At 57.8% G+C, this 57,671-nt stretch carries 49 protein-coding genes, 1 pseudogene and 1 riboswitch (1 of these 51 running past the window's edge); of the genes and pseudogenes, 14 read left to right on the top strand and 36 right to left on the bottom strand.

All coding sequences use genetic code 11. The features are described from left to right. The 11 genes from EAH73_RS20660 to EAH73_RS20610 form a co-directional block, all read right to left on the bottom strand. On the bottom strand, positions 1-49 hold the beginning of the coding sequence (locus EAH73_RS20660) for a cbb3-type cytochrome c oxidase subunit I (protein ID WP_140469333.1). Its footprint begins 1,835 nt before the window's first position; the window shows 49 of its 1,884 coding nt (coding positions 1-49); it begins with the start codon at positions 47-49; its stop codon lies beyond the left edge, outside the window. A 208-nt stretch (positions 50-257) separates the two neighbouring features. After that, positions 258-1,142: an AraC family transcriptional regulator gene (locus EAH73_RS20655; RefSeq protein WP_140469332.1), complete on the bottom strand. Its 885-nt coding sequence runs from the start codon at positions 1,140-1,142 to the stop codon at positions 258-260. Positions 1,143-1,183: 41 nt separating this feature from the next. Further along, on the bottom strand, positions 1,184-2,386 hold the full coding sequence (locus tag EAH73_RS20650; protein WP_193560218.1) for a hypothetical protein: 1,203 nt from the start codon (positions 2,384-2,386) through the stop codon (positions 1,184-1,186). Between the two features lie 84 nt (positions 2,387-2,470). Continuing rightward, positions 2,471-3,244 carry a substrate-binding domain-containing protein gene (locus EAH73_RS20645; RefSeq protein WP_235998560.1) on the bottom strand — a complete coding sequence of 258 codons (774 nt, stop codon included), beginning with the start codon at positions 3,242-3,244 and terminating at the stop codon, positions 2,471-2,473. Between the two features lie 13 nt (positions 3,245-3,257). Further along, the gene (locus EAH73_RS20640) at positions 3,258-4,220 is read right to left on the bottom strand and encodes a molybdate ABC transporter substrate-binding protein (protein ID WP_140469331.1); all 963 of its coding nucleotides are present in this window, start codon (positions 4,218-4,220) and stop codon (positions 3,258-3,260) included. 55 nt (positions 4,221-4,275) lie between these two features. After that, positions 4,276-4,755 (bottom strand): DsrE family protein, encoded by a 480-nt coding sequence (locus EAH73_RS20635; protein ID WP_140469330.1) that lies wholly within the window; start codon positions 4,753-4,755, stop codon positions 4,276-4,278. Between the two features lie 38 nt (positions 4,756-4,793). Next, entirely contained in the window at positions 4,794-5,885 is a 1,092-nt protein-coding gene (locus EAH73_RS20630) for a c-type cytochrome (protein WP_140469329.1), read from the bottom strand. A gap of 104 nt (positions 5,886-5,989) precedes the next feature. Continuing rightward, on the bottom strand, positions 5,990-7,102 hold the full coding sequence (locus tag EAH73_RS20625; RefSeq protein WP_240047355.1) for a YeiH family protein: 1,113 nt from the start codon (positions 7,100-7,102) through the stop codon (positions 5,990-5,992). 85 nt (positions 7,103-7,187) lie between these two features. Further along, the gene (locus tag EAH73_RS20620) at positions 7,188-7,826 is read right to left on the bottom strand and encodes a LysR substrate-binding domain-containing protein (protein WP_140469328.1); all 639 of its coding nucleotides are present in this window, start codon (positions 7,824-7,826) and stop codon (positions 7,188-7,190) included. Positions 7,827-7,931: 105 nt separating this feature from the next. After that, the gene (locus EAH73_RS20615) at positions 7,932-8,306 is read right to left on the bottom strand and encodes a hypothetical protein (RefSeq protein WP_140469327.1); all 375 of its coding nucleotides are present in this window, start codon (positions 8,304-8,306) and stop codon (positions 7,932-7,934) included. A gap of 151 nt (positions 8,307-8,457) precedes the next feature. Next, positions 8,458-9,372 (bottom strand): LysR substrate-binding domain-containing protein, encoded by a 915-nt coding sequence (locus EAH73_RS20610; RefSeq protein WP_140469326.1) that lies wholly within the window; start codon positions 9,370-9,372, stop codon positions 8,458-8,460. A 114-nt stretch (positions 9,373-9,486) separates the two neighbouring features. Between EAH73_RS20610 and EAH73_RS20605 the strand changes: the two genes are divergently transcribed. Together EAH73_RS20605 and gpmA are read left to right on the top strand one after the other, a co-directional pair. After that, positions 9,487-10,512 carry a sodium:calcium antiporter gene (locus tag EAH73_RS20605; RefSeq protein WP_140469325.1) on the top strand — a complete coding sequence of 342 codons (1,026 nt, stop codon included), beginning with the start codon at positions 9,487-9,489 and terminating at the stop codon, positions 10,510-10,512. 33 nt (positions 10,513-10,545) lie between these two features. Next, positions 10,546-11,238, top strand: coding sequence for a 2,3-diphosphoglycerate-dependent phosphoglycerate mutase (gene gpmA, locus EAH73_RS20600; protein WP_193560217.1), 693 nt, complete (start codon positions 10,546-10,548; stop codon positions 11,236-11,238). Here the strand turns inward: gpmA and EAH73_RS23440 are convergent. Beyond that, positions 11,220-12,242, bottom strand: a complete 1,023-nt coding sequence (locus tag EAH73_RS23440) for a hypothetical protein (RefSeq protein ID WP_193560216.1) — start codon at positions 12,240-12,242, stop codon at positions 11,220-11,222. The two genes, gpmA and EAH73_RS23440, sit on opposite strands and share 19 nt — an antisense overlap. Positions 12,243-12,355: 113 nt before the next feature. Continuing rightward, a riboswitch (Fluoride riboswitch) is annotated at positions 12,356-12,429 on the top strand. 732 nt (positions 12,430-13,161) lie between these two features. Between EAH73_RS23440 and EAH73_RS20595 the strand changes: the two are divergent. Both EAH73_RS20595 and EAH73_RS20590 read left to right on the top strand, forming a co-directional pair. Continuing rightward, positions 13,162-14,031 (top strand): annotated as a pseudogene (locus EAH73_RS20595) (Tn3 family transposase); the annotation flags it as partial. 684 nt (positions 14,032-14,715) lie between these two features. Next, positions 14,716-15,921: a replication initiation protein gene (locus EAH73_RS20590; RefSeq protein ID WP_161599625.1), complete on the top strand. Its 1,206-nt coding sequence runs from the start codon at positions 14,716-14,718 to the stop codon at positions 15,919-15,921. Positions 15,922-16,362: 441 nt separating this feature from the next. On the opposite strand, the gene EAH73_RS23225 is transcribed toward EAH73_RS20590, so the two are convergent. Further along, a complete protein-coding gene (locus EAH73_RS23225; protein ID WP_161599624.1) occupies positions 16,363-16,512 on the bottom strand; it encodes a hypothetical protein in 150 nt (49 codons plus the stop codon). A 285-nt stretch (positions 16,513-16,797) separates the two neighbouring features. Between EAH73_RS23225 and EAH73_RS20585 the strand changes: the two genes are divergently transcribed. Next, positions 16,798-19,653, top strand: a complete 2,856-nt coding sequence (locus EAH73_RS20585) for a PAS domain-containing protein (RefSeq protein ID WP_140469323.1) — start codon at positions 16,798-16,800, stop codon at positions 19,651-19,653. A 26-nt stretch (positions 19,654-19,679) separates the two neighbouring features. Next, positions 19,680-20,102: a response regulator gene (locus tag EAH73_RS20580; protein ID WP_140469322.1), complete on the top strand. Its 423-nt coding sequence runs from the start codon at positions 19,680-19,682 to the stop codon at positions 20,100-20,102. 270 nt (positions 20,103-20,372) lie between these two features. Here the strand turns inward: EAH73_RS20580 and traN are convergent, their stop codons facing one another. The 13 genes from traN to EAH73_RS20515 form a co-directional block, all read right to left on the bottom strand. Then, entirely contained in the window at positions 20,373-21,368 is a 996-nt protein-coding gene (gene traN / locus EAH73_RS20575) for a conjugative transposon protein TraN (RefSeq protein WP_140469321.1), read from the bottom strand. Next, a complete protein-coding gene (traM, locus tag EAH73_RS20570; RefSeq protein WP_140469320.1) occupies positions 21,365-22,639 on the bottom strand; it encodes a conjugative transposon protein TraM in 1,275 nt (424 codons plus the stop codon). The genes traN and traM overlap by 4 nt, the downstream gene beginning before the upstream one ends. A gap of 31 nt (positions 22,640-22,670) precedes the next feature. Next, positions 22,671-23,288 carry a conjugative transposon protein TraK gene (gene traK, locus EAH73_RS20565; protein ID WP_140469319.1) on the bottom strand — a complete coding sequence of 206 codons (618 nt, stop codon included), beginning with the start codon at positions 23,286-23,288 and terminating at the stop codon, positions 22,671-22,673. An 18-nt stretch (positions 23,289-23,306) separates the two neighbouring features. After that, a complete protein-coding gene (gene traJ, locus EAH73_RS20560) occupies positions 23,307-24,401 on the bottom strand; it encodes a conjugative transposon protein TraJ (protein ID WP_140469318.1) in 1,095 nt (364 codons plus the stop codon). A 5-nt stretch (positions 24,402-24,406) separates the two neighbouring features. Next, positions 24,407-25,051 (bottom strand): hypothetical protein, encoded by a 645-nt coding sequence (locus EAH73_RS20555; protein ID WP_140469317.1) that lies wholly within the window; start codon positions 25,049-25,051, stop codon positions 24,407-24,409. Continuing rightward, complete coding sequence (locus tag EAH73_RS20550) at positions 25,051-25,701, bottom strand: hypothetical protein (RefSeq protein ID WP_140469316.1); 651 nt, start codon at positions 25,699-25,701, stop codon at positions 25,051-25,053. Before EAH73_RS20550 ends, EAH73_RS20555 begins: the two co-directional genes overlap by 1 nt. A 34-nt stretch (positions 25,702-25,735) precedes the next feature. Continuing rightward, positions 25,736-26,314 carry a hypothetical protein gene (locus tag EAH73_RS20545; protein WP_140469315.1) on the bottom strand — a complete coding sequence of 193 codons (579 nt, stop codon included), beginning with the start codon at positions 26,312-26,314 and terminating at the stop codon, positions 25,736-25,738. 21 nt (positions 26,315-26,335) lie between these two features. Further along, a complete protein-coding gene (locus EAH73_RS20540; protein WP_140469314.1) occupies positions 26,336-28,801 on the bottom strand; it encodes a TraG family conjugative transposon ATPase in 2,466 nt (821 codons plus the stop codon). After that, the gene (locus tag EAH73_RS20535) at positions 28,798-29,118 is read right to left on the bottom strand and encodes a DUF4133 domain-containing protein (RefSeq protein WP_140469313.1); all 321 of its coding nucleotides are present in this window, start codon (positions 29,116-29,118) and stop codon (positions 28,798-28,800) included. The genes EAH73_RS20540 and EAH73_RS20535 overlap by 4 nt, the downstream gene beginning before the upstream one ends. Positions 29,119-29,122: 4 nt before the next feature. Next, positions 29,123-29,428: a DUF4134 domain-containing protein gene (locus tag EAH73_RS20530; RefSeq protein ID WP_140469367.1), complete on the bottom strand. Its 306-nt coding sequence runs from the start codon at positions 29,426-29,428 to the stop codon at positions 29,123-29,125. 100 nt (positions 29,429-29,528) lie between these two features. Further along, positions 29,529-30,269, bottom strand: a complete 741-nt coding sequence (locus EAH73_RS20525) for a hypothetical protein (RefSeq protein WP_140469312.1) — start codon at positions 30,267-30,269, stop codon at positions 29,529-29,531. A gap of 96 nt (positions 30,270-30,365) precedes the next feature. Beyond that, positions 30,366-30,869, bottom strand: a complete 504-nt coding sequence (locus EAH73_RS20520) for a DUF3408 domain-containing protein (protein WP_140469311.1) — start codon at positions 30,867-30,869, stop codon at positions 30,366-30,368. A 21-nt stretch (positions 30,870-30,890) separates the two neighbouring features. Beyond that, on the bottom strand, positions 30,891-31,649 hold the full coding sequence (locus EAH73_RS20515; protein WP_140469310.1) for a ParA family protein: 759 nt from the start codon (positions 31,647-31,649) through the stop codon (positions 30,891-30,893). Between the two features lie 591 nt (positions 31,650-32,240). Here EAH73_RS20515 and EAH73_RS20510 point away from each other — a divergent pair. The 6 genes from EAH73_RS20510 (at position 32,241) to EAH73_RS20485 (ending at position 39,842) form a co-directional block, all read left to right on the top strand. Then, entirely contained in the window at positions 32,241-32,561 is a 321-nt protein-coding gene (locus EAH73_RS20510) for a MobC family plasmid mobilization relaxosome protein (protein ID WP_140469309.1), read from the top strand. Further along, entirely contained in the window at positions 32,558-33,499 is a 942-nt protein-coding gene (locus EAH73_RS20505) for a relaxase/mobilization nuclease domain-containing protein (RefSeq protein WP_140469308.1), read from the top strand. Before EAH73_RS20510 ends, EAH73_RS20505 begins: the two co-directional genes overlap by 4 nt. A 95-nt stretch (positions 33,500-33,594) precedes the next feature. Continuing rightward, the gene (mobC, locus tag EAH73_RS20500; protein ID WP_140469307.1) at positions 33,595-35,610 is read left to right on the top strand and encodes a conjugal transfer protein MobC; all 2,016 of its coding nucleotides are present in this window, start codon (positions 33,595-33,597) and stop codon (positions 35,608-35,610) included. A gap of 4 nt (positions 35,611-35,614) precedes the next feature. Next, entirely contained in the window at positions 35,615-35,983 is a 369-nt protein-coding gene (locus tag EAH73_RS20495; protein ID WP_140469306.1) for a hypothetical protein, read from the top strand. Positions 35,984-36,121: 138 nt separating this feature from the next. Next, complete coding sequence (locus tag EAH73_RS20490; protein ID WP_140469305.1) at positions 36,122-38,368, top strand: DUF4099 domain-containing protein; 2,247 nt, start codon at positions 36,122-36,124, stop codon at positions 38,366-38,368. A gap of 73 nt (positions 38,369-38,441) precedes the next feature. Further along, positions 38,442-39,842: a toprim domain-containing protein gene (locus tag EAH73_RS20485; protein ID WP_140469304.1), complete on the top strand. Its 1,401-nt coding sequence runs from the start codon at positions 38,442-38,444 to the stop codon at positions 39,840-39,842. A gap of 45 nt (positions 39,843-39,887) precedes the next feature. Here EAH73_RS20485 and EAH73_RS20480 read toward each other — a convergent pair whose 3' ends face one another. Continuing rightward, positions 39,888-41,264 carry a Y-family DNA polymerase gene (locus EAH73_RS20480; protein WP_140469303.1) on the bottom strand — a complete coding sequence of 459 codons (1,377 nt, stop codon included), beginning with the start codon at positions 41,262-41,264 and terminating at the stop codon, positions 39,888-39,890. A gap of 11 nt (positions 41,265-41,275) precedes the next feature. After that, positions 41,276-41,719 (bottom strand): LexA family protein, encoded by a 444-nt coding sequence (locus tag EAH73_RS20475; RefSeq protein ID WP_240047354.1) that lies wholly within the window; start codon positions 41,717-41,719, stop codon positions 41,276-41,278. A gap of 284 nt (positions 41,720-42,003) precedes the next feature. Here EAH73_RS20475 and EAH73_RS20470 point away from each other — a divergent pair, with 284 nt between their 5' ends. Then, entirely contained in the window at positions 42,004-42,621 is a 618-nt protein-coding gene (locus EAH73_RS20470) for a recombinase family protein (RefSeq protein ID WP_140469301.1), read from the top strand. A 56-nt stretch (positions 42,622-42,677) separates the two neighbouring features. Here EAH73_RS20470 and EAH73_RS20465 read toward each other — a convergent pair whose 3' ends face one another. From EAH73_RS20465 to EAH73_RS20435, 7 genes are all read right to left on the bottom strand, one after another. Further along, positions 42,678-46,463 (bottom strand): ATP-binding protein, encoded by a 3,786-nt coding sequence (locus tag EAH73_RS20465; protein WP_140469300.1) that lies wholly within the window; start codon positions 46,461-46,463, stop codon positions 42,678-42,680. Between the two features lie 32 nt (positions 46,464-46,495). Next, positions 46,496-48,757 (bottom strand): P-loop NTPase fold protein, encoded by a 2,262-nt coding sequence (locus EAH73_RS20460; RefSeq protein WP_140469299.1) that lies wholly within the window; start codon positions 48,755-48,757, stop codon positions 46,496-46,498. A gap of 107 nt (positions 48,758-48,864) precedes the next feature. After that, complete coding sequence (locus EAH73_RS20455) at positions 48,865-49,572, bottom strand: RloB family protein (protein WP_140469298.1); 708 nt, start codon at positions 49,570-49,572, stop codon at positions 48,865-48,867. Continuing rightward, positions 49,562-50,887: an AAA family ATPase gene (locus EAH73_RS20450; protein WP_140469297.1), complete on the bottom strand. Its 1,326-nt coding sequence runs from the start codon at positions 50,885-50,887 to the stop codon at positions 49,562-49,564. Before EAH73_RS20450 ends, EAH73_RS20455 begins: the two co-directional genes overlap by 11 nt. Before the next feature lie 206 nt (positions 50,888-51,093). Beyond that, positions 51,094-51,324 (bottom strand): 5-methylcytosine restriction system specificity protein McrC, encoded by a 231-nt coding sequence (locus EAH73_RS24040; protein ID WP_410503826.1) that lies wholly within the window; start codon positions 51,322-51,324, stop codon positions 51,094-51,096. Positions 51,325-51,656: 332 nt separating this feature from the next. Next, a complete protein-coding gene (locus tag EAH73_RS20440; RefSeq protein ID WP_140469296.1) occupies positions 51,657-52,595 on the bottom strand; it encodes a hypothetical protein in 939 nt (312 codons plus the stop codon). Positions 52,596-52,772: 177 nt separating this feature from the next. Further along, positions 52,773-54,998 carry a hypothetical protein gene (locus EAH73_RS20435; RefSeq protein ID WP_140469295.1) on the bottom strand — a complete coding sequence of 742 codons (2,226 nt, stop codon included), beginning with the start codon at positions 54,996-54,998 and terminating at the stop codon, positions 52,773-52,775. Positions 54,999-55,544: 546 nt separating this feature from the next. Between EAH73_RS20435 and EAH73_RS20430 the strand changes: the two genes are divergently transcribed. Next, entirely contained in the window at positions 55,545-57,032 is a 1,488-nt protein-coding gene (locus tag EAH73_RS20430) for a HEPN domain-containing protein (RefSeq protein ID WP_140469294.1), read from the top strand. A gap of 214 nt (positions 57,033-57,246) precedes the next feature. On the opposite strand, the gene EAH73_RS20425 is transcribed toward EAH73_RS20430, so the two are convergent. Then, a partial coding sequence (locus EAH73_RS20425) for a recombinase family protein (RefSeq protein ID WP_205013029.1) occupies positions 57,247-57,671 on the bottom strand: 425 nt, incomplete at its 5' end.

Raw genomic sequence — 57,671 nt, 5'->3', positions numbered from 1 at the left:
TGCCGATGCCCCCCTGCGCCTGCGAGGAGGCCGTGAACTCAGTAGCCATAGCGTTGTGCAAATTGCCCCCGGCCGGCCAGCGGTCCGCGCCAGGGAGTGAAAAGAATAGAGCCCCCTGGGGAAGTGTAGCTTAGACTTGATAGTCCGAGCACGAGCGCAGCGGGTAGTTGCGGGCGAGCGACTTCCGATGCCGGATGCCCGCTGCGCGAGCGCTCGGACTACCAAGTCCAAGCTACAGCAACTGGCCCAGGACAAACTTACCCGCCCGGCCTACCGGGCAACTGGCCGTTTTCCAGGTTTTTCTGGTACAAAGCCGGGTTTTGGCGGTAGGCCCGGGGCGAGCAGCCCGCGTGCTGGCGGAAGAAGCGCCCGAAGTGCGAGGCATCCTCAAAGCCCAGGGCATAGCCCACCTCGGCCACCGACAGGCCCGTGGTGCCCAGCAGATGCCGGGCCTCAGCCAGCACCCGCGCCCCAATGAGCTGGCGGGCGGGGTGGCCCAGGTACTGGCGGCAGCAGGCGCAGAGGTGGTCGGGGCTGAGGTGCAGGCGGGCGGCGTAGTCGCGCACCGCGTGCAGGGTGCGAAAGTGCGCTTCCAGCAGCTGCGCAAACTGCCGGGCCACCGCCGCCGCCCTACCCCCCTGCGGGGCTGGCGCGGCCGGGAAAGCCAACGCCAGCAGCAGGTGCAGGTAGGCGCGGGCCTGGGCGGGGTCGGCGTTAGGCTCGGCCAGGGTGCGGGCTAGGCCGCGCAGCAGGGCCGGCACTTCGGCCCGCTCGGCCGGGGGCAATACCAGCGCCCACGGCCCCGGCCCGGCCGGCAGCCCCGGCGCGGGAAAACTGGCCAGGTAGTAGTCGGCCAGAAAGCACACCACCTCGCCCCGGCCGCCGGCCGCCAGCGCCCAGCCCAGTACCGGCCCCGGCGGCAGCAGCACCAACTGCCCCGGTTGCAGCGCCAGCGCCTGCCCCGGCAGGTGCAGCACGCCCGCGCCCCGCGCCACGTGCAGCAGCAGCCAGAAGCGGTGGGCGTGGGCCACGCCCGGTGCCCGGGCCGCCAACGCTTCGAGGCGCTGCATCCGCAGCGGCTCGTCGGGCCGCCCGGTGGGGCACACCCGCCAGTCGAGCAAGGGAAGGGCCGTGGGGTTCATGGAGATGGGAGTTGGTGGAATAGCGCGCCAGAGACTATCCCCTAGGGGGCCGGCGTCAGCAGCTGGCCGTTGGCCACGGGGCTTATTTGCACCACCTGGGTGGCGCTGCCGGTTTTGCCCGCGTTGTCCACCACGGCGGCCTTGATAGTGACGCTGGTTTTGCCGGCCGGCAACTGCAAGGTGCCGCCCACTACCCAGCCGAAGGTGGTGCGCACGTTGCCGCTGGGGTCCACCTCGCTGCCGGCCGTGTTGAAGACCGGGGCCAGGTTACCGCCAGCCGCGATGACGTTGCCGTTGGGTTGCAGCAGCGGCACGTCGAAAGTCACGACCAGGCCCGGCGCGTAGCGGTTGGGACCCTTCGACGACTGGGTGCCGTCCACGATGGTGCCCCGGTCGGCGTCGGCCTTACCCAGGGCATTCTCGTTCACCCCGATGCCGTTTTTCGACTTATCGAGGGCCGATACCTGCACAAAAAACAGGGCGCCCTGGCTGGGTGGGGTGGGCAGCACGCCCGCCGTTTGGATGCCGGGGCTGACGCTGCTCGGGAGGCGCGGGGCCAGCAGCGTCACCGTGGGGCCGGCCGGGTCATCCGCGCCGGGCGTGAGGGCGGTGGTGAGCGGGGCCGGCGTGAGGGCCTGGCCGCTGGCCGCCCCGCCGGGGCCGGAGCCCACGCTTACTTTTTGGGTCGTAGTGGTGAGGCGCCCCGCGCGGTCCTTGAGGGCGGCCGTGAGGTTGAAGCTGGTGGTACCGGCGGGCAGCGATTCGAGCACGTGCCAGCTCACCCAGGTCGTGACGCCGGGGCCGGGCGTGTCGTCGGTGCCCGCGATGTTGAAGAGCGAGGCCAGGTTGGTGCCCTTGGCGATGACCACGCCCGCCGGGGTAGTCAGGTCCACGTCGAGGCTCACCGTCAGGCCGGGCAGGTTCACGTTGGGGCTGCCCACGGCGGCGGCGTTGCGGATGTTGAGGCCTTCCTTGGTGGGGATGGTCACCGTGTCCTGGGTCACGATTTCCAGGTTCACCAAAAAGCCCGCCCCGTCGAAGCTGCCCGCGCCCAGGCGGCCCACACCGGGTGCCACCACGGCATTCGCCACGGGCGACACGATATGCAGCAGTGGCGAAGTATCGGCCGCCTGAGTGTCGTCTTTTTTGCAGCCCCCCAGCAGGGCGGCGCTGCCCAGCAGGGTCGTGGCTAGCCCCAGGGCCAGCCGGCGCGGGGCGCGGGTAGAGGTGGAGAAAATGGTCATGTAGGAAAGGGGTAAATGGGTAATGATTAGGAAGAAATTGTTTTGGTGAGGGTGCTTTAACGCCCTTGCGTGGCGCCTCACCCCCTACTCCCACCCATTGCGGCGGAAAATGGCGTGGCCCTCGGCTGACTTTAAAAAGGCCACGAACTGCCGGGCGGTGGCCGCCTGGGTGGTGCGCTGGGTGAGGGCGATGGGCGTGCCCCGGTGCACGCGCTGGGCGCGGGGCAGGCGCACCAGCGCCGAGCCGGGCAGGCGCGGCTGCCACGAGGCATAGGTTATCCAGGCGTCGTAGCCCTGGGGCTGCTGCTGCCAGAGCGCCACGGCCTCGGCGCTGGTCTTCACCGAGGTGCGGGTATTGTGCTGGAGGTTGGCGATGAGGGCCGGGGTGCGAGCCATGTCCTCGGTCATGCCCATCTGGCCGGCCCCGTTCACGTCGAGCAGGCGCACGCCGGGCCGGGTCAGGTCTTCGAGGCGCTTGATGTGCAGCGGGTTGCCCGGCCGCACCAGCACCGCCGACTCGCGGGCGTAGAGGCTGGTGCGGCTGGCCTCGTCCACCAGGCCGGGGTGGGCCAGCGCGGTTTGGGTGAGCATGTACTCGGCCCCGCCGTACACCAGGTCGGCATCCTGCTGGGCCTGGGGTAGCCACTGCGGCTCGGGGCCGGCCGTGACGTCCACGGGGGTGCCCGTTTGTTTGGTAAAGGCGGCAGCGCACTCCTTCATAGCCGTGGCCGGGCCGCCGGGGCCGTACACGTGCAGGGTTTGGGGCGGCGTCTGGGCCAGGGCCGGGCTGGCGGCTAAGGTGCTGAGCATAAGGCAGCGGGCAACCCGGCCGAGCCGGGTGCGAAAAGGGGTTTGCATGGCGGAAAGGAGGTTATTTTACCGGGGGCAGGAAGCCGTACTTCTGGTACACGGCCTGCCCGGCGGGGCTGGTGAGGAAGGCCACGAAGTCCTCGGCGGCCTGGGCGTGGGGGGCGGCTTTCATCGTGCCGGCCACGTAGTTGGCCAGTATGTTTTCCTTGGCCGGAATCTCGACGCTCTCTACCGGGTGGCCCAGCATTTTCTGGTAAAAAGCCTCCGTGTACCATACCGGGGCGGCATCCGACTGGTCGTAGAGCACCCGCAGGGGCGATTGCCGGTGGTGAATCTGGGTCAGAAACGTGCTGCCAGCTTTCACCTTGGTCGTCATCACGGCCGTTTTGAGTGCCACGCCCCCAGCCTTTTCATACGACTCTTCGATGCGCTTGCCGATGCCCTCCCAGGCGGGGTTGGGCATGCTCACCCGCACCTCGGGCCGGCCCAGGTCGCGCAGGCTGGCCACCTTCTTGGGGTTGCCCTTGCGGACCATAATAGCCAGCCGGTTCTGGGCGTAGCTGCTGGTGCGTCCAAACCACTCGGGGGTCATATCCATGCGGTTTTTGCCGGCCGCGTACACGTCGGGCTTGAGGGCGATGCGCAGGTTGCCCACCACCAGCGCCCCGCCCTGCTCAATCTGCTTGGCCAGGATGCCGGGCGGCAGCGTTTCCACGAAAATGCGCTGGTACTGCGGGTAGGCCTTGCGAAACTCGCGCAGCAAATCGTCGAGCACCATGAACTGGTTGCCCCCAAAAAACACCACCAGCTGCGGGTCCACCACGTCGCCGTAGAGGTCGGGCACGTTGTCAATCCCGGGCACCGTAAAGGCCTCGCCGGTTTGAAACGGGGCATTCCAGGGCGGGTCGAAGCGGTGGGCCGCGTCGGGCGGCGTGGGTTTCTGCACGGGCATGGTCTGGGCCGAAAGGGCAGCCGGGGCCAGCGCGAGCGCAGCCAGGGCAAGCAGGTGAGGAAGGCGTTTCATGGGCGGGGTGGTTGGGAAGTAAGCGTATTGTGCAGGCGGAGCCAGGCCCTCCCCCTTAGGGGTGCACCAGCGACCAGCCCTGGGCCTGCCGGATAATCAGCTCCCCGTTGCCGCTGGGCACGTAGGCGATGAGCGGCAGCAGCTCGTCCTTGCTTATCTTCTTCTCCTTGAGTGTGTTCAGGCACTGCGACAGGATGACGCCCTTCGCCTTGAGGGCGGTTAGCGGCGCCTCGTAGGGCTGGTCCTTGCGGAAGAGGGCGGTGCCGTTGCCGAAGGCCACCAGTTCAATAGTAATCTTCCCCTTCAGCCGCGCGTCTTCCAGCGCGTTGTTGATGTTGCGCAGCGTTTGCTGAATGAGCTTGGGGTCGTCGCTATCGAGCTGGTACACGGCGTTGTAGTGGGCCTGGTCGGCGGTCGCGCCGGCGAAGGTGCCTTTCTGGAATGCCTCGGCATCGTGCATAGCGGCGGGGGTTTGGGCGCGGCCCGTGAAGGAAAGACCCGCGATGAGCGCGGCGGTCAGAAAGAAGCTTTTCATGGGAGAAAACTGGAAAGAAAAGAGGGGTTTTGCCGCACTTATTCCGCGCCTTTTTTGCCCTGGCTCATGGCGGCGTAGGGGCCAAACTGGTGCTGGTGCTGCGTAAACTGGTCGGCGTAAGGGGGGTAGGGGCAATCGACCGGCTTCTTGCTTAGGTTGGGGTAGTCTTTGGCGAGGTGGGCCATTTGGGGCCGGGGCATCGAGTTGAAATAAGCGGCCACGTCGTAGGCCGCCTCGTCGCTGAGGACGGTGTGCTCGGCGGTAGCCCCGAAGGGCATGTTAGCCTTCACGAAGCGGGCGGCCGTTTGCAGGCGGTGCATGCCGGCCCCGTCGTTGTAGCTGTCGGGGCCCCACAGCGGCGGGTACTGGTACTGCCCGCTGCTGCCGGCGCGCTGGCCCTGGCCGCCCGCGCCGTGACAGCTGGCGCACTGCTGGGCAAAAATGAGCTTGCCCTGGCCCAGGTCGGCGGCCCGGTTGGGCATCGTGAACTTGACAAACCCCTGGCCCTTCACTTTCTCGCCCACCGGTACCTGGCGGCCCAGCCATTTCATGTACGTCACCATGGCCTTCATCTCCTTGCCGTCAAGAGTCAGCGGCTGGCCGTTGAGGCTGCGCGTCATGCAGCCGTTGATGCGGTCTTCGAGGGTGCTGATGGCGTTTTCGCGGCCCTTGTAGGTGGGGTAAATGCCCCAGATGCCCACGTAGGGAGCCGAAAACGCCTTCTGGCCGGCTTGCAAATGGCAGTTCTGGCAGGCCAGGTTGCTGCCGGCCAGGCGCAGCAGCGGGTCCTTGGCCTGGGGCCCCAGGTACTGCGGGGTATGGGCAATCAGCTCGTGGCCGTAGCGAATCAGCTCGCCCTCGGGGTTGTTTTGCACGCTGTCGAGCAGGAAGCGCGCGGGCGTGAAAAAGTTAACCAGCTGCGCCCTAGCCGGCTGCGCCGCCGCACCGGCCGGCGGGGCCGCGGCGGCTACCGGGGCCCCGGGCTTGGGCGGAAACACCAGCACGTAGGCCGTCACGGCCACCACCAGCACCATCAGCCCAATAACCCAGGTGAGCAGCCCGGCGACCTTGATGAACACCTGCTTGTCTTCGGGTTGCAGGCGGGGCGAGGGCTCGGCGGGAGTTTCCATGACGAAAAGGGTGGGAATGGGAAGGAAAATTATCAGCAGGCAAATCCATGATTACTAAGTGATTCAGCCCAGATTGGTCGCCTTCGCCCCGCGGGCCGGGCCGCCTAAACGGCGTGCAAAATGACGTAGAGCGAGGTGGTCGAAATCACGACCCACAGCAGCACGCCCAGCACGTAGGGCCGGATACCCACCGAGCTCACCACCTTGGCCGAAAGACCCGCGCCGATAAAGAAGAGCGTCACCGTGAGGCCGATTTTGGCCAGGTTCACCATCACCGGGCCCAGCGCCTTGGCGGCGGGGATGTAGGCTGGGGCGAAGGTGTTGAAGAGCATCGCCAGGATGAAGCCGAAGATGAAGTAGGGAATCGAGATTTTAACGCCTTTCTGCTTGAAAATCATGGCCGTACCGATGGCCACTGGGATAATCCAGAGCGCCCGCGCTAGCTTCACCGTCGTAGCTACTTCCAGGGCCTGGTTGCCGTAGGCCGCCGCCGCGCCCACTACCGAACTCGTGTCGTGGATGGCGATGGCGCACCAGAGGCCAAACTGGTTCTGGCTCATGTGCAGGGCGTGGCCGATGGGCGGGAAGGCGAACAGCGCAATGGCGTTCAGCACGAACACCGTGCCCAGGCCCACCGACATCTCCTCGTCTTTGGCCCGCAGCACCGGCCCGATGGCCGCGATGGCTGAACCGCCGCAAATGGCGGTGCCGCACGAAATGAGGTGCACCACGTGTTTGCTCAGCCCCAGCCACTTACCTACGAAGTAGCCCAGAAACAACGTACCGAAGATGGACACGACCGTGAACAGAATCCCTTCTTTGCCCGCCTGCACCGCCGCGTGGGCGTTCATGCCGAAGCCCAGGCCGATAACCGAGAATTGCAGCAGCTTGTGGGTGAAGGCTTTGGTGTGGCTGGTGAAGGGGTTACCCACCGTTTGGGCCAGCACCAGCCCCAGGGCCAGCGCGATGGGCGGCGAGGCCCAGGGCGTGAGGCAGAAAATGAGAAACAGGGCAAACACCACCTGCCGCAGCGTAAACGTGCGCCCAAACAGCTCGCGCGGCGTGTGCAGCGAGCGGAAGATGCCAGTGGTGGTTTCGGGCTCGTCGAGGGTGGTTTCGGCGTGCTCCATCTCGGCCGAAGAGGCGAAGAGCAGCGGCTCGGCGCTGTGCTCGGTGGCCGGCGCGGCGGGGGGAGTAGTATTAGGGTGCTGGGTCATGGGGGAGAGCTGGTTAACTGCTGCAAATTTACGGCAAAGCTCCCTGTTTAGATTATCCCATAATGTTATGAGCAATAACCATTGGTTATGAAAGGCAGTCGCAAGACAGGTCGCACAGCCGGATAAACTGTTGGGCAGCAAGCGGGAGCACCTCGCCCGTGCGCCACGCAGCGGCGAGCGGCCGCGCTAGGTACAGGCCCCGGATGGGTATTTCTTCCAGCTGCCCGCTCACCAGCTCGGCCATCAGGGCGCGGCGCGACAGAAAGCCCAGCGCGCCGGGCGTGGCCAGCAGGTGGGCTTTGAGGGCCTCGTTGCCGGTGAAGTAGCGCGGGGCGGGCAGGTCGGCCAAGCGCACGCCGTGGGTGAGCAGCGCGGCTTCGACCACGGCCAGCGTGCCCGAGCCGGGCTCGCGCAACGCCCAGGGGTGGCCCAGGGCCTCGGGCAATGCCAGCGGGGCGGCGGGCGGCCCGGCCGGCGTGGCCCCGCGCACGGCCACCAGCTCGTCGAAGAGCAGCCGCTCGTAGCGCAGGCCGGGCAGCCGCTCGGGGCCTTCCACAAAGCCCAGCGCCAGCTCGCCGCGCAGCAGCGCCCGGGCTACCTGCGCCGAGTTGGCGGGGTACAGCGCCACGGCTACCGCCGGGTGCCGGGCCCGAAAATCGGCCAGCAGCCGGGGCAGCACGTAGCGGGCCAGGGTGGCGCTGGCCCCGATGTGTAGGGTAGGCATAGTAGAGAAGAAAGAATAACTAGCTTTTTGCCAACTAGTTGCCGGCTGCTTAAAACTAGTAAAGGCACCGGAGGGTGCCTTTACTGCTGGCGCTAGCCCGGCCGGCTAGAGACTGGTTTGCTCGTTTTTCAAGTCGTATACGTCGCCCCCGGCGTAGCGCGGGTCGTCGGCGGCGTAGGCGGCGCGCTCCACGTCCTCGTCTTTGCCCTGGGCGGCCTCAATGGCGGCGGTAGCCTGGTTTTGCTCGGCGTGGCCGCGCTGCTGGCTGGGCTCGTAGGGGCCGGTCTCGCAGCCACCGTGGGTGCCGGCGGGGTCCATATAGCCGCCCACGTAGGGGCGGTTGGGATGATGCTCCGGGGTAGCAGGCACGTTGGCCGGGTCGCCAAAGGTGCCGTAGTGCGGCGTACCGGCGTGGGCCGCATCGGCCGGCTGCTCGGCGGGAGTGGGCTGCGAATCGGGGGAATCGGCGGGCTGGCTCATGGCAAAAAGGGGAAAAGTGAAGAACTAATGTACAGCAAACTGGCGGCGGCTAGCAGCAAAAGCCACTGCCGCTGGCAAGTGATACGGCAAAAGTAGCGGCCCTCATTGAATTTTGGTTATAGCAAATAGTTATTGCTAATAACCAAACTCGCTACCTTGCTTTGCTGCCCGCCTGCTGCTGGGCAAAGCTCCAGAAGCGCTGGGCGGTGCGCGTCAGGGGCTGGCCCTGCACCCACACCGCCTCGAACTGCCGGGGCAGCGTGAAGCCTTGCACAGGTATTTCTTCGAGCAGGCCCGCCGCCAGCTCGCGCCGCAGCGCCTGCCGCGACACGAAGCCCACGGCTCCCGGCGCGGCCTCCAGGTAGGTCTTGATGGCCTCGGTGCTGTCCAGGTAAATCGCGGTTTTCAGCTCGCCGAGCTTGATTTTACGCTCGCGCAGGGCCGTTTCCAGCACATCGAGCGTGCCCGAGCCGCGCTCGCGCAGCACCAGGGGGCTGGCCAGTACTTCAGCCAGCGGCAGGGGCCTAGGGGGCGAGCCGGCGGGCGTAGGCTGGCGCACGGCCACCAGCTCGTCGGGCAGCAGCAACTCGTAGTGCAGGTCGCGGTTTTTGGTGCGGCCTTCCACGAAGCCCAAATCCAGCTCGCCGCGCAGCAGGGCCTCGGCGATGCGCTCGGAGTTGACGTTGAGCAAGCTCAGCTGCACCCGCGGGTAGCGCGCCTGGAAAGCGGGTAGCCAGGCCGGCAGCACGTACTGGGCCAGGGTGGTGCTGGCCCCCAGGCGCAGGCGGCCGGCGGCCTCGTCGGGGTCGCGCAGGCCGAGCAACTGCTCGTCGAGCTGCTGGGCCGAGGCGGCCACGGCTTCGGCGTGCAGCAGCAGCAGGCGGCCGGCTTCGGTGAGCAGCACCTTGCTGCCGCTGCGCTCCAGCAGGCGCTGGCCGTACTGGGCCTCCAGCTCGCGGATGTGCTTGGTGACGGCCGGCTGGCTCACGAACAGCTCCTGCCCGGCCTTGGTGAAGCTCAGGTGCCGCGCCACGGCGGCAAATACGCGAAGGCGAAAATCGGACATGGGCGCGAAGGTCGGGGCTGTAGCGCGGACTTTGCGGCGAAAAGGCCGGCCGGCCCGTATGGGCCTTCCACTTCATTCGCTGCTGCATGTTCGCCCACTTATCCATTCCCCCTTTTGCTACTTGCCTTCGCGGCGGCCGGGGCGGCCGTCTGGGTGGCCGGCGTTTACCTTGCCAACGCTACCTCGGTGCTGGCCAAGCGCTTCGGACTAGGGCAGGCGCTGGGCGGCTTGCTGCTGCTGGCGGTGGTCACCAACTTGCCCGAGCTGGCCATCACAGTCAGCGCGGCCCTGAGCCAGCACCTGGAATTAGCCATCGGTAACATCTTGGGTGGCATTGCGATGCAGACGCTAGTGCTGGTGGTGCTCGACGTGTTTGGCCTGGGCAAAAAAGCGGCCCTCACCTACCAGGCCGCTTCGCTGGTGCTGGTACTGGAAGGCGTACTGGTGCTGGCCGTGCTGGCGGCCGTGCTGGTGGGCAGCCAGCTGCCAGCCGCCCTTATCGTGGCCCGCATAACCCCGGCGGGCCTGCTCATCTTGGGGCTCTGGGTAGTGGGCCTATGGCTGATTGGCAAAGCGCAAAAGGGGCTACCCTGGCAGGCGCACGACGCGGCCCCGGCTGGCAGCCCGCCGCCCAAGCCAGCGGCTCCGGCCCAGCCAACGCCCCCGGCTAGCACCTGGCGCACGGGGCTGGTGTTCCTGGCTGCGGCCCTCGTGACGCTGGTGGCGGGCGTGGTGCTGGAGCGCAGCGGCGACGCGCTGGCCACGCATTGGGGCCTGAGCGGGCTGCTGTTTGGGGCCACGGTGCTGGCGGCAGCCACCTCGCTGCCCGAGGTTTCGACCGGCCTGGCGTCCATGAAAGCGGGCGAATACCAGCTGGCCATCAGCGATATTTTTGGGGGCAATGCCTTTTTGCCGGTGCTGTTTCTGGTGGCCAGCGCGCTCTCGGGCCAGGCCGCGCTGCCCCACGCCGGCAAGGCCGACCTCTATCTCACGGGCCTGGGCATGCTGCTCACCTGCGTGTACGTTTACGGGCTGGTTTTCCGGCCGCAGCGGCAGGTGGCCCGCATGGGCCTCGACTCGCTGGTAGTACTCGGGTTGTATGCCCTAGGTATGCTGGGACTGTTAGCTATCAGTACCTAACGAATACTAGTGCCCTCCTCACCGCCCTACTCCATGCCCGACCTCGTATTGCTGCGCCACGGCGAAAGCACCGCTAATTTAGCCAACGTATTCACCGGTTGGACCGATGTGAACCTCACCCCGCAGGGCGTGGCCGAAGCCCACCGCGCCGGCCAGCTGCTGCGCCAGCACGGCTTCCGCTTCGACGTGGGCTACACTTCCGTGCTCAAGCGCACCATCAAAACGATGGACATCGTGCTGGAAGAGCTGGACCTGCTTTGGATTCCAGTGCAGAAAACCTGGCGGCTCAACGAGCGTTTTTACGGGGCGCTGCAAGGCCAGAACAAGGCCGAGGCCGAAACTCAGTATGGGGCCGAACAGGTGCTTAAGTGGCGGCGCGACCCCTACGCCCACCCGCCCGCCATCACGCCCGCCGACCCCCGCTACCCCGGCCGCGACCCGCGCTACCAGCACCTCACCGACCGCGAATTGCCCCTGACCGAGAACCTGAGCGAAACCCTGGCCCGCGTGCTGCCCTTCTGGACCGAGACGGTGATGCCCGCCCTGCGCCAGCAGCAAAAGGTCATCGTCTGCGCCCATGGCAACAGCCTGCGCGCCCTGGTGCAATACATCGACAAGCTCACCGACGAGCAGATAACCCAGCTCGACATCGTGACCGGCGTGCCGATGGTGTACCAGCTCAATGATAATCTAGAACGGGTAAATCATTATTTGCTAACGGAATAGGGCTGCGGCAACGCCGCTACCTGCGCGGCCAGCTGGGCCAGCTCCTGCTTCATCAGCGCCACGCTAGATTCGAGCTGGTCGTAGAAGTTGGCCCGCATTTGCAGCTCGCTGGCCGCGTAGGTGCCGCCGCGCCCAAAGAGCAGGTGCAACAGGCGCTGCCGGTCGGCGGAGCTTTTGGCCCCTAGCTCGCCGGTGGTTTGCCAGCGGTGCAGCAGGGCTTCGCGCCGCGAAAGCGCGCCCGCCGCGCCAGCGGGGGCTGTGAGGTAGGCCCACACCGGTGCGGCCAGGGTGCGCGGCTGCGTAGCCACCGGCCCTACGTCAACCAAGCCGATGTCGGCCAGCGCGTTTCGGCGGTGCGCGTAGGGAATGCGCGTATCGGGGGCGTAGAGGCTGAGCAACCCCAGCGCTGCCCCGGCCAGGCCAAACACGATGCCGACCGGGCGGTAAATCGACTTGCGCACTTCCAGCAGCGCCAGCCCGCCGGTGACGACCGTGCCTAGGGCCCCGAGTACGATGGCCAGCAGCGTGTAGCGCCGGATGCGGCTAGCGGCTTGGTCGAGCAAGTAATCGGCCACCTGGTCGGCGCGCTCCTCCTCGCAGTCCAGTTCGGCGGTGGTGCTTCCCACCAGCAGGGCCAAGGCCGCCAGCTGCTCGCCCACGCGCTGCTGGGCGTTCAGGCGGGCCAGCGAGCCGGGTGGGGCCGCCACCAGTTGGTGCAGGGCCGGCCCCAGGCCGTAGCGGTTGGCGGCGGCCAGCGTGGGGGCCGTGAAGTGGCGGCGCAGCAGGATATCGGCCGCTAGCTGCGTGGAAGTCAGCACCGGGCCGGGGAGCGGGTAAGCCAGCTCGGCGGGGGCACACGCCACGGCTGCCGCCGGCGCGTTCAGCGCCCGCGAAGCGCCTACCTGAGCTACCACACAGCCGCTCAGCCAAGCCAGCAGGGCAAAGCTGGCCCCGGCAGCCGCCCGCCACCGCCGGGCCGCAGACAAAAAGGGGAAACGGGTCATGGCAGCAGGCTAAGGAGCTTCCTTAACGGCCGGGCCAGCCACAAGTTTTTTTGGCGATATCGCCAGCAGGTTGCCCTATTGCCACAACCTGCCCATCGCCGCTCCGTATAAGGGCGCAGTACGGTGATGGATTTCCACCGCGAACCGCCGGCGCCTGGTGCGCTGCGCTGATGATTCCTACGAGACGGCTGGCCCTAGTGGCTACGCYGAGTAGTTCATCCTAGCGTTCGCTCCCGTGGCTTATCCCCCTATTTACGCCCGCTTGGTACCCGCCCGCTTACGGGCCCTCTCCCCTACCCCCACGGTTTGGTTTATGCTACGCTGGCTGCTGCTGGCGAGCTTGGTCGGCGCGTTGGCCGGAACCGCTTCGGCCGGCTTTTTAGTCAGTCTGGAATGGGTGACGCGCTGGCGTGAGGCCCACTCGTGGGCCCTGGCCCTGCTGCCGGTAGGCGGTCTGCTAGTGGGGGTTGCGTTAGTAACTGGACAAAGAATTACGGTAAGCAAATAAAGAGCTGGTAAACAGTTTGTTTGGAATAGATTTCCATTCCTTTCTTCCCCCATTTGCCTTGGCCAGTAGGTGGCTTTGCCTTTTATCCAGCTTCGCATTGAGCGCATGAATAGGAGCACAAAAACGAGGGATTTCGGGTACCAGCTACTTGCTGCCTCTTTCGGGCTATCAACCCGACAAAACCTGGTACCCGAAACCCATAGCGGTAATCAAAGTACCCGCTAGGCCCTTTTTGCAGCTTTCTGGTACCCTATACCAAGTGCCCCGACTAGTCGAATAACGGCTAAAGCGACCTGCCGTTCTTGGCACATGGCCCTGCTCAAGCGCAGCTTCCCGCGCTGGAAGTCCAAGGCCGATTCTTCTTGTTTTCCGCCTTAGCGTAATTCTTTGTCCAACTACTAACGCAACCCCTACTACAACTTCACCAGCGACCAGTTCACGGGCTTCCACGGCATTGTCATTCCCGGCACCCTGCGCGACTCGCTCTTCATCCTGGCCGGGCTGCTGGAGCAGCAAACCAGCCTGGACCCGCGCGAAATCATGGCCGATACCCACGGCTACAGCGAGGTGGTGTTTGGCCTGTTTTCGTTGCTGGGCTTCCGCTTCAGCCCCCGCCTGGCCGACCTGCCGGACCAGCGCTTCTGGCGGATGAGCAAGGAAGACGACTATGGCGACCTCAACGACCTAAGCCGCCACGTGCTTAACACCCGACTCATCGCCGAGCACTGGGACGATATGTTGCGGCTGGCCGGCTCGCTCAAACTGGGCAAGGTCAAGGCCACGGCCGTTATGCGCACGCTGCAGCGGGCCGGCTCCCTTTCCGGTCTGGGGCGGGCCGTGGCCGAGGTTGGGCGGGTAGAGAAAACGCTCTACCTGCTGGCCTACGTGCAGGACGAGGCCTATCGCCGGCGCATCCTGGTCCAACTCAACCGGGGCGAGGGGCGCCACGCGGTGGCCCGGGCCGTCTTCCACGGCAGGAAGGGCGAACTGCGCCAGCGCTACCACGAGGGCATGGAGGACCAGCTAGGAGCCCTGGGTCTGGTCGTCAACGCTTTGGTGCTGTGGAACACGCGCTACCTGCAACAAGCGCTGGAACAGCACCAGGCGGCCGCCGAACCGCCGGAACCAGGCGACGTGGCCCGGCTCTCGCCCTTGCTGCACGAGCACATCAACATGCTGGGGCGCTACGATTTTACCTTGCCCGAGGGCATTGCGGCCGGACAGCTGCGGCCGCTACGCGACCCGACCAGTTTGGAAGAACAGCTCGCTCAACTGCCCTAACGGGAATTTCTGTTCTTACTCTTGCGCTACCCCTGATAGGAGATGTTATTCCACTACTGCCTGCATGACTGGTACTGACTAATTCCATCTGCTTACAAAAGCGGCAGGCATTTTCTAAGCAAGACAACCGACCGTGACTCCACACGATGCTCCAATCAACTTTTCAGGAAATTCCAGTTGCTATTGGCAATACTTATCAACGAAACGGTAAGCCGGCCTTGGCTCAAGCCACAGGCCACTCCGTTTTTGTGGGGAGTAAAGTCAATACAAAGTGCCTCCCCGGCTTCTAAGTGGCCTTTTATTAATATCTCCCACAAAAACGGAGTCGGGACGCCCTGAAACTACTCTTCATTTATTGGCAGTTAACTATCTGGAGCATAGAATATTAAGAAATACTGCTAAAATAACAGCAAGTTTAAGCCTTTTATAGAAGTTTATATAGTTTACGTTCGCCATAAAGCATTGATTTAAAGATTATTACACGGGGTTCATCCCACAAAAACGGAGCGATTCCCCCACAAAAACGGAGCGAATCCCCACAAAAACGGAGCGATTCCCCCACAAAAACGGAGTAGAAACAAGGTATTGGCCCCACAAAAACGGAGCGATTCCCCCACAAGGAAAAAAAGTTGTGGGATGAACAAGGGTAGACATGTATCTTTACCTGGCTCGCTTACCCTCCTCATGGCCAAGAAGCTTCTCCCTACTGTTGCGACCAACAACCCATTGGTTGTGCAGCATAATGCATTGGTAAACGCCGGTTTTACCATGTCAGCCCTTGAAATGCGTTTCTTCCTAGCCATGCTTAGCCGCATCAGTCGGGAGGATACCAGTCTACCCGTATGCCGGATTACGGTGAAGGAAATTTGTCCCGATAGCAGCAGCGCCACGGTCTATGCGGACGTGCGGGAAATGGTGACGCGGATGTTGTCCCGTATCCTGTTGCTGGAAATTTTGGGTCCCAATGGGGAGCGGGTTAAGCAACCAGATATTCAGGGTTTTCCGCTAATGGGCAAGGCCCTTTACTTGAAAAAGGAAGGTATCGTCGAAGCCGTCTTCAACGACCACCTACGGCCCTACCTGCTGGAGCTAACGAGTAATTTTACCAAGGCCCAACTCAGCCAGTTGCTCAAGATTAAGCGACCTACCTCGCACCGCATTTATTGGCTGCTCCGCGAGTATGTGGCCTTTGGCAAGCGAACGGTGGGGGTAGACGAGCTACGGCACATCCTGGGCTTCACTGATGAATACGTCGACCGTTTCGACCATTTTAAGGCCCGGGTGCTGGAGCCCGCCCAAAAGGAGTTGGCCCAGACGGATTTGCCTTTCACATATGAGTTGCTCAAGGAAGGCCGCGCGGTTGACTCCATTCGCTTCCTGTTTGCGCCTGGTGGGGTCCAGCCATTGGAATTACCGGTGGCCGAGGTTGAACAGTGGGCCCAGGCGCTACTCGACCTAGGGGTAGCAGCCAAGAGTCTGGAGACAGTGCGGGAGAAGCTGGCGACTGGCAAATATGAGGAAGGCTACATCCACTACGTGCTGGCCACAGTGCGCGCCCAAGTGCAGGGCGGCAAGGTTAAAAAAGAGGCGGGGGCCATCTACAAGGCCTTAACCGATGATTACCTACTACCCGCCTATCTGAAAACAAAGCTGACGCCAGCAGCAAAGTCTGCCAAATCCAAGCAAACGACCCTTCTCTTTACTAAAACCGGGGTGAGTGTAGAAGGGGAGCGCCGCCGGCTGCTAAGCGGGCTGGAAGACGCCCGGGGTACGTTGGCATTTGTCAAAACCAGTGCAGTGTATGATGAGCAAACCCGCCCAGAGGCTATCGCCAGCACGCAGGCCATGATTACCGACTTGGAACAGCAGCTGGCACAAATAGGGAGCTGATAAGACTATATTTAACACGCATTGACTCCGACCCCATTAACCACCCTTAAATCCTATGCAAGCCGACGAACTAGCCTTCCTGGAAGAAATGATTGAAAGTGCTGAGTTGCTCGACTGCACCGCTTGCGGAGAGGATACCCTGCACGTCCATGAGGAAGTCAACTCAATCGCTGGCGGCGTTACGGAGGTGATAATGCGATGTGCCAGCTGCCTAAGCACTAGGCCGCATCTGCTTATTGACTAGCACAAACGAAAACTGACCGACAACAATGCCGGTCAGTAAATATAAAAAGTCAGGCACTAGTAGCTCCTAGACTTCAGCGCTTGATTTTGAACCCGAATTGCTCCAGTAGCGCGCAGCCTAGATACCCCAGCACGAAGGAACCGAGAAGTATTTGCAGGAAAGTAACTAGGCTGAAGGTGGAAAACATAGGTCGTGCACTAGCGGTGGCGGCGTTTGGGAACCGCTTTAATGAGAAAATTGAATACTACCAAGAAGATGCCTAGTGCCACCACCAGCGGTCCCCAGTGGGGCCCAAATGGGCTCAGCAGGTAGATAGCAGCGGCCAGAAAAACCAAGAACTTGCGCATGGTCAAGGGAGAGTGAAGCCGTTGGGGTAGCTAAGCTACGTAACGTCGGCAGATTGTTTCTGCTATAAAAACAGAATAGGGTGTAGCAAAGTGCTACGCCCTATTCTGGCCTCGGTTAAAAGTTTGGTCCGAAAGTTAAACGGCCGAGCTTCGAACTGGCTTTCTCGTTTTCTTTCTTGGCTAGTCCGGTTGCTGCAGCCCAGCTTCCGTACTTCATGATTGTTAAATGGCTGCTGGTAGCCTTTACGCTGGGTTGCTCCTGCTTACCGCCTTCCCCGTCGCTTCATGGCTCCCAGTTCCCCCGCCCCAACTGCCCCTTCCTTCGCCGATAGCATGCTGTACGACCTGCTCGACGTCTCGCTCACGGGCGTCAACGTCTTGCGCCCAGTCTACGACCCGGCCGGGGAAATCGAAGATTTTGCCATCGAGTACCTCAACCTCGCCGGCCAGCGCATGACCGGCCTCCCGGCCCAGCCCGGCGGCACGTTGCTCACCCGCTTTCCATCCGCCATTTCCGCCGGCATCCTGGCCTACTACCGGCGCGCCTACGCCGACGGGGACGCCGGCCGGCACGAAGTCAACTACCAGGCCGACGGGCTCGACAACTACTTCCGCCTGGCCGCCCGGCGCAGCGGCGAGCAACTCGTCGTCAGCTTCACCGATACGTCCGACCAGGACCGCAGCGCCGTCGAGCTGGCCCTACGCGAAAGCCAGGCCGCCGAGCGGGCCGCCCGCGCCGAGGCCGAGCAGCAGCGCACGCACTTCCAGGACTTCATCGAACAGGCCCCGGTGGCCGTGGCCGTGTACAGCGGGCCCGAGCACCGGGTCGCGATGGCCAACGCCACCACGCTCGCCATTTGGGGGCGTCCCCTCGAGCAAGTGCTGAACCGGCCCGTATTTGAGGCGCTGCCCGAAGCCGCCACGCCCGAAGTCGTGGCCATTTTTGAGCAAGCGTACGCCACCGGCAACCCCCACACGGCCTACGAACAGGCCACCACCCTGCTCCGCCACGGGCGGCCAGAGCAGGTGTATTGGAACATCGTCTTCGAGCCCCAGCGCGGGCCCGACGGCCACATTACCGGCATTTTCACGATTGGCACCGACGTCACCGCGCAGGTGCGCGCCCGCCAGCAGCTGGAGCAGTTCAACCAGGAGCTGGAAACCCGCGTGCAGGCGCGGACCCAGGAAGCCCTGGCCCTGCAGGCCGACCTGCTGGCTGCCGCCCGGCAGCAGGCCGACCAACGAGACACGCTCTATCAGGTGTTTGAGCAAACGGCGGGGGTAGTGGCCCTGCTGCGCGAGCCCGGCCACCGCTACGAGTACGTCAACCCCGCCTACCAGGCCTTCTTTCCCGGCCGCCCGCTCGTGGGCCTGAGCGTGGCCGACGCCGTGCCCGAGCTGGCGGCCCAGGGCTTCGTGGCCCTGATGAACCGCGTGTACCAGACCGGTGAAACTTATTTTGGCCAGGAAGTGCCGTTCACACCTGCGCCACCGCCAGGCCAGGCGCCCCGCACCGGGTACTTCAACTTCACCTACCAGGCCTACCGCGAACACGGCGCCGTGGCGGGCATCTCCATTTTCGCCTACGATGTGACCGAGCTGGTGCTCGCCCGCCGGCAGCGCGAGGCCGAGCGCGAGCAACTGCACCAGCTCTTCATGAAGGCCCCGGCGCCCATCGTCATCTTCGACGGACCCCGGCACGTCTTCCAGCTCGCCAACCCGGTCTACCAGCGCATGTTTCCCGGCCGGGAACTGCTCGGCAAGCCCGTGCTCGAAGCCCTGCCGGAGCTGGTCGGCACGTCCATTGAAACAACCATGGACGAGGTGTACGACACGGGTACCCCCTTCGTGGCGCAGGAAATGCCCTTGCAGATGACCCGCACCCCCGACGGGCCGCTGGAAGACCTCTACTTCACCTTCACCTTCCAGGCCCGCCGCAACGACCAGGGCCTCGTGGACGGCATCCTCATGTTCGGTAACGAGGTCACCGACCAGGTGCAGGCCCGGCGCGTGGTGGAAGCCCGGGAAACCTCGTTTCAGCGGCTGGCCGACCACGTACCCGGCGCGCTCTGGGTGACCAACCCCGCGGGCAACTGCACCTACCTCAACGCGCGCTGGTACGCCACCACCGSCCAAACCCAGGCCGAAGGACTGGGCCTGGGCTGGACCAACGCCGTGCACCCCGACGACGCCCCCGGCGCGGGGGCCGCCTTCCTGGCCGCCAACGACCGGCGCGAGCCCTTCAGCTACCTGTTTCGGCTGCGGCAGCGCGATGGCGCCTACCGCTGGGTGACGGACCAGGGCCTGCCCCGCTACGATGAGACCGGCGCCTACGAGGGCATGGTGGGGGCCGTGGTGGACGTGCACGAGCAGAAGCTGGCCGAGCTGGCCCTGCAGCGCCTGACCACGGAACTGGGCACCACTAACAGCCAGCTCACCCGCACCAACGTCGACCTGGATAACTTCATCTACACGGCTTCMCACGACCTCAAAGCGCCCATTTCCAACATCGAAGGCCTGCTCTACCTGCTGCAGGAGGAGTTGCCCGCCGCCGTGGCCCAGGACGCCCTGGTCGGCTCCACGCTCACGCGCATGCTCGATTCAGTGGACCGTTTCAAGCGCACCATCGGCCACCTGACCGATGTTTCCAAGCTCCAAAACGAACACGCGCAAGAAGCCGAAGCCGTCAACCTGGCCGCTGTGGTCGAAGACGTGCGCCAGGACTTGGAACCGCTCCTGCGGGAAACCAAGGCCAAACTCGTGGTGGACGTCGGGACCCAGCCGCCCGTGCAGTTCTCCGAGAAGAACCTGCGCAGCATCGTCTACAACCTGCTCAGCAACGCCCTGAAGTACCGCTCGCCCGACCGCAGCCCGCACGTGGACGTGCGGGCCCACGTGCGGTCCGGCCACACCGTGCTCGAAGTGCACGACAATGGCCTGGGCATCGACGCGGCGCAACAGCCCAAGCTCTTCGGCATGTTCCAGCGGCTCCACGACCACGTCGAGGGCACGGGAATTGGCCTGTACATGGTCAAGCGCATAGTCGAGAACGCCGGCGGCCGCATCGAGGTGCACAGCCAGCTCGGGGCCGGCACCACCTTTCTCGTGCACCTGCCCCACGGCGCGGCGCCAGCCGCCTAACCCATCCCCAGCTTCATTCTCTGCTCATGGCTGCTATTTCCTGCACCTTGCTCGTTGACGACGACGACACCACCAACTTCCTTAACCAGACCTTGCTCCAGCGCATGGCCGTCACCGACACGGTGCTAGTCGCCGGTAATGGCCAGGAAGCTCTCCGCTTGCTGCACACCCACTGCGCGCCGGTCGCCACGCCCACCTGTCCAGCCCTTATTTTGCTTGACATGAAAATGCCGCGCATGAATGGCTTCGAGTTCCTGCAGGCCTATGCCCAGCGCCCGCCCGCCGACAATCCGGCCGTGGTCATCATCATGCTCACCACCTCCCTCAACTCCAAAGACGTGGAGCAGATGCAGGGCCTGCCCATTGCCGGCTACCTCACCAAGCCCCTCACCCGCGAGAAAGTCAATCAGGTGCTACAGGAGCATTTTGGCCACGCCCCCGCGAATTAACTAACCAGCGGCACCTAGCCGAACCGCAACGAGCGGGCCAATGGGTCTGCTCGTTGCGGTTCGGCTAGGTGCCAAAACAAGTAAAAGACTGTTGCTAAGCATGCAGCGCATCCCTACTTCAAGGTGAGAAGCGCGTCCACTGATGCGCTGCACTTCGTTATAGAAGAGCCCCAGTGGTGGCCTTCATCCGGGACGAACGTTTAAATTTTGGACTAAACTCTTAACCATGGCCTATTCTATGGAGGACTCACGTTGGATAGCTAAGCTAAGCTACTTCTTGAGCTTGCGAGCCTTGAGGATGTCAGAATTGCCTACTACGAAAGACAATTGCCGGCCGCCGCCCTTCTCAAACATCTCGACTACCAAGTTCTTATCGTCGGGAATGGTGAACTTGTGCAGGGCGTACACTTGGTCTACCTGGCCTGGGCCGGGAATAGTGGTTTGCTTGGCGTTGTAGACGAATACCGGCGTCAACTCCGACTCTTGTAAGGCCGTGCGCTTGGCCACCTTTTTGTCGCGGATGTAGAACTTGATGAAATCTACATCGTAGCCGATGTTTGAGCTGTTGGCTAAATGCAGGGGAAAGAAGAACATATCGTCTTCAGTGTAAAGGCCCTGCATGGCTAGGGTAATGTTATCCTTCTGCTCACGCACGTGCGGTCCCTTGCGCTTTTCCAATACCTCTTTCGAGTAGTTTTCCAGGTCGCTTTGCGTCACGCTGGAGTTGGAGAGGTGGGCCAGCGGCACCACGGCCGAAGAAGTCGAAACGTCGGTAGCCGCCAGGTTGTAGTTCAGCACCCTGGGATTGGCATCGTAGTCCACGATGAAAGAGTACAGGCGGCCGTCGGTCGTAACTACGGTCATGTTGGTTTGGGGAAAGCCTTGCTGGCTGGCCTTCACCTTCACGATGTTTTCCGCTCCCTGGGCCTTGTCGGCAATGATGYCGCCGTTGCCTAGGTCCACATACGACACAGCGTAGGGGAAAATCAGGTGGGTAGTCTTCTGAAACCCGACCGTCATGCGGTAAGAGCCGATGTAGTTCTGCTCCTGAAGAGCCAGGATTTTTTGCGTCGAGACGGGGGCAGCCGCCGTGAGGTAGGTCGCGTTGGCCACGTGCAGTGGGCCAGCACCCAGGATACCATTGTTATTACTGGTGGCTACCTGGCTAGCGGCCGAGCGATGCCGGCGGTGGGTAGACTTTTGGGCGGCAGCGGGCAGCGTGAGCGTGGCCAGGCCGAGGCAAACGAGAAAGAAGGGCGTTTTCATGATTTAAGCAGGAGCTGGTAATTGGCTTTGAGATGAATCTTTACCGTCTTAATCTTGCGGCCGGTCAGGGCTTTACCGGTTTGAATAGCGATACCGGCCGCCTGTGCACCCAGGCTGGGCGACATGGTGAGCATATCGGCTCCACTTACCCCCTGCGCGGCTCCCTGCTTGAGGGCGTCGCGGTCGATGGAGCCGGGAATGTTGAGCCCCTCTCCCCCATCGATATCGAATGCCTTGAGACTGACGGGAAGCAGGTTGCCCTGGTACTGCACTGACGTGGCCGCGATGCTCAGACGGTTGCCGCTCATGCTGCACACGCCGTAGAGGAAACTGTTGCGCGGAATCAGGTGCCCCTCCAGCTGCACATCTTGCAGCAAGCGCAGCTTAACCGTCGAGCCGGCCTCCACCACTTGGTCATTGTGGACCACGGCCGGTACCGAGTTGACGTTACTGCTGGGGCTCGCCTCCCCTACCGTGTGAAAGCCGTTGGCCTGGGGCGCGGTCTGGGTGCGCAGGCTACTTACCACCGTGGGGCGCACCTGGGTGATAACCGTCATACCCTTTTTGGGCGCGGTGCTGGCGGGCGTGGCCACCGCGGCGGTCGTAGCCGGCGCATTCATACCCATCAGGCGCTGCTGGTACTGATTCTTGAGTTGGTCAAGTTCCTTAAGTGACTCATCCATGCGCGTATCGCGTGGCGAGTTAGCCATAGGGGCCGAGGCCTGGCGAGAGCTGGCGGTGGCTGGCGACGAGGTAGCGTAGGTAGGCTGAGCACTGGTGGGCTGAGTGCTGGTTTGCTCCTGAAGGCGCTGCATCCGGGTTTGCATGGCCACTACGTTCGGGTCAGCGTTGGCGTCGTAGCGGCCGGCCGTTTGGCCCGGCTGTACAGCGTAGTTGAGGCCGGTTGGCTGGGCGCTACTTGGAGCAGTGCCGCCGGCCGTGGCTGCCCCAGCCGTACCTGATGCGGCGGCCGCAGCTGGGGCCGGCGAGCTTGCGACCGGCGCGAAGGCCAAGCTATTGTGGTGGCTGCTATCCTGGGGCGCATTGGCGGCTTCCATCTTATCGGCAAACAAGGCCGACTTGCCCGCGGAGGGCAGCGTATGGTTGATGCCGCTGGCCATGGCGTTGGGGCCGGTAGTGGCCGCCGTTACGCCTTTTCCGCCGCCCCCCAGGTAGAAGAGAACGGTCAGGCAGATTACCCCAGGAACGGGGATGAACAGCATCATCCGACGCTTATTCAGGTACTCTTGCGTGTGCTTGGGCTTGCTCATGAGGGAAGAGGAAAAGGCGACCGGTCAGGTGTTAGCGGGGCTGGGTGCTGAGGTCGATGTTTTGCAGCACGCGCCAGCGCTCCATCAAAAAGCCGTGCGGGTTGTTGCTCGACCGCGAGACGTCGCGCAGGTAGCACTCGGACACCAGGTTGCGAGTAGTCACGCTGGAGGAGCGAATAATCTGCTCAGTAGCGTAGCACTTAGCGTAGTAAGGGTAGGTCGCCGGGTTGATGGTGACGCTGTCCACCGTGATGTGCTGGCTGATATTGGCCTGAATCAGGTTGTTGTAGTAGCCACTTTCTTTGAAGTTGTCGTACTCGCGCTTGGCACTCTCATCGGCCAGAAACAGCGCTTGCGTCACGTTGTGCTCGATGGCCTTGGCGTCGGGGTCGAGGGTGAAGAAGAACTCGTGGAAGCGCTTCACATGGTCTTGCGCTTCGACAGGGCGGTTATCCTTCACGTTGTGGGAAACGGCTTCTAGGAGGTTGCCTTGAGCGAGCACGTAGATGCGGCCCTGGGCATCACGTATCGAGCGCTGGGAGGCATACACCGAGTAGCCCGTCACGAAGGCGCACAGCACCATGAAAAGCAAGGCCAGCGTTTTCGTCTGCTGGTAAGCTGAGTCGATGTTTTTGAGGGAGCGAAACATGCTGAATCGGATTAGTGGTTAAGCCGCTTTATTGGTATTTTGGTAACCGTTGCCACCTTGGCCGCCGCCCGCCGGCTGGCTGCCCTGGCCACCGCCGAACACGGCTCGCCCGGCGGCCATAGCCCGGCCGGCTACCTGGCCAGCCACGCCCCCGGCTGCACCAGCGGCCATACTGCCAGCAGCGCCCCCCGCATTGGAAGCGAAGCGAGTGATGTTGGTCAGGCCGCTAGCCGAGACTATCCAGCTTGCTACCGATGGCACGGTGAAGTAGCCGGCAATGGCAATCACCAGGAAAATCATGTAGCCGTAATCGGCCTTTTCCAAGTCACCATTAGACTGAATCTGGGCGATGTCGAGGTTGAGCATCATCACCTGAATCTTGGCGATGATGGCTCCGAAGATGTTGGCCACCGGCAGCCACAGGAACACGTTGATGTAGCGTGAAAACCAGTTAGTTAGCGTGCTTTCGAAGCCCGGCCAGATGGCAAAGCCGAAGCTGATGGGCCCGATGATGCTCAGAATGATGAGGAAGAAGGTGCGAATGGTGTTGATGACCAGTGCGGCCGAGTCGTGGGCCAGCTCCAGCACATTGCGAATCCACTCCCGAAAATTCTTCTGCACGCTGTAGCTCATGCGGTCGAAGTAGAGCGAGGCCTTGCCGCCGAAATCGAGTACATCCTTGCTCTCCAATTCCTTGTCGAATGCCTCGTCGTCTTCGTAGGGGGCATTTTCGGGCCGCGCCGCGAGTAGGGCCGTCTTGCGGGCCTGCAACTGAATGATGTCCTGGTTCTGCGTCAGGACGATGGAGGAGGTAGCGCTAGAAATCCCACCCAGCACGCCGTTCAGGATGCCCAGCATGGAGGGGAAAAGGGAAATGGCCAGGCCGATAGCGAAGGGGCGCAGTAAGGGAAAGAACTCGATGGGCGAGCCTTCCGCTTGGTGACGCCACACCTTGCTGGCGATGAAAATCAGCGCGCCTAGCCCACCTAGGGCACGGCCCACGTTCACGAGGTCGGCGCACAGGGGCAGCATCTCGTTGTAGAGGTTGTCGAGCAGCTCCTGAAGCGACTTGACCGGAATGGAAACCTGGAGGAGTAGGGTGAATAACGTCATAGCGATTAGAGCCCGTAGAGCTTTTTGAGCGTTTGCGTGTCCTGGGCGTTTTGAGTCTGCTGGGTGGCCAGGGCTTGGTTGCGCTTGGTGAAGTAGGCAACCAGCTGATACTGATGGGTTACCTTATCGGAAATCTTGTTGATGAACTTGAGGCGCTGGGCGTCCGTCATCTTCGCTGCCGACGGCGTGAGGATGGTGGTCAGGTCATCAAGTAGCCCCACGTTTTCCGACAGCAGCACTGTGTAGCCCTTCACCATGCCCTGAATCTGGGAGGGCGTCAGGTAAGGGTTACCGCGCAGTTGGGTGATGTTCTGCGTGTAGAGGCTCAGCGTGCGGTTCTGGTAGCTCCAGATGGATTTCACCTGCTGGTAATTGCTCACTACCGAGTTGATTTTGAGCAGGCTGCTGTACCATTCGTCGTGCATCTGCACGGTCTGGTCTTCCAGCGATTTGATGACAGCCTGCGTGTCGTTGCCCTTCTTGACAATGGTGTTACCCAGGTCTTTGAGCACGGTTAGAATTCCCTGGTGGCCGGCCTGCTTGGTGGCCTGGCCCTCGGCGATGGGCGCCGATATCACGAACTGGGCGCGGGCGGGGCGGGCCAGCAGTCCCAAGCCACCCAGCACGGCGATGGTGAAGAGCTTTCTCATCACTTGATGCCGTAGAGGACCTTCAGCTTCGCCGCATCTTTGGCCGCCTGGCCCTGTTGCGTCGAGATGGCCATGTTGCGCCGCGTGAAGTAGCTCACTAGGTCGTACTGGTGCGTCACCTTATCGTCGAGCGTATCAATGAGCTCCATCCGCTCGGCATCGGTCATTTTCGACTGCGCCGGCGAGACGATGGCCGACAAATCATCGAGGTAGGTARCGCTCTCCTGAATCAGGGTCGTGTAGCCCTTCACCATGCCCCCGACCTGGCTGGGGGTCAGATTCGGGTCCGCCTTGAACTGGCTGATGTAGTTGGAGTAGATGGTGATTATGGCCGTCTGACGCTCGAAAATGTGCTGCACGCGCCGGTACTTCTTGATGGTGTTGCTGATGGCCAGTAGCCCATCGTACCAGTCCTTGGCCAGGAGCATGTTCTTTTCAGTGAAGCCCTTGGTCAGCACTTGCTCGACCACGCCATCATCGGCCAGCGTGTTTGCCTTGGCGTTCAGGGCCTTCAAAGTGGCCTGCAAGCCGGTCTGAATAAAGTTGGTGCCTTCCAGGACGGGGGCCGAAACGATTGCCTGCGCGTGGGCGGCGGGCTTGCTCAATAGGCAAAGCGCGGCCAGGCACAGCGTAAACTGTGTTTTTTTCATCACCTACAAGGGGGTTAGTTAGACTCGGGTAGGGCTATTCGTGGCCCCACACTTTCTGATTGTACTCCCGCGACTTTTTCTGCCGCGTTTTCTGGTCGATGGTGGCCGCCGTACGCTTGCTGAAGTACTGCACCAGTTGGAGCTGGTGGTTCTCCTTGGTTGCCAGGCCGGCCACGAACTGCCGCTGCTCGGCTTCGCTCATAGTGGTTTTGCTACTGGCCAGGTTGGTCAACTGCTGCACATTCGTGGTGCTCTCATCAACAAGCTTTTGGTAGGTGGCCCGCACACCCTGGCCCTGCTCGGGCGTCAGAATGGGGTCACTTGCCAGCTTAGTCTCATTCGTGGCCACCTCCTTCAGAATGGTAGCGTGGTTCTCGTAGACCGCCGCGGCGCTCGGGTCGAGCTTGATGATATTGGGGACCTCGCTCTGATACCAGGTGTGCACCTGGCTCGTAAAGTCGCCCTGGGCGGGGCCCTGCACCAGCACTTGCTTGATGCTGGCCACTACCCGGGCCTCGGTATCATCGGCCAGCTTTTTCGAGGCGGCATCCTGCCCGCAGCTGGTGGCCAGCGTGGCCAGGCCGGCGAGGAGGAAGAGGTTGCATGCTTTCATGGGGAGGTGGGGAAAAGGAAGCTAGGCGGCGCGCAGCTCGTCAGCGTAGGCCTGGATGGCCGAGGAAATGTCCATGCCGTCGTTCACTTTCTTGAACAGCTGCATTTTTTCGGTCTGCTCGGTGGTGTACGTCACGTATTCTTCCTTCGACACTTCGACGCCATACACCTTCGATACCCGCCCCCCTAGGGTGATGAATACCTCGTTGTATTTAGCGCCGGGGCGGTTGTTGCGGTTGATGGAAAGCACTAGGTCCTTCTCCTTGTCGGAGAGGCTCATCATGCGCTGAATGTCATCGAAACGGCTCAGGAAGTCATTCATATCCAGCATTATTTTGCAATGCGAGTTATTGATGATGGTGTCCTTCACAATCGGGTTGCCGATAATATCTTCAATCTCCTGGGTCACGACGATGGCCTCCCCGAAGAACTTGCGGACGGTCTTGAATAGGTACTTGATGTACTCGGCCATATTCGCCGTGGCCAGCGCCTTCCACGCTTCCTCAATCAGAATCATCTTGCGTACCCCATCAAGCTGGCGCATCTTCTGCAAGAAGGTATCCATGATGATGAGGGTCACCACCGGGAAGAGAATCGGGTGGTCTTTGATGTTATCCAGCTCAAAGACAATGAACGATTCTTTAGTAAGGTTGAGCTGCTTCTCCGAGTTGAGCAGGTAGTCGTACTCCCCTCCCCTGTAGTAAGGCGCGAGCACGTAGAGGAAGTTGTGAATGTCGAAGTCCTTCTCCCGCACCTTCTCGGTGTCGAGGTGGGCCCGGTAAGGTCCGCTCAGGAACTCGTAGAACGTGTTGAAGCTGGCCTTGAGGCTCGGCTCCTTTTCCAGCAACTGATAGTACTGAGCGATGGCATTCGAGATAGACACCGATTCCGACTGCGTGACTTTCTCATCAGCCAGCTTCCAAAGCGTCAAAATCAGGGTGTGCAGGCTTTTGCGCTTCTCCACGTCGGGCCGACCCTCTACGTAGAACGGATTGAAGCTGATGGGCTTGGCTTCCTCGTAGGTGAAGTATACTCCGCCTTTCAGCTCGCATAGCCCCTTGTAGCTGTTGCCGGTGTCCACCAGCAGCACATGGGCCCCTTGCTCGTGGTACTGGCGCACCATGCCGTTGGTGAAAAACGACTTGCCCGAGCCGGAGGGCCCCAGCACGAACTTGTTGCGGTTTTTAATGATGCCCTGCTTCATGGGCTCATCCGACAAGTCCACGTGCACGGGCTTGCCGCTGATGCGGTCGCTGAGCTTGATGCCGAACGGGCTGGAGGAGTCGCGGTAGTTGGTTTCAACGTTCCACAAGCAGGTGGCGGCGTCCTCGAACGTGTAGAAGCTTTCTTCGCCGGGAAAGTCGCCGGCATTGCCCGGGATGCCTGCCCAGTACAGCGCCCCGATATCGACCGTGTTTTGCCGGGCCGCGCAGTTGAGCGAGTTGATGGCCGAGCCCACCGCCTCGCGCAGGGCCTTTTCTTCGTGGGGGTTCTCGGTCCAGGCCAGCACGTTGGCGTGCGCCCGCACGATTAGCTTTTCATCGGAGATGGCTTCGTTCAGGTAGCGGTCATAGAACTCTTTGTTGATGGCATTCTCGCGGGAAGTGCCCGAGAGCGAGTTCATGTTGTCGCGCTTCTTCTCGAATTTCTTGATGGCCTTTTTGTGGTCATCCACAAACACGTACTGGTTGTAGATGTGGTTGACGGGCAGCAGCAAGGCCAGTGGGGCAGCGAAGCCCACGTAGAACGGAGAGTTATCCTTGCTCAGGGGCCCGTACTTACCCTCTGTTTGCAGCGCGGAGGGCAGGTCATCAAGTCGGCCCAGTGAGAAGCAGCTGCACGCTCTAGGGCCCACTTTCAGGCCATTGGTGAAGTCGATGTCAACCGCCGGCGACTTGTCGCGCAGGTCCAGCGACAGGTACTTTTCCAGAATGCCCGTCTTGGTATCGGTGCCGCAAATCTCATCATCTGTCAACTGAGTAAGGGTAATGCCGGCATCGGAGAGCACCCGTACAAATTGGCCCACGGCGGTGAAGAACTCGTTCAGCACCTCGTCCTTCATCATGTCCTTGGGCACGATGTTGGACCGAGAGAGCATGGTGCTCATGCTATTCCATGAGTCGCGGGCCGAAGACGTTTTGGTGAGGTAGAGATAGCAGTGGTGGTTGAGAAACGGCCGCTCGTAAAAGTGGAGGTTGTAGGCGTGCGAGAGCATAGTATCATCCTCCCCGAACTCCGGCGTGTACTTATCCTCCACGAACCAGTCCTGCTTGTGCACCACCGTATGGTTGGGCAGAATGCGGACGCCCTTGCTGAAAGCGGAATGCAGCGACTCGTAGTTGCCGGCCGAAAGCGTGAAGATTTCGGGCAACTCCAGGCGATAGGCTACCGTGACATCGGCGTTCTTACTGATGAGGCAGTTACTCTCTACCTTGTAGATGGGCTGCTTGTTTTCCAGCGTAGCCGAGTTGAGAAGGAGATTGCTCATGACTGCTTTAAATCTTTGAAGAGGCGAGCGTTACGGCTGACGATTCGTTGGGGCTGACGACCCTTGGCGCGCAGCTTCATGGCGCCGTGCTCGCCGTACTTGGCACTGAGCGCAAATACCCGCGTTACCCAGGCGAAGCCGCCACCCAGGGCCAGCGCTACCGAGAGGTACGTGTTGGCCCCGACGATGCGCAGGACAATGAAGCCCAAAAACACACCGCCGAGGCCGGCAACCAACATGAAGATGTAGCGCGAGCCCACCAGCCCCTTGAGTTCGATGGGCTTGTTAATGCCCTTGTTCAGTGGGTAGTGGCCCATTGGCTTACAAGAAGAACGCGCGTAGCACCGTGGCCACGACCACTAGGAAGATGCAGCTACCGAACCAGCTCATGGCTGACTTCTGCGTATCCTGGTCACCCGAGTTCCACTTGCTGAACACCTTGATGGCACCCACCAGGCCCACGATGGCCGCGATGGCGTAGATGAGTAGGGTAGCTGGGTCGAAGTAACCGGCAATGGCAGTGGTAGCATCTTGGATACCCTGCTTGCCAGCGTTCAGACCACCCTGGGCTAAGGCGGCACTAGTGGTACCCAGCACGAGCAGGCCGGTGCTGAGGGCTTTGTTCATGCGCTTGGCGGCGCGGCTGGTGAGGTTGCTTAACATGGCTTGGGGAAAAGTTGAGGAATGGAATTAGCGAAAAAAATGAAATGAAAAGCTACTAAATCACTTAGTCAAGGGCAGGTTCTTCAATCCCGGCATAGAGGTGCGCAGTAGTTCGCTGGGCGCTCTTATTGCTGGCTTGGTAGAAGGCCATCAGCAGATTGGTGTTTTGCAGAACGGGTGCTTGCTCGACTATATCATCCTGAGTAAGCTGACCCTCAGCAGCCCGCTCGAAGTAGTTGCCAAGCTGGGCAACGCCAATGGTTTGGCTGGGGTCGTACTCCTCAAGTGCGGGTTCCACCCCGATTTCGGTATCCTGGAACGAGTTGGTACCGTTTTGTTGAGTAAAATTAATTGCTTTTGCATCAAATGAAATACTTTCGATTGAATTTCCATCAATAAAGTTTCCTGAACCATCAGCCGTAGGCAGGTCAAGTGCTGGCAGGTCACCTAGCTCTTGGTCTTCCTCATCAACCATCAGGTCTTCTTCTTCCTCGTTAGCTTCCAGTTCCTCATCCAGCCCCTCCCCTACTTCTTCAGATGATTTAGTCGTGGGCACAGTGGGTGCCGGCACTTCGGGCGGGGTAGCCGGTGGCGTAAGCGCGGGCTTAGCGATAAGTGGGCCCCTGCCGATGAGCGATGACAGAGGTCGCACTGGCGCCGGGGCATCATCCGCAGCCTTGCCCCTACCCTTAGCCAAGCCCAGCAACTCAGCGCGGTAGTAGGTCAGTCCTACATAAGCATAATAGAGTATCAGCCCCAGAAATAAAACGCCGGTAAACTGGCCCCACGAGATGGCTTTAAACATGGTTGTTGTTTATTAAGGATGGTAGGAAAAGGACAAAGCAGTAGCTAACACGCTCGTTTTAAGCGCGTGAAAATGAATCCCTTAAAGGAGGGTAGGTTAGTAGGGTAGCTTCTTTTTCTTAAGCTTCTCCTGGTCGTTCAAAAACTGGCGAATGGCTGGGCGAAACGTGTCGAAGTGGTGATTGGCGATGTTGATAAGCAGGTCGGCCAGGCCGACACCACCGGCCTGGGTAAGTGTGGACAAGGCAGTGTGCAGGTCCTCGTCCACGTAGATAGCCTTGGTTTTGCGGGAACGGACGGGCTTTAGAAAGACGCCGGCGTAATCAAACAATTCGGTCGGGGCAGCCTCTTTTTTCCCTGTAGTTAACGGATTGTCAACTACCAGCTCCGGCTCTGGAGATGGGGCAGCAGCTGGAATTGGGTCGGGCACAGGTTCAACGGCAGCTACGGGCGTGGGCTCGACGGCTACAGTGGGGGTAGGGTCAGGCGCGGCGGCTGGAGCAGGCGCTGGGGCGACAGGTGGTGCAGTATTGCGGGTAGCGACGAAATTCATTGCGTTGGCCAGGTCGACAGCGGGCGCGGTGGGGTTCTTCTTAGACATGATGCGGACAGATTAAAGGGCTTAGTTATCTCCTTTTGCTGCTACTGCCTCAAGCGATTGAGCAGGTGCAGGTCCGTAGATTGTATCGGCCATTTCTTTAATCAATCCACTGATACCCAGTCGCTGAAACTCCTTACCCAATGGGAACATGGTCGAGCGCATGGCGTCTTTTTTGTAGTTCACGCTATGCTCCAGCCGGCTTTTCAGGAAGGGGATTTTTTCCTCAGCGAAATACTCCTCTGTACGCTCGTAAAAGTCCTGCTTCTCACTCTTTATGTGCTTGTTCCAGAAGGCGTAGCACTCCTTTAATCGGCTATCCGGCTTGCCTTTCACGAAGTGCTCCAGCATGCGGGCGTAGGTGATAGTAGCCTCAACACTCAGGCGGTCGGATTCCAGCGGCATGAAGATGTAATCCAGCTGCTTCCACAGTTCCAAGATGCCATCGATGTTGATGGTGCCGGGCGTGTCGATGAATACTAAGTCAAACTCCCCATCCATCTCCTTGGCTATACCTAGGGCGTCTTTGACTTGGCAAGACTCGATTGGGTAGGCTTGCTGGCCCATAGCCATGAACTCAGCGGCCTTCTCAGGGCTACTAGCCAATAGCTCTAACTCCTTATCCCGCAGATTCTTTAATGAGTGCTGGGGGTAGTCACAGTCAATGACAGCCACTTTCTGCTTAGCTAGAAAATGGAAGGCCGAAGCCGCCAGGATATTGATGGTGGTTTTACCAACGCCCCCCTTCTGGGAAGAGATGGAGATGTACTTGGTGGTGCTCATGCGAACGAGGCTTTGGGGTTATGAAAGATTGGAAAACTGGGACTGCTGGAACTGGTCGAAGAAATCCTTGCACTCTTTCACTGTTACAAAACTAGTTTGATTGATTCAAAAAGCAACAGTTACGAGAACAAAGATTTAAAAATGATTTTAACAGGTTGTTATATTTGTTAGTCGGACATGAGTAAAACTACCTAGGAAAAAACTTGAAAAATTATCATACTACACATCTACGAAAACACGAAGTATGTTTTCTGTCAAACATGTCATCAAGTTTAAAAACTAAAAAACAAGTCTTGTATCAAACTACAAGCTTTCATAACTATCAAACATGTTTTTTATCAATCTATCAGAACTGTTACGTAACAGTTCTGATAGATTGATAAAAAATGGCTGCCTATAGACACACTAAGCAAGCCCGATTCAAGTGTAGACGGATATGCTCTGCCGGCTCGCTAAAACACCCCTAACGTATCCAGCAAGCCATGACTTTGTGGCCACAAACCTTCGGTTCGTGTACACAAAGTCAACGGAGAAATTGACGCAAGCTATTTCTCCGTTGACTTGCTGGGGCAACCCCAGACCCCGCCCACAATGGAAGAGACAGAAGCGCAATCGCAGCCAGCCAAAGAGAATAGAGAAGTAATAAAACGCTTCCGTGCTACCCCCGGTGAAGTAAGCAAGATTGAGGCTAAAGCGAAGAAAGCAGGCCTCAATTTTTCAGAATATTGTCGCCGGGCAGTACTCGATAAGCCGGTGGTGGAACGGGTGCCCGTTGAGTTGCGCCGGCAGTTGGGTGGAGCAGGAAATAACCTGAACCAGCTCACGAAGCTGGCCAACGCCGGCAAGTTGCCTGGGGTCGGCATTGAGGCGCTGAATGARTTAGTGAACCGCTTACTGGAGACTCTTCGATGATAGCCAAGACCATTACCGGAAATGATTTTACGGGTGCCCTGGAGTATGGAGCAGGCCTGCGTTCCGACCGCACTAACAAGCAATCTGAGTTGCTGAGCGTGGCTAATATTGGTAGCCAAGACGCGCACCAGATTGCGGCCGAGATGCAGGCGGTGGCCAGCATGAGCAGCCGGATTCAGCAGCCGGTTTGGCATACGGTCTTGTCGTGGGCCCCGGGTGAGCAGGTCAGCCGCGAGCAAAAGCTGAAGGCGGCAGCCCTCTACTGCGAACTGATGGGGGCGAGCCTAGAGCGGCACCAAGTAGCGGTTTATGAGCACAAGGACAAGGAGCATCCTCACGTGCACATCTATATCAATCGCGTGCCTATGGACGGCGGGCCTGCGCTCGATACAAGCCAGAACTACGCTCGCAATGTGAAGGCCACGCTGAAGATTCGGGAGCAGCTAGGGTTGCAGCAACTGCCCGAACGTCGGCACACCACTAACGACCTCGACCCCGGCAAGCAGGTGACCCGCGGCTACGTGCGTGAGGTGCTCATCGCCGCGCTGGCCGACCCGCGCATCAACTCCCTCGAAAAGCTACTAACTCACTTGAGGGATAAGGAGATTGAGGCCACGCTGAAACGCGATGCGAAGGGCGTGCTGGTGGGTAGCAGCTTTCGCTACCAGGAAACCAGCGTGAAGGGAACCGACGTCGGCATAAAGGCCAAGCAGCTGCGAGACCATTTCAGCCCCTTCGGCCGCGAGGCCCTGCGCACAGCCGCCCCGGTGCGACCCGGTGCAGCTGGTCCTACTCAGGCCTCAGGTATGACGCCAGGCGCTAGCCAGGCCGGGCCACTACTCAGCTTTGAGGAGGACGGTGGCCAGGGCGGTGGTACCGATGATGCCGAGCAGAACGAAAACACGTCGAGAAGGCGCCGCCGCCGCCGCCGATTGTAGGCCGCCAGTCATCCAAGAAAACGGGCCCCAGAATGCCAGCAAGGCAGAATCGAGGCCATCAATCACATACCCATCATACCCCCAGACCAACCTTTATGGAAGATGAACGCGCAATGCGCAAAATCATGGACTTTATGCGCCTGATTAGCGTCGTTTTGGTGCTGCTGCACCTTTACTACTACTGCTACGGGTATTTCGCCCAGCAGCACCTTACGGCCGCTTGGCTGGGTAGCATTCTAACCCGGTTCAGTACGAAAACGGCCCTGTTCTATGCGCCCTACGTGACCAAGGGGGCAGCAGCAACCTTTCTGGCGCTGTCCTGCTTCGGTACGCGGGGTAAGCTCAGCGAGTCGCAGACGTGGCCACCCATCCTGGCATACTTGGTACTCGGTGCCGGCGTGTTTTTCGGTAACGGGTTCCTGCTCACGCTTTCCTACGCGCCGGCCGTGGTGGTGGTGCTGTACGCAGGCACTACGGCCCTAGGGTTTCTGCTACTGCTACGCGCCGGCAATCTGCTGAGCCGGATGCTGAAGGTGAACCTGATGAGCGACATTTTCAACCTGGAAAATGAGACGTTCCCGCAGGAAGAGCGCAAGATGGAAAACGAGTACTCGGTGAATCTGCCCACCAGCTACCAGCTCCAGAAGAAGCAGCGCAAGGGCTGGGTGAACATCGTCAACCCGTTTCGGGGCACCGTGGTCTACGGCACACCTGGCTCAGGTAAGACGTTTGCGGTCATCAACCAATTCATCAAGCAGCACCTCAACAAGGGCTTTTCGATGTACGTGTACGACTTCAAGTTCCCCGACCTCAGTACCATCGTGTACAACGAGCTGCTGAAGAATGAGAACAAGTACGCCGCCCCGGTGCAGTTCTACGTCATCAATTTTGACAACCCGACCAAGAGCCACCGGTGCAACCCGCTGCTGCCCACCATGATGACGGACATTGTCGATGCCTACGAATCGGCCGCTACCATCATGTTGAATCTCAACAAGACGTGGATTCAGAAGCAGGGTGATTTCTTCGTCGAGTCGCCCATCAACTTCGTGGCGGCCATCATCTGGTTTCTAAAAATATACGAGGGGGGTAAGTACTGCACCTTCCCGCACATGATTGAGTTTTTGGGCCGCAAGTACGAGGAGATGTTCCCCATCCTAGGCTCTTACTCCGAGATTGAAAACTATGTGCGGCCCTTCATAGATGCCTTCGACGGTGATGCCCGCGAGCAGTTGGAAGGCCAGATTGCGTCAGCCCGCATTCCGCTGAGCCGCATGGCCAGCCCGCAGCTCTATTGGGTGATGTCGGGCAATGACTTTACGCTCGACATCAATAATCCCGATGAGCCGAAGGTCCTGTGCGTKGGTAATAATCCCGACCGGGAGGTGATTTACGGCGCCGCCCTAGGGCTGTACAACGCCCGCCTCGTCAAGCTGGTCAATAAGAAGCACAAGCTCAAGTCATCCATCATCATTGACGAGTTGCCCACCATCTACTTCAAAGGGCTGGATAAGCTCATTGCTACAGCCCGCAGCAATAAGGTGAGCACGTGCCTCGGGATTCAGGATAAATCACAACTTGACCGCGACTACGGCAAAGCCGAATCGACGGTAATCCAAAACACGCTCGGTAACGTAGTTTCCGGCCAGGTAACTGGCGAGAGCGCTGAGGCATTATCCAAACGGTTTGGACGTATCTTGCAAAAACGCCAGTCACTGAGTATCAATAGTAAAGACACGAGTAGCAGCATCTCAACGCAACTCGACAGCATGATTCCGGCCAGTAAGATTTCGGGCCTYACGCAGGGCACTTTCGTGGGGGCAGTAGCGGATAATTTCGGAGAGGAAATAGACCAAAAGGTATTTCACGCTAAGATTTTAGTGGACGTAGCCAAGATAAAACGTGAAGAGGAGGCTTACCAACCTATCCCCGACATAACTAGTTTTGCGAATCCGACTACAGAGGAGGACGAAACTGAACAAATAATCCGTGCTAACTATAACACTATCAAGGCTGATATTGCCACTATGGTTGTGAGTGAACTGAGCCGGATTAAACGTGACCCTCTCCTGACGCACCTAGTAAAAAGTAAACCCGCCAAGAAGGCATGATAGCATGATAAATAGAGATAAGATAGGTAAGAGACTTGCTCAGCTACGTGACGAGCTGGCTTGCCCAGGGGAAGATGCTTGGTCACAAGTGCGCTTGGCGGAGGAAACCGGCCTCACACGCAACGTGGTGGCCCGCCTGGAGCAAACCTTTTCGGGTAGTATTGAGGTCTGCCTAACCATTCTCTATTTTTATCACCATCGGGGCTATAATATCAGTTGGATTATACTCCCTGACAATACAACGGTTTCGAAGATGGCATTGAGTGATACCACAAGAGCTATTGATGCGCATCTGGTAGAGTCAGAGCTTGCAGAATTCAAGCAAATGCTTAGTAGTGAAGCAGATAAACTACTATCGCGCTTAACGGTATAATATGCCAAATGATTCTATAAGAAGAAATAAGGTGTTTGATTATTGAAAAATGAGAATTCAGGCTTGAGCTTGGTATATTTGTTTCTGGTAGCCCCTGGAAATCTGGGGTGAGAACGCAACCAACTTACTGATAGCACTATGGCTGAAAACATCGAACCAAAAACCGGGAATGAGCAGAAAGCGCCCTACCCAGTTGCACGCGCTAACCAGCAGGCCCATCCTGACACCGAGCTAGGTCAGGAGTCGATTAAACCCATCCAGGCTCCCGCTCAGGTGAAGCCCGTCACTCGGCCGGCCGCCAAGGCCAAGACGCCAGTCGATGAGCGCGACGAGTTTATTCGCAATGCGCTCCCGGTGGCGGCTGCCCTGCGCAAAGCCGGCAACCCTGAGGAGGCTAAGAAGCTAGAGCTGGTGGCTAACGCCATTCTGCAAACGAAGTCGATGGAACGTGCCCCGGCCCCCGAGCAGGCTCAGAGCCCTGCCAAAGAGGAGTCGATAAAAGACCTGCTGGCCAGCGTGTACAAAACCATCGACCAAAACCCGGCACTAAAAAACATGCCGGAGGCTAAAGACATGCGCCGGGCAGGTAACAAGCTAGACAAGGATGGCATGCTTAACATCACTGTGCGCAATGGGGTGGTGGTGAGCTTTGTCAGCAACTTTACCGACAACTTCAGCCGTACCCAGCAGGAGAGCGCCACGGAGCCGAAGCCAGCCGTAGCCCAGGCCACGCCCGCAGTCGAGGCAGGTGCTCAGTCTATCGAGGCCCCTACCAGCCAGGTAGTGGCTATGCCTGTGCCGACTGCTCAGGTAATATCCACGCCCACGCCTGCCGCTCAGGTAGTGGCTGCGCCAATCGCATCTGTGCAGGAAGCCGCCCCCAAATTCCAGGCTTACCCGGCCTACACGAGTTTTGCGCCTTCGACCGAAACCGGCGTTGTAGAGCCTCGCAAGTTGTCGAGTAATGCTAGCCCGCAGCTCAACGTGGCCATGAGCGACAAAGGTGAGTTTGGCATCAATCCGCAGGTAAACCAACCGCGGTTGATTGGTGATGGTATTTCCAGCCTGAGCAAGTTCTTCGACTACCAGTTGCCCACATCGGGCCTCAAGATTGCCCACGTCGGGCTAGCTGAGCCTGGCCAGATGAAGCAGACCGAAAAGGGTTGGGAGGTGGTCACCAAGGGCAAACTGGCGCTGACCGATACCGCTGGCAACGTGTTCAAGCCCTTGGTGGGTGCCGCGCAGCAGATAGCGCCCGTAGCTCCTGCTCAAGTGGTGCAGCAGGCGCCCGCCGCTGGCCAGGCCGTGCCGACGCCCGCCCCGGCCCAGAGCCGAGGCGAAGTTATCTACGCAGCCGCCCCGCCTGATTCGAGCGGTAATCTCAATAAGCAGGTGCTCCAGACCCAGGCCGCGCACTACTCGATGTTTCAAATTCGGGTAGACCCTCAGGACAGCAACCGCGCCATCCTGTTGCCAGCCCCCGGTGCTGATGGGCGCCTGGTCAACTCGCTTCGGGATAGCATGGACAATGCCTACAACCTAAACGGCCGCCCAGAGCAAGGCAAAGCATTCTTAGCAGTTGAGACGCCCACCCAGCTAGCACGTACGGCCGACGGCTGGCGGGTGACGGAGAAGGGTCTCGTGGGCTTCAGCGCAGCCGAAACAGTGTACCAAGCCCCGTCGGTTGCCGTGCAGCAGGCCCCCCAACAGGCCACATTGGCAACTCCATTCACGCGGGCCGATGTATCGGTCGAGGAGTTGGCTAGGGTAGGGGTACAGGTAGCTGACCTAGAGAAATCGGGGCAGCTACAAAGATTACTAGAGGGAAAGAAGACCGACCTCATTCCTTTCGTGCTGCCAACCTCAGATGGAGTAGCCGTTCCTTTCGAGGCCAAACTGGTGCTGCAACGCGATGCCCAGGGCGTCGCTAGCCTGCGTGTCGATTTGCCCAAATACGAGCTGGAGATTCCCAAGCAGATAATGGGTAARGATATCACACCGGCCATGCAGGTGCAATTGCAGGCCAACGGTGTCGTGCCGTTGGCTGAAGGCTTCAAAGATGGCCAGGGCCAACCGTTTGCCGCCTACCTGGCGGTTGACAAGGAAATGAAGCGCGTGGTGGCCGTGCCCCGCGAAGGTATCAGCGTGCCCCGCGAGGTACATGGCGTGAAGCTCAGCGCCGAGCAGACCAAGCAGCTACTCGAAGGCCGTCCGACCCGCATCCAGGGCATGACCAACAGTAAGCAGCAGTTGGTCGATGCCACGGTGCAGCTGGACCCATTAGCCCGCAAACTCACTTTCCGCGACTCGCAGCCACGTGTTGCGCAGGAGCAAACTCAATCCCAGGTACAGCAGCCAGCACGCCGGCGTGGCGTGGGCGTGTAACCGGCCTGGACAGCCCAGAAAATCAGCCTCTGATACCTCAGGGGCTGATTTTCTTTTATAAACTCTCTTTCACATGCAACAGCCCCGCGAACCAGAACTCAACTTCAACCAGGTAAAGAAGGATATCAACCTGGTTGATTTGGTACTTACCCTTGGCTACCAACACAACCGCGCCAAGAGTGGCTCGGACATTGAAAAGGGTAAATTTCACACGTTCGACTATAAGGGCAAGCCCGGGCTCGACCAGGTTATCATTTACAAGAATCCGGCCGGCGACTACCTCTATTTTAACCGGGCCGACGACCGCGACAAAGGCAGCGTCATCGACTTTCTGAAGCACCGCATCGAGAACCCGCGCATCGACGGGGTGGTAGCCACTCCAGGCAAGAACATCTGGGCCAGCGTTATTGAAAACGCCAAACGCTTCCTAAATCTACCGGCAGCGGAACGCAGTACTAGCCACCAGTTGCAGCAGCGGATTGAGCCGTTGCAGCGCGGCGATACCTATGTGCCTGACTTTCTGCGCAAGACTACCCCGCTCACGGATACGGCCTACCTCATGCACCGGGGCCTGAGTCCCGAAACGCTGGCTAGCCCCTTGTTTACCGGCCGCATTCTGAACCACGTGCACACCGGCCAAACCAAGGAAGGTCGTCCGTACAAGTTTGTCAATACGGCTTTCCCGCAGGTCTATCAGGATAGCATCGTTGGGCTGGAAATCAAGGCCAATGGGTTCAAGGGCCAGGCAGCTGACTCGCTCAATTCGTCGGCCTTGTGGCTCTCAAACACCAATAGCAAAACCACGACGCTCGTAGTGGCGGAAAGTGCCATCGACGCGCTCTCGCACTACCAGCTTAAGCAGCCCACAAACGCGCTCTACGCCTCCACGTCAGGCCAGGTGACCGACAATAAAGTGACTGAGCTCAAGCGCCTGGTCGAGAACAACAACCTCAAAACGGTAAAGCTGGCGCTCGATAACAACTTAGAAGGGCACCTATTTGATACCCGGTTGATTGTGGGCCTGGCGCGCCCGGCTACCCCGATGGGTATCGTCCGCACCTTGCCCGGCCTGATAACCGTGGCCATCCACTCGGTGCAGGACGAGCCGGTAAGCCGGCTGCACCGCGAGGCTAAGGCCTACAACCAGCAAGTGCTGGAAAGCTACCGTAAGGTAGCGGGACCGGAGGCCGTTCCAGGGCCCACGCTCGATATTGAGTTGATTAAGGCTTCGAAGGTGGGGGACCACAGCTATCAATTCCATGTGCCCAAGCGCCTCGAAACCTTAGCCGCTTTCAACCAGTCGCTCATTAACGCCTTCCCCATGGTGGCCCGGGTCGAGCTGGAGAAGTCGAAGGCCAATGATTGGAACGACCAGCTAAAAGAACAGCTTAAGGAGAAGAGCCAGGCAGTAGGGCAGGAGCCCACTACAGCGCCCGAACAGGAGCCACGCCCGCGCCGTGGGCCTCGCCTCTAGCTACTCGAAGATTGCTCACCTATCTGCTGCGTCAGCTATTTGCGTTCAGTTCACAAGCAGTAAATCTTCCAATCGGGTGGTGAAAGCGGGAGAACGCCATTGGGCCTTTCCTTCCCAGGCTGGCCGGCTAGGGCTTCCTGCTGAACCTGAGTTGGTTGGTGCAGAAAGCGTAGTGGCTAGGCGTACCGTTCCGCGTCCGAACCGCTGATTCAGGGCGTCCAGGCTGGCCATCAAGGCCGGTCGGCTGGTTGTTGCTATCTCTTTTTCCCCTTTGTTCTCTCGTTGAGCCGGGGTAGGGGAGGGGCTGAATAACGTAAGTTGCTGCCCGTTGCCAGGAGCTTCCAATCCGTCTAGTACTACACCCGCTTTGTGATAGGACGTGCCTGTTTCCCATAACCGGCGCAGTAGAGAGCTGGCGTAGCTCAGCAGTACCGTTGTATCGTTTGTTGGGCCACTAGGTAAGGTAAGGGTCGCTGACCGGGAGTAGGGCGGGAGTACGTGCGGGTCAAAGCGGTTTTTGCTGATATACACCGTCAGCACATGGGCCAAGTCTTCCTGTGCCCGCAGCTTCTCCGCGGCCCGCGAGAGAAAGGTGGCCACGGCCGCCAGCACGTTGGAGTACTCAGTTAATGGCCGGCCGAACGTGCGCGAGCAACTGATACTTTGCCGGTCAAGCGTGCCGTCTTCCGAGGGGTGCAACCCTGTGCAAGGCTGGCCTTGTAATTCCTGTACCAGTCGTGCCCCTACCACCCCGCCTAGGTGCTTACGGGCCCAGGCCTCGCTTACCCGCGCTAGGTCGCTCGCTGAGTCGATGCCCGCCGCAGTGAGTTTAGCAGCGTATTGGCGGCCGATACCCCACACGTCCCCGACCGCCACTTGCCGAAGCGCCCATGCTTGGCGCTCAGTGGTGTCGAGGTAGAGTACGCCGTCCAACTCCGGTAGCTTCTTGGCCAGGCGGTTGGCGAGTTTGGCCAAGGTCTTGGTCGGGGCTACGCCGACGCAGGTAGGAATGCCCGTTCGGCGCTTCACATCGGCGCGCAGGGTTTGGGCCAGCTCATCCAAGCGACCCAGGTAAGGCGTAAGGTGCTGCTCCAACCCGTGCAGGTCCAGAAAGGCCTCGTCAATAGAATAGATTTCCAGGGCAGGTACCCGTTGCGCCAGGCAATACATGACCCGGGCACTCATGGAGCCATAGAGGGCGTAATTGCTGGAAAATACGGCTGCGTTATGCGCCTTCAACAACTCCTTGACTTCGAAGTAGGGCGCGCCCATTGGGATACCAAGCGCCTTCACCTCCGCGCTGCGGCTCACGACGTTGCCGTCGTTATTACTTAGGACCACAACGGCCCGCTTCTCGTAACGCGGCTGAAAGACGCGCTCGCAGCTCACATAGAAATTGTTGGCATCTACTAGTCCGAACATAGCATGGGCGCTTAATCGCGGGTGCGTAGCAGCGCGGCCAGCTTACCGGGTACCAACTCGTGCAGCACGTGCGTGACGACGCCCCAAATGCTCACCTCGTCCGTGTCGCGAATCTGGTAAGGCTTATAGGCCGGATTGGCTGGCATCAGCCACCAACTGCCCTTTTGGTAGACAAACTGCTTGACGGTGCATTCGCCCTCCACCACGGCCACGACAATGTGCCCGTGGTCGGCTTCCATCTGCTTATCGACGGCCAACAGGTCCCCCGTGTGAATCTCCGCGCCGGCCATGCTCTCGCCGGATACTCGCACGAGATAAGTTGCATCAGGGTGGCGCAGCAGCAGCCGGTTGAGGTCGAAAAGTTCATCTTCCAGGTGGTCCGAGGCCGGGGAGGGAAAGCCGGCAGGTACGGTGCAACTAAAAAGCGGCAGCAGAAAGGGGGTCCCGGTAGGCACTACCGGGATTAATTCAACGTCACGCATCGACCAAGAGAGCTAGTGGAGGTCGCAAGTATACGTGATTGCCAACTAATTTAGTTTTATGTAGCTAAAAATAATAGTCTGTTTTCCGCCGAAAGAATGCTTTTACTCTATAGTGGCACATTGTCTCAAAGCTTACTTGTGAGCTACTACTCCGAGCTGGGGCCTTTATTGGACGGTTTTACCGAGGGCGTTTCCAGCGCGTAGAGGCGCTTTTTCCGACCGTTTCTCGCTGACCCTTATTGGAGTACCTTCAGGGCATGACAACCGTCGCCCTCTACGCTCGTGTCTCGACCAAGGATAAGGGTCAGAGTACCGAAAACCAGTTGCCCGAACTGCGACGCTTTGCGCAAGCTCACGGCTACACCGTTTACAAAGAGTACGTGGAGCACGAGTCGGGCGGTACGGGGAAGCGCTCCGAATTCCAGGCGCTGTTCGCCGATGCGCACCTGCGACGCTTCGACTTGGTGCTGTTCTGGAGCCTGGACCGCTTTAGTCGAGAGGGGGCATTGCCTACCTTGCAGTACCTCAATCAATTGCAAGGCTGGGGCGTGGGCTACAAATCGCTCACGGAGCAATACTTGGATTCAGTCGGACTCTTTCAGGAAGCCATTATTTCCCTTTTAGCTACGCTGGCTAAGCAGGAGCGCATCCGGCTGAGCGAGCGCACCAAGGCAGGTATGGCCCGACGTAGGGCAGAAGGCGTGCTGATAGGGCCGCCGACTAAGAGCGCTACGGTCATCGAGCAGATACAGGAAWTGAAAGCGAGCGGCCTTTCCAATTACGCTATCAGTAAAACGCTCGCCATCTCAGCTAGCACCGTAGCCAAATACTTAACCTCACAAACTATGCCGCCACATGCAGGTAAGTGCCAATGAGCGCCAGCGTTTGGCCAAATATAAAATGCCTTGAGAATRTCTTAAAACGGCAAAATTTAGTACGGGTCTGCAAAGTTGCGGGCAGCTTCTTCGGCTATGCTCTTGTTGAGGTAGCCAATTTGGCGAATGGCTTGCTGCCGGTAATCGAGCAGACTAAAAGTCTGCGTTTTCTGCTGGTCAATGGTTTGAATAACTTGCTCCCATATCTTTTTGTCGGCCTCGTGGACGGGAATCCAACTGCTACCAGTAACTCGATGCGAAGGGAATAAGCTGAGGTGCTGAAATAGCTCGCTGGGGTTATTAGGATAAGTATGAAAAATTAATTCCAACGTGGGCATGAGTTGTTCGGGCATCCCCTCGCGAACGGCCTTAAAAAGCAATTTAACGAGTTCGAGAGAATCGGGGCGAGTCTTAATGGTACGCTCGATGTAGTAAAGCATTCGCTGCTTTTGTTCGGGGTTGGTCTCTTTAGGAAATAGAGCTTGGACTGCTTCACTTCTAGAAAACCACCCAGTCTGCTCAGAGAGGAAAATCAGGATTTTGGTAATTTGCTCATCGTAGTCAGTGCCCTGCCAGAGAAATGTGAGAGGTCGGCGCTCAGAACGCGAAAGGTCAGCATACAGCTTGCTCTCACTACCGTAGAGTTCAAGCAAAAAATCAGGGTCACGCTTAACCAGGATGCTTAATTCTTGGCAATCCCAGTCATGGCAGACTTCCCGATTATTCCACCACTGGTAATAGCGCTTAAGAAGAGGAAGTTGTTGGTCGGTGAAGAAGTGGCTAAACCTATCAACAACTGCATAGCATAGATGCACTGCCGAATCTTGGTCGGCAACCTCTAAACCAATTGCCAGTAAGTCAGGGTATAGTGATGGCGAAACTGACTCAAAATGCTCAAGGTTATAGAAATTGAAATCGGTAATGCCAGACTTGAAAACGCGCATCAACTCCTGAAGCCAATATGTGGAAACCTCGATAGCAGGCAGGTATTTTAGGAATAAAAGTTGCCAAACTGCTTTAGCCTGATAATCACCCTTGCTGATTAAAGCATAATTGGCTTCCGCATCTTGCTGAGCCAGCAATTGAATAGTTTTCCAGAGCGTGAGCTTAGCAGGGTTATTCGTTGTGAATAGGTAAGCTATAACTCTCTTTGCTAGAGACAGGTCACGTTCGGTTAGCTCGTGGAAGAGTTCTGCTATTGAATTCACAAGCTGATGATGCTGGTCAAGGTGGCTAGCGGCAGCTTGCGGCAACAGGTTGTACAACTGGTGAAAATCGTCAATTAGGCGAGCATAGGAAGAGAAGCTCTTAAATTGGAGCGGTTTGGTACGACTACGGATGTAAGCACTGCGTTTAATGTCATCATAGATGATTTTGTGCTTTGGCTCGGAGAATTTCTTATAAGGCTGGTTGTACGCTAGCAGATTATAGAGTCGGAAAAAGGGGGCGTTGAATTTACGTCGAAGTGACTTGAGGTCAGCGTGAGTAACGCGCCATTCAAGCCAATTGCAATACTGGTTGACCAAGTAGCAATGGGCAAAGTCGGTGGGGTCGAGGCTACTATCGAAGAAAGGGATTACACGGTCGGCATCCCACTGTCGCCATTTTTTGCCGCTATCGCCGTCGTGCCGCTGGTTTAGGTAGTCGCCGATACCCTTGAGCGTGAGGGCGGGGTGCGTAGGGTATAGGTTGAAAAGCAATTGCCAAAGCGACTCGCGCCATGCTTCAAGACTTTWGCCTTTTTGAGGCAGCTCGTCGTTAGCAATGTTGATAGCATTGGGCTTGTGGCTGGGGCGAACACCGTGAAAAACGGTAGCCAAGCAGGACGGAACGATGTGAGCGATGAGCCACTGATAAAACGCGGCGTATGGCGCAAAACTGGCTCCAATAGTCAGCACCTTGACCAGCATTTCCTGAATATAGAGCCCTTGATGACGGTACTTATAAGCATCAAAATGAGCAATGGAACGTAGCGATTCCAAAGCTTTGGCAAAGTGGTCGGGGTGCTTAGCCGTGAATTCAATTAACAGGCGAAGTGCAGTAGGTAACTCTTCCAGCGCGTGGTTGCAGAGGTCTTTGAGGACGACATAAAGTGGGTTCTCCCGCAAATAAGAATGGTCGTTGCGCTCAGGGACAGGGTAATGAGCTACCTCGAACCTGGGCCAAGGCTGAGTGGCCAGCTGGTCAGCAGCCTCAGCCAAAATCTGATTAATGAGGAAGGGCCAAAAAACATGGTAGAAATTCCAACGGTCTTCGGCAGACAGGTCGGGTTGGGCAAGCCACTCTTCCACTGGCCTCTGGATTCTAGGCCGGACAGTATCCATGCCGAAGTCGTTGATACTACCATTAAGGGTGTCGATTATCCGGCGTTGCTGCTGCGGAAAGAAGTAGCGCAACAATTGAGAATAAGACAGTTTTGGATGTTCCGTGAGGAAAAAACGGTAGAAAACAAAGCTCCCAAGAATCTGGTCAGCACTTTTGACAATGTGGCCTTCGTGCAGGTCAACTAACTCGGCTTCGTGCAGTTCCTGTACCGCCTGCCAAAATTGCTCGGGGGAAATGTTGAAAGCCACTTCAACTTGGCGGGCCTGCTCATCGTGGTTCTGGTGAACGACGCGCAAGAAATGAATGATGGCCAGCACTTGCCCAAGTAGTGGATTTTGGCGAGCCGCCAACTCGTCCAGAACAGGGCCAAAATACCCCTCATAGATATCGTAGATGTTGTGAAGCCGGTGTATGCGTTCGGCTTCGCGAGCTGCTTTGGCCGACATGATGGCCAGACGGGGGCGGCCAGCACTTAGCTGCTGAATACGTTGTACATAGTCGCCATTACGAATGCAATAGGGCTCAGCAGCTAGCAGTTCCTGGATGGCCTCGTCAGATAAGGGCTTCACTTCGAAGACATCACTGGGGTTTTTCTCGGCGGCTTTAGCCACACTGTCGCGGGCGTAGTCGCGGACGGTAGCAATGATTTTGAGGGTACCCACAGGATGAGCGAGTTGCTCGGCAAGTAGCGCGTTGAAGTAAGGGCTGACGCGGTTGGCATCATCGGCAACTACAACAATCTGCTGGCCAGGACGCAGGGCAAGCTGAAGCTCACGAATAAAGTCGGGTGACTTTTTATCAAATACAAAATAGAGCTGGCGGTGGTCGAGCTGCTCGGCACAATACGCTTGGGCCACGGTCAAGACGAGCTGCGTTTTGCCGACGCCCGCAGGGCCAGTAATAAGCAGCAAGTCGTTAGCTTCGAGTTTATTACGTAAATCAATTTGCTCAGCTTCGCGGCCAAACAAGGTTTCAGTGAATTGAGTAGTGCCTACTTGGCGCTGATGGATGCTAATAAAATCGGGAGCATGAATAAGCTGGCCGCTGCCAAGGTCGAGGCCGATATATTCAGCAGCCAGCGACGGGTACTCCAAGATGTACCGAACCAGCTGGTCGAGGTCGATGAGTTCAAGCTTGTAACCAGCTGTACGAGCTTGCTGGTCGAGTAGCGCAGCGGTTTCGGCAGGGCAACGACGGTTGAATACCAGGCAAATGCTCTCGACTTGGGTCGGGGTAATAGCCGGCTGGGTGCGCGTAATACAGTCCGTAAGGTCTTTTTGGAGCTTGGCCGGAAGGTCTTTGTTGGCGGTAGTGTAGGCTAGGAAAATAAAACGGCCGTCAGGGCGCTGGCACCAAGCATCGGGCACACCAGTGCGGTCTTTGTCGGCCCCAATCATAGTGCCCCACGACTGGATGCGCCAGCCTCGAAAACGGGCTAGGTAAGCATCCCCAAGGTTTTGAAAGCTGGAAGGGCTAAGAGTGGCCAGTTTTTCCTGGACGAGAGCAAGCTGGAACATAATCAACTTGTTACAACGGCTTATTCGGGAAGCTACTCAGCTTGAGCAGATGGGAGCGGCCGATTTTCATATAGCCAGATGAACTGCTGCAAGCGTTGGCTTGGAGTAGGTTCTTCAAAGTCTTCAAAATAAACGCCCGTGACCTCCTCAGTTCCAAACTGCGCCCGGACCAAGTCATACAGATGCTGACCGAATAGAGAGCGTAGGCGGTCAAAATGTGCTGGATGCAGGCCTCCTTGGAAGGAAGGAGCACCGCCGGATTTAATGCGCGAACCACTGGCTTCCAGAAAAGCAATGACATCTTCGGGATTCTGGTCGAGGAACTGGAATAGGTAGTCGACAGGCCCCGGCGGCAGTTCTAGCTGCGGCCAGATAACAGCCAAAAGCTTAAAAGCGTGTTCGGAATGAGTGTGATACAGCGGCGCACCATCGGCCTCTCTCAAAGCCCGCGAAAGCAGCAGTTGTCGACTGTCACTCAACAGTTCATCCCACACCTCAGATGCGAACATGGGGGCTGGGGCAGCAGGCTGGTCGAAATCGCTTCGGCGGCCCTCGCGTTCATGTCGTACCTGAAGTTGCTGGTCGAACTCGTAAGCCATAGAATAATTTCCACCCTCTCTCATAAGCTCAATGGCTAACCCTACCCGTTCGGGTTGCGGAAGATGGTTGAGAAGTGTCAATAGCAATCTGACGGTCTGGGGCATTCCGGCGTCACCAAATGCACCAGCATTATAGTCGGATATGTACAGGTCGGCCGTTTGGGTAACGGCGACAAATAGCGCACGACATTGCTCAGCCGTCAAGTCTGGCAGGCGATAGGTAATGCGCTCAAGGGCAATATCAGCTCCAAGGCGCTGCACGAAGTCACGTAAGGTATCGACCTGCGTTTCGTTATTATTGACAATAAAGGCATTGAATTCCTGGTCGGAAACATCGCCGCGAGCCACTGAGTAGGAGAAGTAACGACTGAAATAAGCAGGAGCAGCCACCGACTGCCGACGATTTAGCTCGGCTTCAGTAGTCGGCGTATTACTGTCCGCCCAAGACCACGGGCTAGTAGTGGTAGTTAGCCGTGGAAACAAGGCCGTAAGTAAGGCCTTGGCGGCGGCAGCAGTTTCGCCGGTGTAGTTAAAGGCATGTAAAACAGCCTCAAGCTGTGTATTTGTATCTGGTTCGTTAGCGTCGCCAAATGACATCAGTATTGGGCGTTCACCATCGCCAGCAAAGTAGTCTTGTCGGGCCGCTACAAACTGATGCAATTCGGGATAGAAGATATTGAGCGCCTCCACCAAAAGCAGATCGACGTTATTGACTTCGCCGCGCAAAAGCGGTAGGCTGAAGCGAATGGCATTAGCGTAGCGGATTGCGAGGCGTGGCGTGGTGAGTCGGGGCAAAATACCCCGGCGCAATGCATTATCAAAGCGTTGAGTATTGAGCGCCTGACCGGTACGCTGAGCTTCTTGGCTGTCTAACTCTGTTTGAGCGTCATGTAGCGCTTCCTGGGTGCGAGCGCGACAGTACTGCCACAGGTCTTGTTGGCGCGCGCGCGGTAGGCGCAGTGGCACTTGTACAATTTTCTCTAGGAAGTTCTGGCCGGCCGTCAGGGCATCGGCACTAGTGGCGTCGGCGCCAGCAGCGAAAATTTCGCCGATGGCGCGAGCTACCATTACATCATCAAAAGCTAGTAGATAAGCAGTGTGCCGGAAGTTGGCAGTGAGCTTGACGAGGCGAAAAACGGATTGAATCTGCGTCTTTTCGAGGCGGTCTATATCGTCAATGAACACCACTACGCGCTTTCCAGACTCAGTAATAGCTTGGTCGACGCGACGGTGTAATTCTTCAATACTGGGCTGGGCAATGTTGCCGATGGCCTGCAAAGTGCTACCAGGGTCGGAAGTAAAGCCAGCGAAACCCATCTTGGGTATAAGAGGAGCTACGTATTTGGTGACAGCTTCGGCAATCTTTTCGCCAGTGCCATGTAGGCTCTGCCCCAAAGCCTTGGTGAGTTGCTTGAAAAAATCGAGCAACAACTGACTTTCGTCCGGAAAGCGCCACGGGTTAAGATGCAAAATGATAGGTGCGGGGTTGGCATTAAGCAGGTAGTGCTCAATGAAATGAAGCACTGTGCTTTTACCCTCGCCCCACTTACCGTAAAGACCAACTACGCTACTGGCAGAGTGAGTCGATGTTAGTAGTATTTGAGCTAAACGCTCAGCAAAAGGAGCCCGCTGAAAGTCGTCGTGGCCAGGGTCAGTAAGAGGAGTGTCAGTTGAACGGTCAGCGGAGGTAGGCATAACTATAAGGCGCGCAGATTAAGACTGAGGCGTATTATGCTGTGAATATGATACTAGGTATCGGTAGGTGTGCAAGCAGTAGAATTTAAGCTTCAGTAATCAGCCCTTTATATGGCCATGTGGCGCTGAATAGTTTGCACTAGCTTGTAGACGAGTGTGGTAGACTCGCGTTGAGCTGGTGAAGTGCCCTGTTTAGTCCACTCCTGGTCAATTTTGCGGGCGCGGCCAATGGCTACTTTGCGACGGGTACGACCTGAATTTGGCTCAGCAGTTTGTAGCAAAGCGAAAAACTCGGGACTAATGAGCTTGCTGCCGGTGCCGTCGTAGCGCAGACCGAACGGTTCGAGGTGGGCATTTAGGCGAGCCATGTAGTCGGTGCGGGGCATGGGATTGCCGTCGTGGTTTTCGAAGTGTAACAAGAGCCAATACTCAAATGCCTGGTTGGAATAGGCAACTTGCAGGCCGTGAGCCTCGGCGCGGGCGATAGCATTGTTGAAGTTGTTGGCAGGAAAGCTGTCGCGGTCAAAGACGCACCACACTTGGTCGTACTGTTGCTGTCGGCTGAGTAGGATGGCCTGCTGCACCGTACTAGTCGTGTTGTTGCCCTCCCCAACCGCAATAACCCGGGCGGAGGCCAGCCGGAATTGGTTGAAATAGGAAGGCTCGGTGTTCTGGCCGTCACACACAATGAGGATGGTGGGTAACGGGGTGCGGGTAAGCCGGCGACGGGTGAGGTTTTCCAGGCTGGTACCCCCGCGGCGGGCCAGCGTAGCAGGGGCCGGCTGGGGGCGAGCAGGTCGGTGCTTAGCGGGCATCTTCAGGCTGAGACTGAGTAGCGGTAAATGGGTGGCCAAAATCACCTAGAATGGGAATAGCTCCGTACTTACCGCGGAGATAGTTGTCCTCGTACTGGCCGTCTTTTTTAACGCCCGTAAAGTCACCCAGTGAATAGAGGGTGGTGGCGCCGAACCGGTCTTTCTCAGTGAACCAGACCTGGTCGCGGCGGAAGCTGCTCTTACCGAGTAGGTTGCTGTTATGGGTGTTGAATAGTAGCTGGGCGTTGTGCGGGTTGAGCGTACGCGAGTTGAAGAGGGCCACAATCTGGGCGACCAGATTGGGGTGGAGGCGGGAGTCCAACTCATCGACCACGAAGACCATCCCGTTGTCGAGCACGTCGAGCAGGGGGCCGGTGAGGTAAAAGAACTTTTCGGTACCGGCCGACTCGTCAGCAGTCAGCGAGAAAGCTACCGACCCGGCCGCTTCCTGATTTGCATCGTACTGGAGACGAGCGGTATATACATCGGAGTAGATAACCGGCTTATGGCCCTGCTTGAGTTGCTCACGGAACTGGCGGCGCAGCTGCGTGGGCATAGCGGAGCTGACCTGCTCAAACTCGGCAGTTTCTATTTCCACGTCCAGAATAGCCAAATCAGCCTGGCGCAGCAAGTCGAGCATGCGCTGCTTCTGCGCCGGATTCTCAGCCTCGCTCATCGAGTAGCCCTGGTAGCTGTCAGCGCTCAGGCCGGAAAGACCATTGAGTCTATCATCGAACCATTCGAAGGCGTGTACGGCGATAGGGTTATTGAACTGGCTGGCCACGGAGAGCAGCAGGGCATTTTCGCGCACATTTTTACCAGTGACCAGGCTTTGAATAATGCCCGAAAAGCGCGACTTGTGCAGGCGGATGCCCTGCTCGTCGCGGTAGAACAGCTCAACCTCCTTGGTTTTTGGGCGGTAGTAAAACCACTCGGCCACTACCTGAGTGGTAGAGGCGGTAAAGCCGTAGCGGTATAATACCTGCTCGTGTAGGAAGACCACTTCGAATTCGGAGGGTTCGTGCTCGGTGACGGTGCTGAGCCGGAAGGGCTCGACAGCAATAGCGTCGCCTTTCTGGGTTTCGCGGGAGGAGTTAAGCACGAAATCGCGCATGAACATAATGGCCTGCACTAGCTTGCTCTTACCACTGGCGTTAGCCCCGTACACTACGGCACTGCGCAGCAGGCGCAAGCCGAATTCAGGTACATCCACTACGTTGTCGGCCTCACGGGTGGTATCGGGGCTAGCCAGTAAGCTCCACTCGGCAGGCTCGCGGAAGCTCTTGTAGTTGCGAACAGTGAAGCGAACAAGCATAATAGAGGTCGTTTTTAGCGCTAATCTGCGTAAAGTAACACTCTATTTTACCAATTAATTTAATATGGTAGCGTTAGTTTAGGGTCAGGACCTGCGTTAATCGCTCCACCAGTTCTTGCTCGTGGGCGGGTAGCAATACATTCAGACCAGTTGACGAAAGCTCCTGATAGCAATGAGCACCCATAATAAGGAAAAGCGATGGGCTGCTACCATGATGGTAGTTTGCCACTTAACCGGTCTTTTATCTCATACTTGAACTGAATAGCGGTGGCATTGCTGGCGGGGTGGCGTAGAGAATGGGGATAAAACAGATAGGTGTGGGGGGCACCGCGCCGCAGAGCATAACTAACCAACTGGTAGATGTCAGCCTGTGCCACCCCATCGGGCGAGACATTACCGGCAGTGGTAACCGGCAGCGATTTGTATTTGGTGTCGATAACCAGTGATTTTCCTTAGAATTTTGCTTAGGCTTGCGCTTCAGCAACAGGTCATGGCGCAGTTGAAAATACTGCTTGGGTTTGGCACCAATGAGCGTAGCAGTGGCCAGGTAGAGGTCACGGATTTAAGACTGGATACTGCATTGCTCGTCCAGATGGGTGCGGACGAAGCCTTCAATGGAATGCTCTAAGATGACTTCGGTGGGCAATAGGATAGCGAAGACACGCACTTCTTCGGTGTGGGCGAAAATATAGCTGGAGCTACCCTATTACTTCTATCTTAAGGGCAAGGATAGGCCCTTTTGCTATCTTTAGAGTTGTACAAGCAGCGGTTACCGGGCGGTCCGCAAGTGCTCCTCTAGCACACGTTGCATACGCTGTTCAGAATACTTGACCGTGGGTAGTTCGTCACCCGAAACCACCGCCTGTTGATAGGCTCGCCACTCGGCCTCGATCGGCAGGCGGTGCAGCCGCTGCTGGTACGCTTGCACGAAGATTTGCTGGCGGGCCGCCCAGAACCGCTCAGCCGACAGGCCGTGGAAGTACGCTAGCACCTCGGAGCGCTCGGCCAGCGTAAAAAACCGCAGTGACAAGCCAGGCTGGTTGATGCTGAAGCCCACGCCCACAGTCTGTTCTAGGCCGTCCACCTGTGCTGAGGTATAATTGAACAATAAGATGTAGTGATTGATTGCCAATAAGCGCGAGATTTCGCCTTGCCGCGGCAGATGCACTACATTGTTGCTGTTGTCCTCGGCAGTAGGCAAGTACCCTACCAGCAGGTTTAGTGACCCTAGGCGCAGAGCTTCTTCCGCTATCTGCCGACTATTTAGCTCGGTCTGCGCAGCTGTGTCGGCCAGCRGTTGGTTGACTAGACTCCCTAGCACGGCTTGCTGGTCAGCTGGTAAGGCGTAGTCATCAAACTGGGTAACAGCGCACCGGTAGATGGTAGACAGCCAGAATACGTAAGCAAGCTGATATTGGGATTCGGTCAGCGCCTGAGCCCGGCTCAGGGCGGGCACCACCTTCTGCTTGTAGACAGATTCGAGCACGCCGAGCCGCGTTTCGCAGACCGTGCAGAAGATGTGGTCGGCCACGTAGAAATTCTGCGCGGCATCCGTTTCGTCTAGGCCCCGGCCCATCGTCTGCTCGATGGTTTCGGGGAGCACCTGCCGGCCGAAGAAGGCCTGGGAGCCGGCCCCAGTGACGCTAAATAGCTGTTCCTTATCCCGGCCCTTCACCGCCCCGCCGTTGGCCATGTCTTCCAGCACCAAGTGGGAGATGATGTGTGAGCCGGTAGCGTTGGCCTCGCGCTGATTACAAATTAAACACGTCATCCGAGATAGCACAGGGAATATTAGCAGATACAGCAGCTAGTGGCACGCTACAGGTTGGCCCCGCATTGCTGCCAAGTGCTATACGTGGCAGCCCCGCCTAGGTAAGCTACCAACTCAATCTAGAAAATATCGATGACCGCGCAGGTAGAAATAACTTGGGTCGGGCAGCAGCAGCGTAGTGACGACCGGCTGGTATGCCCAGTGTCCAAACAAGTCAAGCACGGTAGTCTTTGCTTGGGCAAGTTCGCTGTTTGAGTCCTCGTAGCACGCCAGAATCAGCCGGTCGGGGCAGATAATTTTGGCTGCCTCCACCAAACTGCGCAGGGGCTTTAGGTCATTGGCCATAAAGGCCGAGCCGCTGTGCTTAGCCTCACCAATGATTAACTGTCCATCCACCAGTCCGATAATGTCTAGCTCTGCGCTGTTCAGTCCTAACCGATAGCTGTCGTACAGGTTGAGCTGCGGGCTGTATCCGAACGACTGGTGGGCTTGCTCATGCAGACTTACCAATGTCCGGATAACGGTTAAGTTGCCGTCGCGCATGAACCGAGACTGGAACATACTGTTTTTAATCACGCTGTTCAGTTTATAAGCAAAGGGCTGCTCGACCGGGAAGGAGAAGTCGCGCAGACAGCCGCTACATGGCACAGTCTGGGCCGCACCATTAAGCGGGTGCCAGAAAATGGACGAGCAGCGGGGACATTTTAGCTTAAAGCCGGGCAGTAGCACCCCGTAACCGCACAACTCCTGCACCGTGCGCCTCAAGCTCTGACGCAGGTTTCCCCCATTTATGGCGGTGGCTTTACTCAGTTTAATGCCCGCCTGCGATAGCGCAGCCTGACATCTCCTCACTAGTTCCTCGAACCCAATAGCATCGCCTGCTAGTGCCTCGCTCCTGCATAGCTCCTCGAAGACGTCTACCCAGAATTTATCGTCGAAGAACTCTCTAACTAGGGCGAAGTCTTGGTTGAATATGCTGAGGAAAGCGCTTAGTCGGTTGCTGTCGTCGTGCGGTCTTTGGTCAACAAACCGAGTACGCGTTGCCTGCCCGTGCAGCACAGGCGTGGCAATGAGTTGGCGTAGCAGTTGCGGAAACGAGGGCAGTTCTACCGTGACTGCGGCGGGCTCGTTGCCCTGGCTTGCTACCAGCACAGACAAATCTCGGCCCGGCCGTACCCGCCCCTTGCGGCCCTTGACGATAGAGCCACAGTTGGTAGTCAACGGAAACAGTAGCCGGTTGCGGTAGTCATCTGTACGCTGGCTTATTTCTAGGTCTACGGCCCACTGCTGCGGATAATAGTGCAGGTTTTTCGAGAAGCTAGGCATGGGTAACTGAATCAGGCCGCTGTCCGAAATCAGCGTCTGCGTGGTAGGCGATTCACTACTTTTGTGGGGGAGGTGGCCACTTGCATCCATAATGGCAAGCGGAAACTCAGCAATTGCTCGGTAGCGAAACGCTCGATGGCGGGCAATGGGTCGGAGCACGTCAGTGAGTAGCACATCAACTTCTGCCTCATTCAGGGAAAATGAAACCACTTCAATCGGTTGGTCATACGCGCTCATGTTGTGAAGCACGGCACCGAAGTAGCGGTCTCGTCCCAGCTCCCTCAATTCCTCTACTGTGCAGTAGAGCAAGCTTCGGCATTCGTAGAGCTGACGGTTCCAGTAATAAAGCAGGTCGGCTGTGGCACTCCGGTCTTTAGCCACTATTAATTCCGTCACGTTGTATGGCTGATAAACGCTGGTCCGCAGCACGACGGTGTGAAGGTTTTGCCGGACCAAATCCGAATGCAGAATTGAGGGCTGTTCGTGCAGGAGTTGGTTGATAGAGGCAAAGTTTTCGGCGGTCAGTGCTACCTGTCGGTAAGACCGGGTAATCTCCTCGTCAAAGGCAGCCGCCGACACCAGGCCAAAGTTGAGCTTGTAGAACGGTAGAAGCGGACTTGTCACTTGGTCTAGGCCTGATGCTACCAGCACAGGTAAGCCTGGCGTGAACTGTGTTAGCAGGTGTAAGGCGTACACGCCGCGCAACTCCTTACTATAACCTTTCTCGTTCAAGTCGAAGTAGCCGACAGGACTGAAGCAACGCAGCTGCTTGACTGCCTCTACGTCCACGCCCGGGCCGCACAGCACGTAGTCGGGGTCGTAATGCTGGAGCAGGGCAACGTAGCCGGGAGAGATGCCAGTAGCGGGCACCGGAATAATGGGCGTGTAGCGGCCACCCCAGTATTGTTGCAAAGACTGCATAAGAGCAGTCAGCGCCTCGTGGGTATACTCGTCCCTAACAAAGCACACATAGCGTAGGTGACGTACCTGGGAGACGATTTGGTACTGATTCATAGGGCGAGCGTTGATGCTGCCTGAGCCCAGACCAGGCAGCATAGGTAACAAAATTGGGCTAGCACGCAAGCTAATCGCTGCACACCGACTTGATTCTAACCGCCTTTAACCGAGCGGTTGCCGCCTACAGCCCCGCCCGGTCTGCTAGTGCACGCCGGCCGCGGCAGCGAGTACACCAGGAGGCCTTTACTACTCTGCTGGACCGCACCCAGGCCATTGCCAGCCTGAGCTGGCCCAGCAATCCCTACGACAAAGCCTTAGCCGAGAGTGACTGGAGCACGCTTAAAACCGAACTACTCCCCCGTGGGGTCTGCGTCGCTGATTTGCAAGAGGTTTGACTCAGACTGGACGAGTACCTCGACTATTACTACAACACCCAACGCTTGCATTCTGTCTTATGCTACTCTACCCCACTCGAAATCGAACTCTACTACCTTTCCAACCTACCTTAGCTTAGTGTCCGTTTGCACCCGACCACCTTAAGGACTGAGTTTTAGACTCAGGTCGCTGCTGGGGCCCTAGCAGCGGTATTAGCTAAACAGATAGATGATGATCAAGGAGATAATATATGAAAAGCTGAAAGCGGCTTTTATAGATGGGTTAGATAGCTTAACTAAATTTTTAGATAAACAGAAGCAGGATAAATATTCATTCTTTTCGATAGATTCTCACAAGAATTTCCCAGTTCTCAGAAATGCCGAGTTAAATGTATATCCTACATTTTACGTTGGTGATTCTGCAAAATCCGACTATTCTAGTGTTTTCAGTAACTGGCGATATAGTGAAAAGGCTGAAAAACCAGAAAGTTGGCAAGATTATAAAAGCTATATTCTCTCTAATGAGGAATTATGCAGATATTTTAAAATTGGAGAATTCTACCCGATAGATAGAAAAGAAGGTGGTAGAGATTTCTGGGAAGACTTTATGTTCGATGCTTTTGTTGGAGATTTAATAGATGCTTACATTCATAAGCATTCAAAGGAGTTTAATGAATCCTTCTTTTTGGAAATGTTTAACCTTTATTATAATTCTATCTCCTCAAAAAAGCTAATTGTTGACGTACTTATTCCAATAATACTTGTGGACTTCACGGTTGTTGACTTTCATATCAATGAAAATATATCCCTCATTCATATGCCAAATAGTCTGCAAATTTCGAGAAATATTAGGTTGAGTAGTAATAGAACTTCACATCCTGATGTAGCTGGCGCAGCAACCCATGCTTTTTTGTTTAAAAACATATCTTTTGATAATGCCGATTGTGATAGTATTTATAATACATTATCGGATATTGAATTTTATAAGAATACCCTCGTTGAGGTCGATTACCTATTTGCATGTTTAAGAAGTGTTTCTAAGGTTGAAACAGGTTATTGCCAGATAGTTGCGCGGCCCTTAGGCTGGCAAAGTAATTTTAAAGCAGATTTGGAAGAAACTTTCGTAGCTTCAGATAGAAAATATCCATCTCATTTTGAGAATAACGCTTGGTATAAAGCATATTCGTTAGTTGATGAGAAAAAATGCGAAGATATTAGATTATTATATTCTGGTTTGAGAGGCGATGCTGGTAAAGGTTTAGCTAACTTCGACTTATCTATTCAAAGATTGAATAAAGCATGTTTAAATAGCCCAGATGATGACGCAATTATAGATGCCGCCATAGCTCTAGAGAGCTTATTGATAAGTAGCGATGCTCATGGAGAAATAAACTACAAATTGTCAACGAGAGTATCATTATTGCATAAATTCTACCCATTCTCTGGTTTCTCTCCTGAAGGTCTAGCTGCTCTTTGTAAAAAAATATATGCTTTTAGGAGTGTAATTGTTCATGGGAATGCCAAGAAGTTAGATAGCTTGCGAATCGTTGGAATTGATGGCAATGATGAATTAACAGTGGTAGTTGCAATCAGGCTTCTTGAGCATATTATTCAAGTGCGCGTTTTGAATAAACAATTTGCAAAGGCAGAAGACATTGACAAGTTGATATTTCAACTTGAATTGCCCTCTCTACTGACAGGCGCGTCGGATAAATAACAGTTCAATATATTTGCGTATTTGTTCAAAACACTAAGCCCCGCGCCGGAAACGGCGCGGGGCTTAGTGTTTTGAAAGGTAATTGCGCTATTCGATGCTACGCCAGTCTCTTTCCGGGAAATTGCTACYAATCAGGTCGTGAATCAGCGAGTAATGAAGCTTAGATGTTTCATTTTGCATATTGTAAAGGAATCCTTACTACGCGTAAAACAACTCATTGGGTCGGTTTGGGCAGTAAACGCTGTATACCCATAGGATGAAATGCTTTCCCGTGCCGCGTGCGATAACCCGACTGGTTGAGTTGCTCCGCAATTGCGCGAAAAGTGGCACCGGTAGCTCGCAACAAGCCCGCCAGTTGTGCTGCTTGTCTATTATTTAGATTCGTCTGCGCATTGTGAGTCATGGCCGCCCATGATTTCTCCCGTGCCGCCTGAGTCAAATTAGCTGGCGTACCTAGCTGCGCCCCACGCGCCTTCTTCGCGGCGAGCGCATCACGGGTGCGGGTAGAAATGGCCGACGCCTCTTTCTGGGCCACGGCCGCCATGATGTGGAGGGTAAACTCATCGGCCGCCGGCAAGTCGACGGCCTGGAAGCGCACGCGGCTTTCCATAAGCGCAGCTAAGAAGGCGACGTTGCGCG

This window comes from Hymenobacter nivis (assembly GCF_006439025.1).
Classification (GTDB): Bacteria; Bacteroidota; Bacteroidia; order Cytophagales; family Hymenobacteraceae; genus Hymenobacter; species Hymenobacter nivis_A.
Note: the sequence above shows the minus strand (reverse complement) of the source record. Positions and strands in the feature narration are given on the sequence as shown.

Excerpts from the sequence above, each read along its gene's own strand:
- EAH73_RS20655 (WP_140469332.1), bottom strand. The coding sequence starts at position 1,142 with ATGAACCCCACGGCCCTTCCCTTGCTCGACTGGCGGGTGTGCCCCACC.
- EAH73_RS20650 (WP_193560218.1), bottom strand. The coding sequence starts at position 2,386 with ATGACCATTTTCTCCACCTCTACCCGCGCCCCGCGCCGGCTGGCCCTG.
- EAH73_RS20645 (WP_235998560.1), bottom strand. The coding sequence starts at position 3,244 with ATGCAAACCCCTTTTCGCACCCGGCTCGGCCGGGTTGCCCGCTGCCTT.
- EAH73_RS20640 (WP_140469331.1), bottom strand. The coding sequence starts at position 4,220 with ATGAAACGCCTTCCTCACCTGCTTGCCCTGGCTGCGCTCGCGCTGGCC.
- EAH73_RS20635 (WP_140469330.1), bottom strand. The coding sequence starts at position 4,755 with ATGAAAAGCTTCTTTCTGACCGCCGCGCTCATCGCGGGTCTTTCCTTC.
- EAH73_RS20630 (WP_140469329.1), bottom strand. The coding sequence starts at position 5,885 with ATGGAAACTCCCGCCGAGCCCTCGCCCCGCCTGCAACCCGAAGACAAG.
- EAH73_RS20625 (WP_240047355.1), bottom strand. The coding sequence starts at position 7,102 with ATGACCCAGCACCCTAATACTACTCCCCCCGCCGCGCCGGCCACCGAG.
- EAH73_RS20620 (WP_140469328.1), bottom strand. The coding sequence starts at position 7,826 with ATGCCTACCCTACACATCGGGGCCAGCGCCACCCTGGCCCGCTACGTG.
- EAH73_RS20615 (WP_140469327.1), bottom strand. The coding sequence starts at position 8,306 with ATGAGCCAGCCCGCCGATTCCCCCGATTCGCAGCCCACTCCCGCCGAG.
- EAH73_RS20610 (WP_140469326.1), bottom strand. The coding sequence starts at position 9,372 with ATGTCCGATTTTCGCCTTCGCGTATTTGCCGCCGTGGCGCGGCACCTG.
- gpmA (WP_193560217.1), top strand. The coding sequence starts at position 10,546 with ATGCCCGACCTCGTATTGCTGCGCCACGGCGAAAGCACCGCTAATTTA.
- EAH73_RS23440 (WP_193560216.1), bottom strand. The coding sequence starts at position 12,242 with ATGACCCGTTTCCCCTTTTTGTCTGCGGCCCGGCGGTGGCGGGCGGCT.
- EAH73_RS20590 (WP_161599625.1), top strand. The coding sequence starts at position 14,716 with ATGGCCAAGAAGCTTCTCCCTACTGTTGCGACCAACAACCCATTGGTT.
- EAH73_RS23225 (WP_161599624.1), bottom strand. The coding sequence starts at position 16,512 with ATGCGCAAGTTCTTGGTTTTTCTGGCCGCTGCTATCTACCTGCTGAGC.
- EAH73_RS20580 (WP_140469322.1), top strand. The coding sequence starts at position 19,680 with ATGGCTGCTATTTCCTGCACCTTGCTCGTTGACGACGACGACACCACC.
- traM (WP_140469320.1), bottom strand. The coding sequence starts at position 22,639 with ATGAGCAAGCCCAAGCACACGCAAGAGTACCTGAATAAGCGTCGGATG.
- traK (WP_140469319.1), bottom strand. The coding sequence starts at position 23,288 with ATGTTTCGCTCCCTCAAAAACATCGACTCAGCTTACCAGCAGACGAAA.
- traJ (WP_140469318.1), bottom strand. The coding sequence starts at position 24,401 with ATGACGTTATTCACCCTACTCCTCCAGGTTTCCATTCCGGTCAAGTCG.
- EAH73_RS20555 (WP_140469317.1), bottom strand. The coding sequence starts at position 25,051 with ATGAGAAAGCTCTTCACCATCGCCGTGCTGGGTGGCTTGGGACTGCTG.
- EAH73_RS20545 (WP_140469315.1), bottom strand. The coding sequence starts at position 26,314 with ATGAAAGCATGCAACCTCTTCCTCCTCGCCGGCCTGGCCACGCTGGCC.
- EAH73_RS20540 (WP_140469314.1), bottom strand. The coding sequence starts at position 28,801 with ATGAGCAATCTCCTTCTCAACTCGGCTACGCTGGAAAACAAGCAGCCC.
- EAH73_RS20535 (WP_140469313.1), bottom strand. The coding sequence starts at position 29,118 with ATGGGCCACTACCCACTGAACAAGGGCATTAACAAGCCCATCGAACTC.
- EAH73_RS20530 (WP_140469367.1), bottom strand. The coding sequence starts at position 29,428 with ATGAACAAAGCCCTCAGCACCGGCCTGCTCGTGCTGGGTACCACTAGT.
- EAH73_RS20525 (WP_140469312.1), bottom strand. The coding sequence starts at position 30,269 with ATGTTTAAAGCCATCTCGTGGGGCCAGTTTACCGGCGTTTTATTTCTG.
- EAH73_RS20520 (WP_140469311.1), bottom strand. The coding sequence starts at position 30,869 with ATGTCTAAGAAGAACCCCACCGCGCCCGCTGTCGACCTGGCCAACGCA.
- EAH73_RS20515 (WP_140469310.1), bottom strand. The coding sequence starts at position 31,649 with ATGAGCACCACCAAGTACATCTCCATCTCTTCCCAGAAGGGGGGCGTT.
- EAH73_RS20505 (WP_140469308.1), top strand. The coding sequence starts at position 32,558 with ATGATAGCCAAGACCATTACCGGAAATGATTTTACGGGTGCCCTGGAG.
- EAH73_RS20495 (WP_140469306.1), top strand. The coding sequence starts at position 35,615 with ATGATAAATAGAGATAAGATAGGTAAGAGACTTGCTCAGCTACGTGAC.
- EAH73_RS20485 (WP_140469304.1), top strand. The coding sequence starts at position 38,442 with ATGCAACAGCCCCGCGAACCAGAACTCAACTTCAACCAGGTAAAGAAG.
- EAH73_RS20480 (WP_140469303.1), bottom strand. The coding sequence starts at position 41,264 with ATGTTCGGACTAGTAGATGCCAACAATTTCTATGTGAGCTGCGAGCGC.
- EAH73_RS20460 (WP_140469299.1), bottom strand. The coding sequence starts at position 48,757 with ATGCCTACCTCCGCTGACCGTTCAACTGACACTCCTCTTACTGACCCT.
- EAH73_RS20455 (WP_140469298.1), bottom strand. The coding sequence starts at position 49,572 with ATGCCCGCTAAGCACCGACCTGCTCGCCCCCAGCCGGCCCCTGCTACG.
- EAH73_RS20450 (WP_140469297.1), bottom strand. The coding sequence starts at position 50,887 with ATGCTTGTTCGCTTCACTGTTCGCAACTACAAGAGCTTCCGCGAGCCT.
- EAH73_RS20435 (WP_140469295.1), bottom strand. The coding sequence starts at position 54,998 with ATGAATCAGTACCAAATCGTCTCCCAGGTACGTCACCTACGCTATGTG.
- EAH73_RS20430 (WP_140469294.1), top strand. The coding sequence starts at position 55,545 with ATGATGATCAAGGAGATAATATATGAAAAGCTGAAAGCGGCTTTTATA.